Source organism: Flavobacterium palustre, from assembly GCF_014639535.1.
In the GTDB taxonomy this organism is placed as follows: Bacteria; Bacteroidota; Bacteroidia; order Flavobacteriales; family Flavobacteriaceae; genus Flavobacterium; species Flavobacterium palustre.
Genome location: NZ_BMGA01000005.1, coordinates 230,686 through 278,749 on the forward strand (window position 1 = coordinate 230,686; position 48,064 = coordinate 278,749).

The 48,064-nt window shown below is 35.6% G+C and carries 46 protein-coding genes, 1 rRNA gene and 1 pseudogene (1 of these 48 cut by a window edge); 22 read left to right on the plus strand and 26 right to left on the minus strand.

All coding sequences use genetic code 11. From position 1 onward, the window contains the following. The 17 genes and pseudogenes from IEV84_RS11495 to IEV84_RS11575 all read right to left on the minus strand — a co-directional run. A protein-coding gene (locus IEV84_RS11495) for a 4Fe-4S dicluster domain-containing protein (protein WP_188494419.1) crosses the window boundary here: on the minus strand, window positions 1-169 show its 5' portion. It extends 401 nt beyond the left edge of the window; only the first 169 of its 570 coding nucleotides appear in the window; its start codon is at window positions 167-169; the stop codon falls past the left edge of the window. Window positions 170-190: 21 nt separating this feature from the next. Beyond that, window positions 191-2,407, minus strand: coding sequence for a molybdopterin oxidoreductase family protein (locus IEV84_RS11500; protein ID WP_188494420.1), 2,217 nt, complete (start codon window positions 2,405-2,407; stop codon window positions 191-193). Between the two features lie 23 nt (window positions 2,408-2,430). Next, complete coding sequence (locus IEV84_RS11505; protein ID WP_188494421.1) at window positions 2,431-3,480, minus strand: MFS transporter; 1,050 nt, start codon at window positions 3,478-3,480, stop codon at window positions 2,431-2,433. Window positions 3,481-3,790: 310 nt separating this feature from the next. Further along, window positions 3,791-5,452 carry an MFS transporter gene (locus tag IEV84_RS11510; protein ID WP_229732665.1) on the minus strand — a complete coding sequence of 554 codons (1,662 nt, stop codon included), beginning with the start codon at window positions 5,450-5,452 and terminating at the stop codon, window positions 3,791-3,793. 27 nt (window positions 5,453-5,479) lie between these two features. Further along, entirely contained in the window at window positions 5,480-6,955 is a 1,476-nt protein-coding gene (locus IEV84_RS11515; protein WP_188494422.1) for an MFS transporter, read from the minus strand. A 183-nt stretch (window positions 6,956-7,138) separates the two neighbouring features. Further along, window positions 7,139-8,401, minus strand: coding sequence for an alginate export family protein (locus tag IEV84_RS11520; protein ID WP_188494423.1), 1,263 nt, complete (start codon window positions 8,399-8,401; stop codon window positions 7,139-7,141). A gap of 4 nt (window positions 8,402-8,405) precedes the next feature. Continuing rightward, window positions 8,406-9,041 (minus strand): SCO family protein, encoded by a 636-nt coding sequence (locus IEV84_RS11525; RefSeq protein ID WP_188494424.1) that lies wholly within the window; start codon window positions 9,039-9,041, stop codon window positions 8,406-8,408. Continuing rightward, complete coding sequence (locus IEV84_RS11530) at window positions 9,041-9,844, minus strand: formylglycine-generating enzyme family protein (RefSeq protein ID WP_188494425.1); 804 nt, start codon at window positions 9,842-9,844, stop codon at window positions 9,041-9,043. The genes IEV84_RS11525 and IEV84_RS11530 overlap by 1 nt, the downstream gene beginning before the upstream one ends. A 26-nt stretch (window positions 9,845-9,870) precedes the next feature. Then, window positions 9,871-10,194 (minus strand): annotated as a pseudogene (locus tag IEV84_RS11535) (c-type cytochrome); the annotation flags it as partial. 85 nt (window positions 10,195-10,279) lie between these two features. Further along, window positions 10,280-11,710 (minus strand): copper-containing nitrite reductase, encoded by a 1,431-nt coding sequence (gene nirK / locus IEV84_RS11540; RefSeq protein WP_229732666.1) that lies wholly within the window; start codon window positions 11,708-11,710, stop codon window positions 10,280-10,282. A gap of 158 nt (window positions 11,711-11,868) precedes the next feature. Then, window positions 11,869-12,111 (minus strand): cytochrome C oxidase subunit IV family protein, encoded by a 243-nt coding sequence (locus tag IEV84_RS11545; protein ID WP_066326559.1) that lies wholly within the window; start codon window positions 12,109-12,111, stop codon window positions 11,869-11,871. A gap of 3 nt (window positions 12,112-12,114) precedes the next feature. Beyond that, complete coding sequence (locus tag IEV84_RS11550; protein WP_188494428.1) at window positions 12,115-12,696, minus strand: cytochrome c oxidase subunit 3; 582 nt, start codon at window positions 12,694-12,696, stop codon at window positions 12,115-12,117. A gap of 122 nt (window positions 12,697-12,818) precedes the next feature. After that, complete coding sequence (locus tag IEV84_RS11555; protein ID WP_188494429.1) at window positions 12,819-13,784, minus strand: DUF438 domain-containing protein; 966 nt, start codon at window positions 13,782-13,784, stop codon at window positions 12,819-12,821. A 135-nt stretch (window positions 13,785-13,919) separates the two neighbouring features. After that, window positions 13,920-15,695 carry a nitric oxide reductase activation protein NorD gene (locus tag IEV84_RS11560; RefSeq protein ID WP_188494430.1) on the minus strand — a complete coding sequence of 592 codons (1,776 nt, stop codon included), beginning with the start codon at window positions 15,693-15,695 and terminating at the stop codon, window positions 13,920-13,922. A 109-nt stretch (window positions 15,696-15,804) separates the two neighbouring features. Further along, window positions 15,805-16,596: a CbbQ/NirQ/NorQ/GpvN family protein gene (locus IEV84_RS11565; protein ID WP_188494431.1), complete on the minus strand. Its 792-nt coding sequence runs from the start codon at window positions 16,594-16,596 to the stop codon at window positions 15,805-15,807. A 114-nt stretch (window positions 16,597-16,710) separates the two neighbouring features. Beyond that, the gene (locus tag IEV84_RS11570; RefSeq protein ID WP_188494432.1) at window positions 16,711-18,045 is read right to left on the minus strand and encodes a cbb3-type cytochrome c oxidase subunit I; all 1,335 of its coding nucleotides are present in this window, start codon (window positions 18,043-18,045) and stop codon (window positions 16,711-16,713) included. 11 nt (window positions 18,046-18,056) lie between these two features. Beyond that, window positions 18,057-18,491: a c-type cytochrome gene (locus IEV84_RS11575; protein ID WP_066327484.1), complete on the minus strand. Its 435-nt coding sequence runs from the start codon at window positions 18,489-18,491 to the stop codon at window positions 18,057-18,059. A 305-nt stretch (window positions 18,492-18,796) separates the two neighbouring features. Between IEV84_RS11575 and ric the strand changes: the two genes are divergently transcribed. The 9 genes from ric (at window position 18,797) to IEV84_RS11620 (ending at window position 27,580) form a co-directional block, all read left to right on the plus strand. After that, window positions 18,797-19,525 carry an iron-sulfur cluster repair di-iron protein gene (gene ric, locus IEV84_RS11580; protein WP_188494433.1) on the plus strand — a complete coding sequence of 243 codons (729 nt, stop codon included), beginning with the start codon at window positions 18,797-18,799 and terminating at the stop codon, window positions 19,523-19,525. A 205-nt stretch (window positions 19,526-19,730) separates the two neighbouring features. Continuing rightward, window positions 19,731-21,821, plus strand: a complete 2,091-nt coding sequence (locus IEV84_RS11585; RefSeq protein ID WP_188494434.1) for a ribonucleoside triphosphate reductase — start codon at window positions 19,731-19,733, stop codon at window positions 21,819-21,821. 89 nt (window positions 21,822-21,910) lie between these two features. Next, the gene (gene nrdD / locus IEV84_RS11590) at window positions 21,911-22,075 is read left to right on the plus strand and encodes an anaerobic ribonucleoside-triphosphate reductase (RefSeq protein ID WP_155960748.1); all 165 of its coding nucleotides are present in this window, start codon (window positions 21,911-21,913) and stop codon (window positions 22,073-22,075) included. Further along, window positions 22,059-22,748 carry an anaerobic ribonucleoside-triphosphate reductase activating protein gene (locus tag IEV84_RS11595; RefSeq protein ID WP_188494435.1) on the plus strand — a complete coding sequence of 230 codons (690 nt, stop codon included), beginning with the start codon at window positions 22,059-22,061 and terminating at the stop codon, window positions 22,746-22,748. Before nrdD ends, IEV84_RS11595 begins: the two co-directional genes overlap by 17 nt. 2 nt (window positions 22,749-22,750) lie before the next feature. Further along, on the plus strand, window positions 22,751-23,968 hold the full coding sequence (locus IEV84_RS11600; protein WP_188494436.1) for a hypothetical protein: 1,218 nt from the start codon (window positions 22,751-22,753) through the stop codon (window positions 23,966-23,968). Between the two features lie 53 nt (window positions 23,969-24,021). Next, on the plus strand, window positions 24,022-24,456 hold the full coding sequence (locus IEV84_RS11605; RefSeq protein WP_188494437.1) for an RrF2 family transcriptional regulator: 435 nt from the start codon (window positions 24,022-24,024) through the stop codon (window positions 24,454-24,456). A 76-nt stretch (window positions 24,457-24,532) separates the two neighbouring features. Continuing rightward, a complete protein-coding gene (nadA, locus tag IEV84_RS11610) occupies window positions 24,533-25,477 on the plus strand; it encodes a quinolinate synthase NadA (RefSeq protein ID WP_188494438.1) in 945 nt (314 codons plus the stop codon). Then, a complete protein-coding gene (nadB, locus tag IEV84_RS11615) occupies window positions 25,477-27,027 on the plus strand; it encodes an L-aspartate oxidase (RefSeq protein ID WP_188494439.1) in 1,551 nt (516 codons plus the stop codon). Before nadA ends, nadB begins: the two co-directional genes overlap by 1 nt. A gap of 109 nt (window positions 27,028-27,136) precedes the next feature. Further along, a complete protein-coding gene (locus IEV84_RS11620; RefSeq protein ID WP_188494440.1) occupies window positions 27,137-27,580 on the plus strand; it encodes a DUF4890 domain-containing protein in 444 nt (147 codons plus the stop codon). A 50-nt stretch (window positions 27,581-27,630) separates the two neighbouring features. Here IEV84_RS11620 and hemL read toward each other — a convergent pair whose 3' ends face one another. The 4 genes from hemL to IEV84_RS11640 form a co-directional block, all read right to left on the minus strand. Then, window positions 27,631-28,917, minus strand: a complete 1,287-nt coding sequence (gene hemL, locus IEV84_RS11625; protein ID WP_188494441.1) for a glutamate-1-semialdehyde 2,1-aminomutase — start codon at window positions 28,915-28,917, stop codon at window positions 27,631-27,633. An 89-nt stretch (window positions 28,918-29,006) separates the two neighbouring features. Beyond that, a complete protein-coding gene (locus tag IEV84_RS11630; RefSeq protein ID WP_188494442.1) occupies window positions 29,007-29,837 on the minus strand; it encodes a glucosaminidase domain-containing protein in 831 nt (276 codons plus the stop codon). After that, window positions 29,830-30,726 carry a 1-aminocyclopropane-1-carboxylate deaminase/D-cysteine desulfhydrase gene (locus IEV84_RS11635; RefSeq protein WP_188494443.1) on the minus strand — a complete coding sequence of 299 codons (897 nt, stop codon included), beginning with the start codon at window positions 30,724-30,726 and terminating at the stop codon, window positions 29,830-29,832. The genes IEV84_RS11630 and IEV84_RS11635 overlap by 8 nt, the downstream gene beginning before the upstream one ends. A gap of 168 nt (window positions 30,727-30,894) precedes the next feature. Beyond that, complete coding sequence (locus IEV84_RS11640; protein WP_188494444.1) at window positions 30,895-31,236, minus strand: hypothetical protein; 342 nt, start codon at window positions 31,234-31,236, stop codon at window positions 30,895-30,897. Window positions 31,237-31,288: 52 nt separating this feature from the next. Here IEV84_RS11640 and IEV84_RS11645 point away from each other — a divergent pair, with 52 nt between their 5' ends. The 4 genes from IEV84_RS11645 to IEV84_RS11660 all read left to right on the plus strand — a co-directional run bounded on the left by IEV84_RS11645 (window position 31,289) and on the right by IEV84_RS11660 (window position 33,975). After that, window positions 31,289-31,465 carry a C1orf53 family protein gene (locus IEV84_RS11645; RefSeq protein WP_185963135.1) on the plus strand — a complete coding sequence of 59 codons (177 nt, stop codon included), beginning with the start codon at window positions 31,289-31,291 and terminating at the stop codon, window positions 31,463-31,465. A 97-nt stretch (window positions 31,466-31,562) separates the two neighbouring features. Then, entirely contained in the window at window positions 31,563-32,099 is a 537-nt protein-coding gene (locus tag IEV84_RS11650; RefSeq protein WP_188494445.1) for a DUF4136 domain-containing protein, read from the plus strand. A 187-nt stretch (window positions 32,100-32,286) separates the two neighbouring features. Next, on the plus strand, window positions 32,287-33,531 hold the full coding sequence (ilvA, locus tag IEV84_RS11655) for a threonine ammonia-lyase IlvA (protein ID WP_188494446.1): 1,245 nt from the start codon (window positions 32,287-32,289) through the stop codon (window positions 33,529-33,531). 45 nt (window positions 33,532-33,576) lie between these two features. Further along, window positions 33,577-33,975 (plus strand): group III truncated hemoglobin, encoded by a 399-nt coding sequence (locus tag IEV84_RS11660; RefSeq protein WP_188494447.1) that lies wholly within the window; start codon window positions 33,577-33,579, stop codon window positions 33,973-33,975. Between the two features lie 3 nt (window positions 33,976-33,978). Here the strand turns inward: IEV84_RS11660 and IEV84_RS11665 are convergent, their stop codons facing one another. The 3 genes from IEV84_RS11665 to IEV84_RS11675 are packed head-to-tail and all read right to left on the minus strand — an operon-like array spanning window position 33,979 to window position 36,356. Then, complete coding sequence (locus IEV84_RS11665) at window positions 33,979-34,599, minus strand: DUF4230 domain-containing protein (protein ID WP_188494448.1); 621 nt, start codon at window positions 34,597-34,599, stop codon at window positions 33,979-33,981. 2 nt (window positions 34,600-34,601) lie between these two features. Continuing rightward, the gene (locus tag IEV84_RS11670; protein ID WP_188494449.1) at window positions 34,602-35,552 is read right to left on the minus strand and encodes a GSCFA domain-containing protein; all 951 of its coding nucleotides are present in this window, start codon (window positions 35,550-35,552) and stop codon (window positions 34,602-34,604) included. A 33-nt stretch (window positions 35,553-35,585) separates the two neighbouring features. Next, the gene (locus tag IEV84_RS11675) at window positions 35,586-36,356 is read right to left on the minus strand and encodes a hypothetical protein (RefSeq protein ID WP_188494450.1); all 771 of its coding nucleotides are present in this window, start codon (window positions 36,354-36,356) and stop codon (window positions 35,586-35,588) included. A 337-nt stretch (window positions 36,357-36,693) separates the two neighbouring features. Here IEV84_RS11675 and IEV84_RS11680 point away from each other — a divergent pair, with 337 nt between their 5' ends. Beyond that, window positions 36,694-37,077, plus strand: coding sequence for a hypothetical protein (locus IEV84_RS11680; RefSeq protein ID WP_188494451.1), 384 nt, complete (start codon window positions 36,694-36,696; stop codon window positions 37,075-37,077). An 89-nt stretch (window positions 37,078-37,166) separates the two neighbouring features. Here the strand turns inward: IEV84_RS11680 and alaS are convergent, their stop codons facing one another. After that, on the minus strand, window positions 37,167-39,803 hold the full coding sequence (alaS, locus tag IEV84_RS11685; RefSeq protein ID WP_188494452.1) for an alanine--tRNA ligase: 2,637 nt from the start codon (window positions 39,801-39,803) through the stop codon (window positions 37,167-37,169). Window positions 39,804-40,066: 263 nt separating this feature from the next. Here alaS and IEV84_RS11690 point away from each other — a divergent pair, with 263 nt between their 5' ends. From IEV84_RS11690 to IEV84_RS11725, 8 genes are all read left to right on the plus strand, one after another. Then, window positions 40,067-41,044, plus strand: coding sequence for a M23 family metallopeptidase (locus tag IEV84_RS11690; RefSeq protein WP_188494453.1), 978 nt, complete (start codon window positions 40,067-40,069; stop codon window positions 41,042-41,044). 56 nt (window positions 41,045-41,100) lie between these two features. After that, window positions 41,101-41,433, plus strand: a complete 333-nt coding sequence (locus tag IEV84_RS11695) for a MerR family transcriptional regulator (protein WP_026713247.1) — start codon at window positions 41,101-41,103, stop codon at window positions 41,431-41,433. 66 nt (window positions 41,434-41,499) lie between these two features. After that, a complete protein-coding gene (locus IEV84_RS11700; RefSeq protein WP_071185091.1) occupies window positions 41,500-42,093 on the plus strand; it encodes a LemA family protein in 594 nt (197 codons plus the stop codon). A 73-nt stretch (window positions 42,094-42,166) separates the two neighbouring features. Then, on the plus strand, window positions 42,167-42,604 hold the full coding sequence (locus IEV84_RS11705; RefSeq protein ID WP_188494454.1) for a TPM domain-containing protein: 438 nt from the start codon (window positions 42,167-42,169) through the stop codon (window positions 42,602-42,604). Window positions 42,605-42,606: 2 nt separating this feature from the next. Continuing rightward, window positions 42,607-43,446 (plus strand): TPM domain-containing protein, encoded by an 840-nt coding sequence (locus IEV84_RS11710; protein WP_188494455.1) that lies wholly within the window; start codon window positions 42,607-42,609, stop codon window positions 43,444-43,446. Window positions 43,447-43,598: 152 nt separating this feature from the next. After that, a complete protein-coding gene (locus IEV84_RS11715; RefSeq protein WP_188494456.1) occupies window positions 43,599-44,012 on the plus strand; it encodes an RrF2 family transcriptional regulator in 414 nt (137 codons plus the stop codon). 260 nt (window positions 44,013-44,272) lie between these two features. Then, on the plus strand, window positions 44,273-46,837 hold the full coding sequence (locus IEV84_RS11720) for a TonB-dependent receptor (protein WP_188494457.1): 2,565 nt from the start codon (window positions 44,273-44,275) through the stop codon (window positions 46,835-46,837). A gap of 202 nt (window positions 46,838-47,039) precedes the next feature. Continuing rightward, window positions 47,040-47,654 carry a deoxynucleoside kinase gene (locus IEV84_RS11725; protein WP_188494458.1) on the plus strand — a complete coding sequence of 205 codons (615 nt, stop codon included), beginning with the start codon at window positions 47,040-47,042 and terminating at the stop codon, window positions 47,652-47,654. A gap of 313 nt (window positions 47,655-47,967) precedes the next feature. Here the strand turns inward: IEV84_RS11725 and rrf are convergent. After that, window positions 47,968-48,064 (minus strand): 5S ribosomal RNA (gene rrf / locus IEV84_RS11730); the annotation flags it as partial.

Consider the following 48,064-nt stretch of genomic DNA (forward strand, 5'->3'; position numbering starts at 1 on the left):
GTACCGTTGTTTGAACTGTTGTTGCACGATCTACATAATTAACATGTATCATCGATTCCTGACCGTTAGTTTCGCATTCTGCACAAGCCAATTCGCAAGCTTTACAGCCAATGCAACGTTGCATATCTACAAAAAACTCTTCATTTTTATTAAAACTAGTATAGTTCATTTTATATCAATTCTTTATAGATTAAATACTCGCATAAGCCGTCGATTCACTTGAAGGCGGAGCAATTTCATTAAGTGGTTCCAAATGACAGGCACAAACTTTAAATTCAGGTATTTTAGAAATTGGATCTAATGTTCCCGGTGTCAGTTGGTTCGCTGATTTTTTTCCGGACCAGTGGTACGGAATAAAAACAGTATCTTCCCTGATAGTTTCCACAATATTAGCCGGAAAAATTCCTTCACCTCTTCGGGTAGAAACACGAATTAATTCCCTTTGTTTAATACCATATTGTTTAGCCAAATTAGGATGAATTTCCAATAATGGCTCAGGATACTGATCTACTAATTTTCCAATTCTACGAGTTTGTGTCCCACTTAAATATTGAGAAACCACACGTCCTGTTGTCAAAATCACTGGAAAATCAACACAGGTTACTTCACCCGGAAGTTTATAAGGCGCCGGATTAAAATGGGCTTTCCCATCAGGCGTTTTAAACTTTCTGTCTTCCCATAAACGAGGCGTTCCAGGATGACCTATTTCTGGACAAGGCCAAAAAACACCCATTTCATCCTCAATTTTTTTATATGTGATTCCGTAATAATCAGCTGTTCCTCCTTTGGATGCTACACGCAATTCATTAAAAATAGCTTCACTATTTTCATAAGTAAATTTATCTTTAACTCCCAAACGCCTGGCTAATTCCAGAATAATATCCGTATCGGTATGAGCATTCCCGGGAGGTGTTACAGCTCGACGAATACGAATCACACGCCCTTCGGCTGAGGTAGTTGTTCCCTCTTCTTCTTCTTGCAAGGAACCTGCTAAAACAACATCGGCATGGCGAGCGGTTTCGTTTAAGAAAAAGTCAATACAAACGTAGTATTCCAATTTTTCCAAAGCCTCACGCACATAATTACTGTTAGGTAAAGAAACCAACGGATTGAAACAAATAGACAATAATCCTTTAATTTCTCCTCTGTGAATAGCTTCGATAATTTCATAAGCCGATAAACCTTTTCCGGGTAAATCTTTCTCATCTATTCCCCAAACCTCCGAAATATATTTACGGTGTTCCGGGTTTTCAATGTCTCTGTTCCCTGGTAACTGATCACATTTATGTCCGTGTTCTCTACCTCCCTGACCGTTTCCTTGTCCGGTAATAGTTGCATAACCGCAATAAGGTTTTCCAATTCTACCTGTTGCCAAAACCAAATTAATACAGCCCAAAACGTTATCTACACCTTTAGAATGATGCTCAATTCCACGGGCATGAAGTAAGAAACTCGTTTTCGCTTTACCCCATAACTCAGCGGCAGCTTTAATTTTTTCTTTCTTAATTCCGGTAACTTCTTCAGCCCATTCTAATGTATTATCTTTTACAGCATCTAAAGTTTCCTGAAATCCTGAAGTATGATTGTCAATAAAATCATGATCCAGCATATCATGATCAGCCAAATATTTCAACATCGCACCATACAAAGCCGAATCCGTCCCCGGACGCACATCCAAGTGAAGATCGGCTGTTCTGGCCAATGGAATCATCCTTGGATCTATCACTATTATTTTTGCTCCTCGGTCTCTGGCTTTCCAAATCCAATGGGTCAATGTAGGGAAGGTTTCGCTGATATTAGCTCCGGCCACAATAATCACTTCAGCATATTCTAAATCCGAATAATTATTAGAACCTCTGTCTAAACCAAATGCTTTTTTGTTTCCTGCTCCTGCACTTACCATACACAAACGTCCATTGTAATCCAGGTTTTTGGTTTTTAATGCCACACGAGCAAATTTCCCCACCAAATAACTTTTTTCATTGGTTAATGAAACTCCCGAAAGCATCGAAAAAGCATCGTTACCATATTTTTCCTGAATTCTTTTGATTTCCGAAACCGTTTTGGTCAATGCTTCATCCCAAGAAGTAGGTACAAATCCCTGTCCCGGAACGCTTTTAAGCGGAGACATCAATCGGTCGGGATGGTTATTTTGCAAATAGCGTTGCACTCCTTTTGGACAAAGACGCCCTTCGTTGAAAGGAAATTCCATCCAGGGTTCAAAACCTACAACCTTATTTTCTTTTACAGATAATTGAATTCCACATTGCATTCCGCAAAAACAACAATGTGTTTTGACCAACTCATCTGGTTCATCTCTTCCTTCATAGCCTTCCTTTGGACTATAATTTTTATGTGGTCCAAATTGTGCAATAATATGCTCTTCTGAAACAGGTAATTTTGCCATGTTTATATACTTTTATCTTTAAATTATCCAAATAAATTCCCGCCTGTCTGTCTTGCTCTCAAGTGTGCTTGAGCCAATCGGGATCTTTTTCCTTCAGGACTCAAATCCAAATGTGAACCTCCGTCTTCCATTGAAAAGTCAAAACCTAATTGTTTAGTTACTAGTTTCAAATCATCAATATGCAATTTGGTAGCAAATTCTTCACCTGTATGTGGACAAACTGCCATTCCTTTTCTTCTTCCTTCCTTATTATATATGTGTGCCCCAATTTGCGCCGGACGCTGAATGATATGAAAGAATTTTCCAAACGGAATCCAAATCAAAAACATAATTACCGTAACCGCATGCAATACCGCTAAAAAGTCGAAAGCAAAACCTTTCATGAATTGGTACGAATAAGTCAATCCCAATCCAGTAACCGAAATAGCAATCAATAAAATCAACGGTAACAAATCGCCTTCAAAAGTTTGAGTTGCAATCAATCCCGGATTAGTCAATCGTCTTCTTAAATAATAAACAGAACCAAAAATCACCAAATAAGATGACCAGTTTAATGCATGAAATGTCAGGAATGCCATGATAGAATCCAGTTCAAAATCCATTACTTTGAAACCAAAGAAATGTGCTTCGTAAACCGAAATCGAATTAGGAGCCATTGTAAAGTGAATCCATCCAAACGTAAGCGGAATGGTGATTAAAAAAGCAGATGTACAGCCTATAGCAATCATAAAATGCGCCACCCAACGGTATTTTCCCCTTGGATAAATAAATTTCTGAAAGGCAATATTTTCAATCGATTCCTTAGAAGCAAACCAAAAATGAGAAAACACTTTTCCTGTAAATAAAAAGGTAATTCCTCTTTTGAAATAAATCCAGGTGGGTGGTCTTTGCAACCATACCGTATAACGGTAAACAATTCCAAAGAAAGCAAATACAGTCCCAAATAAATAGGTAATTAAAGCTGCATCAAAATTTTGCAATTCTCTGGAACCATAAAACACTAACACAATCATAAATACCGAAAGTAGTGTGGCAATGAGCAATGCTTTTACATTATATGTTCTGTTTTTCATCTTAATTTATAGTATTAGACGCTTACAATTACAAATCTGTTTTTAAATCTATTTTATCCAAAAATCCAAAGGCTTTTCTTCGGGAGTAAAATTAAACAAAAGAAAAACTAAGTGAAACTACTTAAGTAGTTTTCTAAAGTACAAAAACACTTAAATATGTTATAATTCACGTATAAATCACTAATTTACAACAACAAATCCCATCAATTGTCATCAAACCATGAATTTTCGATATAAAATTGTAAAAAACGGACTGCTTTATTGAATATAAGCTTAGTTCAATGAATGTTCAAATTAAGTAGTACTTCATTTAACTTGGTCTTTCACATCCTTTTCGATTATAAAACCACCAATTTATAACAGTAGCTAATATTGTAAAAACAATCAAACCAATAAAGAATTGAGTCACAGTTCCATTGGCAGAAATGTTATTTCCAATTAATTTTGAAAAAATGAAAGGACCAAAAGCTGCAATGGCTGCCGTCCAACCAATAACACCTGCTGCCTGTCTTTGATTTTCTGAAAAGATAATTGGAAACTGTCTAAAAGTACCCGCATTTCCAATACCTGTAAAAAAGAACATTGCTAAAATTACTCCAACAAATAACGGAAACTGATCCATACTGGTAGGAGATACTAATCCCTGAGTAATTAAAATAACAGCTCCTGCTAAAATCCCAATACCTGTAATAGTTGTCAAGATGGCTCCTCCTACTTTATCTGCAATAAATCCAAAAGCTATTCTGCTGGCAGAACCAATAAGCGGACCATAAAAAGCATACACTAACGGATCCGGAGCATTTGGAAAATCACCATATAAAAATTTTATCATCAAAGGAAAAGCTGCCGATAATCCTGCAAACGTTCCAAAAGTCATTAGATAAGTAATTGTACAATACCAGGTATGTTTGTTTTTAAAAATATCCATCTGCTCTTTTACCGAAGCCTTCATCGGGATACTTTTTAAAAAAAACCAACTCATAAACGCCAAAACCAAGAGAAAACCAATATACCAAAATGCAGCAGATTGAATATAGATACTCCTTTTATTTACCGCCTCATTTTGAGGGCTTATTTTGTTTAATATTTTTTCAGCTAATTTAGGATTGGCATTAGCTATGGCTTTAGATTTTACTTCCAAAGGCAAAGCTGTAAAAACTACTGTATTATCTGCTGATTTTACGGCAGTTGTTACTGAATCTAAAACCGGTTTCTTTACAGTAGCCAAAATTTTATTTTGCGTTTTGACGTCCAAAGCAGCAAAAACTTCTTTTTGCTTTTCAATTGTTGAGTCTGTTAAAACATTTTGTGTTTCTTTAGCATCGATACTTGTAAATACCGAAGTGGTCCCGTAAATACTAACACTCAAAATAATCGGAGTAATAAACTGAGCTAAAGAAACCCCAAAATTCCCAATACCGGCTTGGATTCCCAACGCTGTTCCTTTTAATCTTTTTGGAAAAAACAGACTTGTACTAGGCATAAAAGATGAAAAATCTCCGCCACCAAAACCAGTGGTAATAGCCAAAAGAACAAATACCCAAAATGGAGTAGTCGTATCCATCACTGCAAACCCGATTCCAATTGCTGGAATTAATTTGAGTAAAGTTGCCACAGTCACTACATGCCTTGTACCGAAAATAGGCAGAATAAAGGTGTGTATAATTCGTAAAAAACCCGCAGCTAATCCCGGAATAGCGACCAACCAAAAAAGCTGATCTTTAGAAAATGAAAAACCAAGTCCGGGAAGTTTCACCGCAATGACACTCATCATAAACCAGGAAGCAAATGATAAGATTAATGAAAGAGTGGTTACTGTTAATGTTTTCCAGGCAATTTTGCTACCTGTTGCTGCCCAGAATGCTTCATCCTCAGGCTCCCACTTGGTCAACCATGTAGTACTTTGATTGGTTTGGGTTTCATTAGATACATTTTCAGGCTCTGATCCTATTTTTTTTAAGTAAGTATCCATAATATTATTTTTTAAAATTATTATATTTTATTGGTTGCGCTCAATTCCTTTTGTAAACTGAGGCATCTTTTCTCTCATAATATTAATAATGGTTCGGTGCATCCATAATAAACAGCCCACAGAAATCAGGAAGATAAATATCCAGGAACTCGTCCATAAACCCGTTGCATTCAATAAGTATCCAAATAATATTGGCCCTATAAATCCGCCTAAACCGCCTATTAATCCCACCATTCCACCTACAACTCCCACCTCATTAGGGAAATATTCAGGTATGTGTTTAAAAACAGCTGCTTTACCAATTCCCCAGGAAATCCCGATTAAAACTACCAGTACAAGATAAATCCACATATTGGCATTAAACTTTATTTGGGTGATTCCTTCTGCCAACAGTTCTTTCTTTTTGACTTCCTGATTTTGTTTGACTACGATTTCCTGCCATGAATTTCGAACAGGCAAAATATCAGAATCAGATGAACTAATGGTTGATTTTGCATTAACATTATAGGTTCTTTCTCCTACTTTAATTTCAGAAGCTGATATTTGATTAACCACTCCATTATTTGTGGCTAAAACTCCGGGACCTGATGTAAAAACTTCCATTTTAGGAAACATCAATAAAAAACTAATTGCTATTGAAGAACCTAAAACCCAATACATAACCGATCTTGCTCCATATTTATCAGACAAATAACCTCCAAAAGCCCTGATAATTCCTGATGGCAAACTAAATAAAGTGGCAAACATTCCTCCCATTACTAAAGTGGTGTGATACACATTCATGAAATTAGGTAACAACCATTGTGAGTAAGCCACAAAACATCCAAAGACTAAGAAATAATAAGCTCCAAATCGCCAAACACGTACATTTTTTAAAGGAGCCAATAACTCTGAAGTTGATCGGGATACTGTTGCTGCTTTTTTATTTTTGGCAAAAAACACAAACAACAATCCAATTACTACTAATACAATTCCATAAATCACAGGAAGCATTTTCCAGCCGTTTTCGGTATCTGTTTCTGATAAAAAATTTAATAAAGTTGGTGCAAAAAACGTTGTTACCGCAGCACCCGCATTTCCCATTCCGAAAATCCCCAAGGCTCTCCCCTGCCATTCTTTAGGATACCAAACTGAAGTATAACCTACTCCGACAGCAAAACTGGTTCCTACTAATCCAAACAAGAAACTCAATAGGGCAAATTCCCAAAATGAACCAGCAAATGGCAATAAAAACAATGGAATAGAACAAAGTAACAACAAAGTCGAGAATACTTTTTTACCACCGTATTTATCGGTCAAAATCCCAATTGGCAAACGAAAAATGGCTCCCGATAAAATAGGCAATCCTAACAACCATCCTACCTCAACAACCGACCAATTGAAAATTCCTCTATCTACTAAAAAAGTAACCAAAACACCGTTTAAAGTCCAACAGGCAAAACTGATTGTAAATGCCAGTGTATTCAAAAATAAAATACGATGTGACTGTGATAAATTGCTCATAAATTCCCTGAATTAATTATGATGTAAAGATAAAATAGTCCTTTATCTATAAATATGATAAATATCAGCTAGACTAATATTCTTAATGAATTGGAAAAACATTGATTTTTAAAACAAAAACCTCTACATAAAAGCCCTAAAGCTTTCCTATAGAGGTTCTTAAAAAAAATGAATTAATAGACTTTATTTTAATGAAAATAGTTTAGGATTAAAAGAAATCATGACCCACGCCCAATTGTTAGTATTTGCAGCATCCGTTACATTTTTAAGTCTTTCTAAAGTTGCAGAAACAAACATCTGTGAATATCCAGCGGAAACCATAATATCTTTTTGAACAGCGTAGCCCAAAGTAAAATCAATTTCTGTTCCTAAATAACTGTCCATTTTTTCATTGGAAACATCTAAAACTGTATTGGGCGCATTAAATACATGGGGAGTTAAGGTAAACTGCCATTTCTTAAGAGAATAATTTAATTTCAAATAAGCATCTTGCAATCCCACGCTATTTTGATGATTACCTACATAGAAATAATCCATAAAACCATTAAAAGCGTGATTGGTTCCAAAAATCGGACTGAATGATTTGACAGTCAAACTCGTATTGTCCTGATCTTTTCCTGAGAGGAATTCATATCCCAAAGTTGCTTTAAAAGCATCGGTTAAGGCATATCCTAAATTAGCTCCGGCATACCAGGCACTGACATTGTTATTAAAACTTTTTCCTGTTTGTCCGTACAAACCTAAATTGCTATCCCATTTTTTATCTTTAAAAACAAGATAGGTTCCAAAAGTTTGTTTGTAATCGACTTCTAAATTTCCAACCGATTTTTCGAATTCATAACCCGTATTCAACACTAAAAAACTGCTGCTTATTTTACCAATTTGCGTATGATACCAGGCATATTGCATCGATTTATAATTAGTGATATAAGGGGTTTTGGGAGCAACTAAATTTTCAGCATTGGCATTCATGGCAAAACCTAAATCCAGTTGATGATTTTTTGGATGAAAAGAAAACAGAGCAGCATCATGGCTTTGTCCTTGTTGTATCCAATCGATTTCACCCAAAATACGCTGATTGTCATACGAAATCACCTGACGTCCAAAGCGGGCACTCCAATTAGGACTAAAATCATATTGTGCCCAGGCTTCAAAAACAGCCACTCCATTTTTATCTGCGGTAGCAGTTGTGCTAACATCACCCCAGCTTCGGATGTTCTGTAAAGTCAGTTTGGCTTTTAATTTTTCCTGTTTGAAATTAAAATTCAAACGGGAACGCTGAGAAACAAATGAAGTCGCATCTTCTCCGTTTGAAATCGGGCTTTTAAATCCGTTTCGATATTCATAACGGGGTCTGAATTGTAAATTGGCATCCAATTCCTGTGCATGAGTTCCCAGACTTATCATTGCTATGAATGATAAACCGATTATTTTAAGTGCTTTCATAATTTTAATTTATTTTTTGAGCTTCTTCTTTGATTTTAGCAATTGTTGGATCGGAGTTAACACCCAAACCTTCTTGCTGATATGTCAGTTCTCCATCGGCATTGAATACGCTTATGATATTAGAATGAGAAAAATCCATTGGTGAAACTTTTTTATAATTTACCGCCAAAACCGCTGCAAACTCTCGGGTATTTTCTTCAGTAGAACGCAGGAAAACCCATTGATTACTATTCATTTTATTTTCGATAGCAAAGGCTTTAAGACGTTTAGGTGTGTCTGCTTCCGGGTCAATACTCACTAAAACCATTTTCACCTTGTCTTTGATATTTTCCGGCAAACGCTGTTCGATATTACGCATATCAGCAACCAAACGGGGACAAGCAGCTTTACAGGAAGTATAAATCATCACCATCACCAAAACTTTTCCTTTCATATCTTTCATTTCGATATTTTGTCCGTTTTGATTGGTCCATTTTGATGGAAGATTATAAATGGATAAATCAGAAATCGCTTTGTCTTTTTCGGCAGCTTTTGCTTTTTGGTTACAGGATTGTAATGTTATTGCCAACGCAAATATTCCTAAAAAAAGCAGGCTAAGGATTCCTTTTTTTATTTTCTGGCATTCTATTTTTGATTTCATCATCTTAGATTTTGAAAGGTTTTTACAAAAGCAACTTTATCTTTAGCACAACGAAATCCCAAATTTCTGGTAGTATATCGCGCTTTCAAACTACCTCTGAAAGCATAGCGCATAAAGGCAGCATAATTCATTAAATCGGTAGCATTCACCGAACCGCTTCCGCAAAATAAATTCTTATCGGTATCCCTGTCTTTTCTGGATTCACCGGAAAGAAAAATACTGTTGAAATCGGCCGTCCATTCCCAAACCAATCCGTGCATATCGTAAACACCCCAATAATTTTTAAAAGTCTGCCCTATCGGATTAGCATAAGTTTTTGGTTTTTCATACCAGGACATGATGTATTTGTTGAAAGCTTCTTTGGATCTGGCATCGATTCGTTTCTCATCTGCCATAGCTACATATTCCCATTCGTCCATGGCGGGCAAACGTTTTCCCTGACATTCACAATATTTTTTAGCAGCAAACCAGGAAACATTGGTTACGGGAGCATTACTCAAATTATTTTTACCATAATCAAAATCACTCTGCCAATGTGATAAATAGCTTTTATCAGCAAAAATTCCTTTGATTTTAGAACGGCTGTATTCAGGATATTTTTTTAGAAAAGCCAGATATTGCGCATTGGTTACAGGAAACACATCGATTTCAAAAGCAGTGATTGCAACCGGCTTCTTATCGGCAGTTCCATAAAGAGGAACGTAAGTTCCTCCTTTTATTAAAACCATTGGTGTTTTCTGAGCCCAAAGCGTTGTCCCAATTCCTAATAAAAATGAGAATAAAACTATTTTTGCCTGTATCATGACTCACTGCTTTTAAAATGACTATTTTATTTTCGCTGCGCCTTTACCATAACTGCTGTCACAACTTTTTTGCTATTTCCCCAGCTTGAATATACATACGTGAGTACGTCGGCAATTTGTTGATCGCTTAATGCCTGAGGAGGCATGGCTCCACTAAATTTCTTGCCATTTACAACTATAGGACCGTTCAATCCTTTTACTACCCCTTTGATAGCTCTGTTAACATCTTTGTTAAGATAATCTGATTTAGCCAAAGGAGGAAAAGCACCCGGCACCCCTACTCCTGTTGCCTGATGACAGGCAACACAGGTTTGCATATAAACTGATTTTCCTTTGGTTGCATTCTGACTGTAACCATACAAACCTATTCCCATCATTACGATACTTAATACATACTTTTTCATTGGTATTTCTTATTTATTATTTATTTGAATTTTAATGTTCGGCTGTTACTTTTGGTGCCGGCTTTGCTCTGATTGCTTTTACTTTGGCCGGAGTTACAACTGTTTTATTGTTTCCCCAACTGTTGTACACATAGGTTAACACATCGGCGACTTCTTCGTCTGTTAAATTCTGACTGGTCATGACATTATTGAATTTTTTACCATTTACTGTAATTTCTCCACTCAATCCATGTAATACGGCGCTAATGGCCCTATTAGGATTGGCATTCAGAAAATCAGATTTTGCTAACGGAGGGAAGGCATTCGGTACTCCTTGTCCTTCTGATTGATGGCAGGCAAAACAGGTTCTTCCGTACAATTCTCTACCTGATTTAATTTGCTCCGCAACGGTTTTAGCTACAACACTTTTCGCAGTACCATTCTCTTTTGGCATGTTTTGTATTGTTCCGCCTTCAGGCAAATAAATTCCTTCCTGGGTTGTTCCTGAATAGACTTTTTTATTCTCATCGCCTTCCACTTTTAGCATTCCCAAAGCTCCTTTGTTAAATGCTCTGAAAATAGAGTGATCAACCAGAATAAAAGTTCCCGGAACATCTACTTTAAACTCGACTATGGCTGAACCACCCGCAGGAATTAAAGTAGTCTGTACATTTTTATTAATTACATCTCCTCCTTCGATGTGTACTTTATCGAAAATTTCCCCGATAACATGGAATGAAGAAACCAAATTTGGCCCACCATTACCCATATAAATACGAACCGTTTCTCCTACTTTGGCCGTAATGGCTTTATCTCCTGTTACCGCTCCTACTTTTCCATTAAAAACTACATAATCAGCTTGTTCCTTGATGGCTTTATTCATATCAAAGGGTTGTTTTCCTTGTTCGCCATAACTTCCTTTGGTATAAAAATCCCCTTGCATCACATAGTATTCTTTATCCACCGGCGGTAATCCTCCTTCGGGTTCGACCAAAATCAAACCATACATTCCGTTAGCAATGTGCATCCCAACAGGCGCTGTGGCACAGTGATAGACATACAAACCGGGATTTATAGTCTTAAAATTGAATACTTTTTCGTGTCCCGGCGCTACCAAAGAAGAAGTTGCTCCTCCACCCGGTCCGGTTACGGCATGCAAATCGATGTTATGCGGCATTTTATTATCAGGATGGTTTTTTAAGTGAAATTCGACTTCGTCACCTACTCTCGTTCTGATAAAACTTCCCGGAACAGAACCACCAAAAGTCCAATAGGTATATTTTACCCCGTCGGCCATTTCGCCTTCCTGTTCTTTAATTTCCATATTGACTATCAGTTTCATCGCCGCCCGGTCTCCCACCGGTTTAGGAACCAATGGCGGTGCTGTAAGCTCGGCTTCTTTTTGACCTTCGACTTTGATGTCCTGATAATATTGAGCATCTTTGTCTTCTTTTTTGGCACAAGAAAACAAACCAAAAGCCATTGCAATTGCTACGGCAATTCTGATGCTTTGTTTCTTTAAATTTAGTTTGGGTTTCATAGTTATTTGGTGTTAAATTTATCTTGATTTGTACTACAAATATAAAAGATAAAAACATCCTTTATTATGATATTTGTCATGTTTGTACTTTTTATTCTAATTTATTTCATCAAAAAAATGACTAAAACCAAGACTCCTAAAACCAGACTTAAACTATATTTCCAAAACGGATTTGCTTTCTTCAGTTCCATAAATTGGAAAGCAACTAAAAGAAATTTTATAGAAGAAAAAAAAAGAATTAAAAGGATTATATCATCAGAAAAAAGGTCAGCATTTGAAATTAAAGCAGTAACCAAAGTCAGTACAATCAATAATCCATACGTAAATACCAGTGATTTTTTCATTTGTCAAAAAATTAAATAGAGAATTGGGAATAACAACAACCAGATCAAATCGCACATGTGCCAGAAAGCAGCACAGGCTTCCACATCTTCAATTTGAGTATCCGATTTTTGCTTTGTCATTCCGTAATTCGTCCAGATTAAAATAACCAATCCGATAATAACATGAATCAGATGAAATCCTGTTAACAACCAATAAAACGTGAAAAACATATTGGTATCCAATGCAATCCCCGACTCGATTTTATGATAATATTCCAGGCTTTTTAGGAGTAAAAATAATAATCCGCCCAGCATGGTCAGTTTAAAATAAAACGATGATTTTTGAATATTTTTCTCTTTAAATTGCTGCACCGCATTGACCATAAAAAAACCACTTGACAACAGAAAAACAGTATTTATGGCTCCAAAAGTAGTATTGAGTTGTAATCTTGATTGATGGAATAATTCTGTTTGCTCACTTCCGTAAAAAACCAATGCAACCATTGCCATCCCGAAAGTAATCAGTTCCAAAAAAATAATAATCCACATCAGAATACCTCCCGGCGGATAATAAATATTTTTATAATTGATTTTTAGTGTTTCCATATATAATAATTTTAGATTGCAGATTTGTGATTTTAGATTGTAAAATGGAAAAAATAAAAAGTAATACAATCATGGAAAAAATCTAAATTCTAAATTCTAAATTCTAAATTCTTAAATCAAACCTACTCCCAATCCAGCAATCGTTTTTCGCCTTCAATTTTCCTGATATCGGTTATATCCTGAGACATTTCGATAACACCTCTATAATTTTTATCAGCATCACGAACAGCGAAATAGCGAATGTAAATCAGACGTTCTTTGTAATTGATCCAAAAAGAAGATTCATTTTTGGTTCCTTTTCGAAATTCTTCCAGGATTCTAAGAACCGTTCCTACACTTTTGGGCGGATGGCAAAATTTCACCTCACGACCAATGATTCCGGCGCTTCTGGGAAAAACGCGCTCTTCTCCGCGATTGTAAAAAATCACTCTGTCATTTTCATCCACATAAGTCAAATCCAAAGGCATCGTTCTGAAAAGTAAATTCACCTGCTCCACAGTCATATAACCTTCATCATAATGCGAAGTGTTTTCAAGCGAAAAAGGCAACTCCCGCTGTGTAAAATCCTCACTTGGATGAATGTATTCTTCTTGAGTAAAAGGCGCAGGATTTTGCGGTAACATCCAGCCTATTTCTTCTTCACCGGCACGCATTTTTATCCAGTCTTCTTCAGTAAGCAAGTCCAACGCATTGGGAAACAAAACCGTTTCTTCCACATGCATCAGCCGATAAATCCCATCCACCAGAAACGGAGTATTGATAGTTACTTTCTCAAAATTTTGATTCCTAAGATAATAACGAATCAAACGAAATTGATCTCTCAAATTATCATGAAATGACCACATTCCCTGTGAAGGACCAACCCAGTTTTTCTTTTCTAAAAAGGGAAAAAGCTGGTTTTCTTTTCGCGCAAATCGTTTTTCAATCGTGGATAACTGATTAAAAACATTGGTATATTTTTGAAAATCCTCTTCTGGAATGGTATTCGATAATTCTTCTAAAAGAGAATGAATCAGGTCATTTTCCTGAAAATACACCCGAATGGGATGTCCTTCAGGAAGTTTTGTAGTATGTGTTGTTTTTATCATTGTAATAAATTTTTCCCACCCCACCCGTTGGGCACCCCTCCAGAGGAGGGGAATTTAAGCGACTTCCCCTCCTCTGGAGGGGTGCCTGACACAAGCGACAGCGAACTGGCGAAGCAAAGGCGGGGTGGATTTTAGTTATTTTTGGTGTCTTATCTTCTCGTATAATTTGACTAAAGACTGTAACAGCTCGACTGCTGTTGTTAAAATCTGATAATGATTTTGCCCGAACATTTGCGGCAAATAGTACTTGGCTTCAGCTTCAATTGCCAAAGCATAAGAATTAATATTTTTACTATTCAATTCCCGAAGTGCCTGTTTGACATCGTTGATGCCGTATTTTCCTTCGTACTTATCGTAATCATTGGGCTTTCCGTCAGAAATCAGGATGACCCATTTATTTTTAGTATTTCTTTGATCTAGTCGGGCACCGGCATGACGCAACGCAGCGCCAATTCGGGTATAACCGTTAGGTTCTATGGCTCCAATTTTATGTTTGCCAATGTTCCAATTTTCATCAAAATCCTTAACCGTCAAATAGGTCGAATAGTTTCGGGTTTTTGAATAAAAACTGTCTATCGAAAAATCGATATTGAATTCGTTCAGGATTTCTCCAAACAAAATTGAAACCTCTTTTTCTACATCAATCACTCGGTTTCCGGCAGCATAACTGTCACTGGACAGACTGATATCCAAAAGAATCAGAATGGATAAATCTTTCTCTTTTTTACGATTTGAAATATAAACTTTCTCCGAAGGTGTTCTTTTCGAATGCACATCAACATACAAATCGGTAATGGCATCAATATCAAATTCCTCGCCTTGTGTCTGACGCTTTTGCTGCTGCATTTTGTTGTTAACATTCGTCAACATTTTGCGCAAGCCTAATAAAGTTGAAGCGTTTTTTGCAATTGTCATTTTGTAATAATCAGCATCCGTTTTTTGCTGTAATTTGGGATAGACTTTACAAAAGTCTTGTTTGTAAACCGCTTTGCTACAATCCCATTCGTCATAGAGCAAATGATAACCTTTAGCATCCACTTCGGCACTTTCTGAAATAGAAGTGTTTTCGATAAAATCAGCCTGATAAACCGAATGTGCCGTATCATCGACACGAACGGTATATTTCATATTCAATTCTTCCAGCGCATCCTGATGTTCTTCAAGTTCGTCACTACCATCAAAATCGCGCCAAACTCCATTGAATTCTTCAGCCGTTTCTACCTTTTCAAAATTATGCAGCATGACATAATCTTCCTGTTGTTTTTTATCCAATTCCACCGTTACCACTTCTTCCACTGCTGTTGCTTTCAATGTAGTTGTCGGCTGATTTTCAATTCCTTTTTTGGTAATATCAGCGAAATTTTCGAGTAACGTTTCAGAATTTTGTTCCACTTCGTTTTTCATCCATTTGCCATAAAGCCAGGAAAAATCAGCAGCTTTTTTCTCAGTTGCCTGTTCGATAAAATGCTGCTTTGCCCGGGAATGAAAATTTCTGTCGATAGCATATTCTTCGAAAATAATTTTCAAAATCGCATCAGCACTTTCGAATGCTTTTTGCTGCGAAAGTTCCAGTGACGGTTCATTTTCTTCAGAAGTCCAATTGAGATTTAATCGTTGTTGAACACTTAAAAACAGTGTTCGAAAAAGATAAAAAGTCAGATTTTCTTCTTTCGTATCTAATTCGGCAAAGGAAATTGGAAGGAAAAAATTATTGTTTTTATAACCGCCTTCCCTTTCAGCCGGATAAATAGCGATAGCCTTTCCGGTTAATGCCCGCGCCAGAATGGTCAATCGCGGTTTGATGTCAATTAGAAAAACCGTTTTTTCTAAAATTTCGGGAGCTGTTTTTTTTCTTTTTTTCAATTGCTTGAAAAACTTCCCAACTAAATATTCGTCTAATTCAAATCCCATATTTTTTTTAGTATTCAGTGTTCGGTTAATTAGTAATCAGTGATTTAGAATAGTCAATATTTTCGCCAGTTCACTGAACACTAAAAATCTGACCACTGACCACTCTTTTCTATATCATCAAATCGCATAAATCTTTCAGGGCTTGAATTGTTTGTAAATCATCTGTCAACGGTTCAACAATAGCCACATGAACAGACAATCGTTTAGGCAATCCGCTGTGGATGATTTTAGCGGCATCAACCAGCAATCGGGTGGAAACCGTTTCGGTCAATCCTAATTCAGTCAGATTCCTAATTTTATTCCCAATGGCGACTAATTTCTTAGCGGTATCCGAATCAATTTCGGTTTCATTAATCAGGATTTCTGTTTCAATTTTTGGTTCGGGATAATCAAAAGAAACTGCAATAAATCGCTGGCGTGTGGATGGTTTTAGTTCTTTAAAACCTCTTTGATAACCCGGATTAAAAGAAGCAACCAACATAAAATCCTCATGTGCTTTTACCGTTACGCCCAGTTTATCGATAAACAATTCGCGTCGGTGATCGGTCAGGGAATGGATGGCCACAATCACATCGGGACGGGCTTCGGCAACCTCATCGAGATAAAGGATAGAACCTTCTTTTACGGCTGTTGTCAAAGGTCCGTCAAGCCAAACGGTTTCTGCTCCTTTGATGATAAATCGCCCAATTAAATCAGTGGAAGAAGTTTCTTCATGACAACTAATCGTAATTAGTTTTTTATCCAATTGATGCGCCATGTATTCTATAAAACGGGATTTTCCCGTTCCTGTTGGTCCTTTCAATAAAATAGGAATTTTGTTTTTATAAGCTTGCTTAAAAACATCCATCTCTTTGCCAACAGCATGGTAATAAGGTATATTTATTAAAGTATCTACTAACATATTTTTAAAATTTTTAGAAAAAAACCGGAATTCCCAACAAAGGTTTTCATGGAAATGCAGTAACTAAGAAACAGTTGTTAAAGTCTTCCGGTTTAAAAAAAAGGGATTCGTTAGTTATTTTATTTCTAAAGCTTCATCCGAAGGACGTCCGTATTTAAAGAAATCATAAATAAACAGACTTATTCCGATAGTAAACATCGTGGCACAAATGAGCAGCACAACAAAATGAATACTGATTTCGTTTTGAACCACCATAAATTCCATTTTCATTTTGCGTTCCAAATAGACCTGAACCACACCGGCAACTCCAAAAGCAGTTGTCATTCCCAGCATTCCAACATTGGATAACCAAAATGCTACATTTCCCTGTGTACTATTGTAGCGTTTGCGCCCAGTTAAATTTGGAAGTGCATAACTGATAATTGCCAAAACAATCATCGCATAAGCGCCCCAAAAAGCGTAATGTCCGTGCATAGCCGTTACTAATGTTCCGTGTGTATATAAATTAGTTTGAGGTAAAGTATGTGCAAAACCTAATAATCCGGCTCCAATAAATGAAACAATAGAAGCGCCAATAGTCCAGAATAAAGCTATTTTGTTAGGATGACTTTTTTCTCCTTTGCGGTACATATTCACTGCGAATAATGCCATAGCCAGGAAAGCCAGAGGTTCCAAAGCAGAGAAAATTCCACCAACAATCAACCAGATTTTATTCACTCCAATATAATAATAGTGATGTCCGGTTCCTAAAACTCCTGAAAGAAAAGTCAAACCTACAATTACATACAGCCATTTTTCGATAACCTCTCTGTCAACTCCGGTTAATTTGATTAACAGGAATGAAAGAATCCCTCCCATAATTAACTCCCAAACTCCTTCAACCCATAAATGCACTACCCACCAACGGAAGAAAGAATCCGTTACCTGACTGTCAAACCAAATCATTCCCGGGATATATAATAAAGCGGCAAAGAATAAGCCCATGACCAGCACTATTGCAGTAGTCGTTTTTTGTTTTCCTTTATACAGCGTTCCTATAATTAGAGATAAGAAAAGTAAAACGTTAACTACTACTAAATAATCCAGCTCTCTTGGAATCTCCAGAAACTTTCTTCCTTCCCAATGATTTAAGTGAAAACCAATAATGGCTACAACTCCTACCACTGCTAAGGAAATTAATTGGACATAAGCCCATTTTACGCTTATGAGTTCGTGTTGCGCTTCTTCAGGAATAATGTAATAGGCTGCTCCCATAAAACCCGTTAGCAACCAAACTACCAGTAAATTAGTATGTACGGCACGCGCTGTATTAAACGGAATAATATCGTGTAATCCCTGAATTCCTATTCGGTCAAAGCCCATGATAAAGCCATAAACAATTTGCAATAAGAACAATAACATACACAATGCAAAAAACCAATAGGCGACTTTTTGTGATTTATATTTCATATTTGTAAAATTTAATTATTTTCTTTTGCTAATGGTGAAACCACTCGGTCAAAACCATTCAAATCAATTTTCCCAATCCATTTTAAGTAGGCAACAACAGCATCGGCGTCTTTTTCATTCATTTTATAAACTACCATTTTTCGTCCGTTGGGTGCCCAGGGTACCGGCGACATCAAAGCAGCTTTGATATATCCTTCTCCTCTTCGCTCCACTACTTTTGTCAATTCCGGAGCATAATAACCTCCTTCTCCCATAATGGAATGGCATCCCATACAATTATTGGTTTCCCAAAGCTCCTTTCCCCGTACTACCTGTTTATCAATTTTGGTATAATTTGTTTGGTCATTTCGGGGCATGAACGAATAAATGGTCAGTCCTATAAAAATTAAAAAGGTGACCAGGGTTCCTCCCAAAAAAAATGCTCTTGCTTGTGATTTTGAAAGCATAATTACTTGTTTTTTTTTGTTAATAAAATTACTCGAATTCAAATAAAGGATAAATTTGTCTTTTATTTGATATTGCAAAGAAAAGGCTGATATGAAATTTAAAATATGATTTAAATCATATTCTGTCTTTTTTATTCTTCTTAAAATTACATTCTCAAATAAGAGTATTCAATACCATCCTAAACAACTAATTAAAAACAAATTACAAAACATAATTTGGCACAGTATAATTTAGGACAATTTTATCCTTTTTATTTAAAACATTATTTTATAGCAAAAAAATTAAAACTTAAAGAACAACAATTATGGAAACATTAGAAAAAACAACCATCGGAGAATATGTAGCAAAAGATTTCAGAACAGCAGCCATTTTTTCAAAATACGGCATCGATTTTTGCTGCAAAGGAAACAGAACAATTGAAGAAGCCTGTGACAAAAAAGGACATGATTCAGAAACTATTTTAAATGAAATCAATGCTGTTTTAAACACTAAAAATGATAACAACATCGATTTTCAATCATGGCCTCTGGATTTATTAGCCGATTATATCGAGAAAACCCATCACCGTTATGTGGAAGAAAAAACTCAAATCTTACTTCCTTTCTTAGACAAATTGTGCAGAGTACACGGCGCATCTCATCCTGAATTATTTGCCATCAATGAATTGTTCATTGGCTGCGCAGGCGAGTTGGCACAACACATGAAAAAAGAAGAACTGATTTTATTTCCTTTTATCAAAAAAATGGTCAAAGCAACACTACAGGATGAGTTAGTAGAACAACCTCATTTTGGAACTGTCGAAAATCCAATTGCCATGATGATGCACGAACACGATGCCGAAGGAGAGCGTTTTAGAAAAATAGCCGGATTAACCAATGATTATACCCCACCGGCAGATGCCTGCAATACTTACAAAGTAACCTTTGCCATGCTTCAGGAATTCGAACAGGATTTACACAAACACATTCACCTGGAAAACAACATCTTATTCCCAAAAGCAGTCGAATTAGAGAAAAAAATTTCAGCACAATAATAAAAACAAATAAGTAAACAGGGGAGCGCTTAAAAAAAAGTTAGACACGAATTCCACCAATGGTCACTAATTCTAATCAATAAAAAATCAAATAACAAAATTTCTTTCTGCCTTTGGCAGATTCGTGGAATTAAAAAGAGTACAATTTGTGGTAATTATTTTTAAATGTGAATCCCAGGTAAGTAAACTAAAATCATCAAATGCTATGGAAAAATATGTTATAAAAAGAAACGGCCAATACAAGCCTTTTGAACCTTTTAAAATAAAAGACGCTATCGAAAAAAGCTTCCTGAGTGTTTCCATGGCAATTGATGAAAACATTTTTGAAAATGTTATCCGGGACTTAGAGTCTAAGGAAACCTGGGCGGTAGAAGAAATTCAGGATTTAATCGAGAAAAATCTTTTTGAAAAAAAGTATTTTGAAGTCATGCGTTCGTTTATGCTGTTCCGCCATACCCGAAAACTGCAACGCGAGCATATTGATGGTTTAAACGAAGACACCACTTATGTGGACAGCACTCAGACTATCGAAGAATACATTGAACAAACCGATTGGCGCATTAATGCCAATGCCAATACCTCCTACTCTAATGCCGGTTTGGTCAATAATGTAGCGGGAAAAATCATTGCTAATTATTGGCTGGATAAAGTGTATACCAAAGAAGAAGGTTATGCCCACCGTAACGGAGATATTCACATTCATGATTTGGATTGCCTGACCGGCTATTGCGCCGGCTGGAGTTTGCGGGTATTATTGAACGAAGGTTTTAACGGTGTTCGCGGTCGTGTGGAAAGCAAAGCACCGTCGCATTTCAGGGAAGCGCTGGGACAAATGGCAAATTTTCTTGGGATTTTGCAAAGCGAATGGGCAGGTGCTCAGGCTTTCAGTTCTTTCGATACTTATTTGGCGCCTTATGTTTTCAAAGACAATCTCTCTTTTGATGATGTACTGAAAGCGGTTCGCAGTTTTGTTTACAATCTGAATGTTCCGGCGCGTTGGGGACAATCGCCTTTTACCAACATCACTTTGGACTGGGTGGTTCCTGAAGATTTAAAAACGCAAATTCCGACGAAAAATGATTTACACTTTTTTGAAGGTAACTTCAATTATGATCTTTTAGTCAGAGCCAAAGAACGAGGTGTAACTAAATTAACCGATTTGCGTTACGAGCATTTCCAAGCCGAAATGAATCTCATCAACAAAGCTTATTACACCGTAATGACCGAAGGCGATGCCAATGGACAGCCTTTTACCTTCCCGATTCCAACGGTAAATATCACCGAAGAATTTGACTGGAACGGAGAAAATACCGATTTACTTTTCGAAAATACAGCTAAAATTGGTTCTTCTTATTTTCAGAACTTTATCGGGAGCCAATATGTTTTGGATGAAAACGGAAATAAAACAGAAAATCCGAATGCTTATAAACCCAATGCCGTTCGCTCTATGTGTTGTCGTTTACAATTAGATTTACGCGAATTGTTAAAACGCGGAAACGGTCTTTTTGGAAGTGCCGAAATGACGGGAAGTATTGGTGTTGTGACCATCAACATGGCGCGTTTGGGCTATTTGTACAAAGGAAATAAAGCCGAATTATTCGAACAATTAGACCAATTATTATACATTTCAAAATCGACTTTGGAGAAAAAAAGAATCTTTATTCAGGAAATGTACGACCGTGGTTTGTATCCGTACACCAAGCGTTACCTGCAACATTTCAGAAATCATTTTTCTACCATCGGCGTAAACGGAATCAACGAAATGATTGTCAATTTTTCCGAAAATCAGGACACAATAACTTCCAACACAGGAATCGCATTAGCTTCTGAAATTCTGGATCATATTCGCAACCGAATGAAAGAATTTCAGGAACAAACCGGAAATTTATATAATCTGGAAGCCACGCCAGCCGAAGGAACGACCTATCGTTTTGCCAAAGAAGACAAGAAACGCTTTGCCGATATTTATCAGGCGGGACAGGAAGAAAATATTTATTACACTAACAGTTCGCAAATTCCGGTAAATCATACCGAAGATCCATTCGAAGCCTTGTTTTTACAGGATGAATTACAATGCAAATACACCGGAGGAACGGTTTTACATTTGTATATGAGTGAAAAAATCAGTTCTCCTGAAGCCTGTAAACAATTTGTAAAAAAAGTGTTGTCTAACTTCAAACTGCCTTACATCACCGTAACGCCGGTATTTAGTGTTTGTCCTGTTCATGGTTATTTGAACGGCGAGCATGAATATTGCCCGAAATGTGATGATCTTTTATTAATGGAAAAAAGTTAGATGTTAAGAGTTAAGCGTCAGTAAAATTGGCAACTAACTCCTAACCCTTAACACATAACTCATAACTCATAACTCATAATCCGAAAAACATGAAAACAGCCACGAACCCTATTTTAGAAGAAAAACAGCATTTAAGAACCAAATGCTTAGTGTACACCCGAGTAATGGGCTATCACCGACCTGTAGAAAGTTTCAACATTGGAAAAAAAGGAGAACACAAACAACGCACTCATTTCAATGAAGGAAAATGTTAGTACACCTATTTACAGCATAACGCCTTTTACTTTATTAGATTATGCGCATCAATCAGCCTGTATTCTTTGGTTTGCAGGCTGTAATATGCGTTGCCTTTATTGTTACAATCCCGAAATTGTTCTTGGAAAAGGAAGTATTTCTTTCGAAAAAACGCTTGCTTTTCTTCATTCCCGTAAAAATTTACTCGATGCAGTTGTTTTTAGCGGAGGCGAATGTTTGTTACACAAAAACATCATTGAACTGATTATCGAAGTCAAAAAAATGGGCTTCCTGGTAAAAATTGACACCAACGGTTCAAAACCAAATATCCTAAAAACACTGATAGAAAAGCAATTAATTGATTATGTCGCTTTGGATTTTAAAACCCTGCCAGAGCATTTTGAAAAAATAACCCAATCACTGCTTTTTTCTCCGTTTGAAAAATCCTTACATTTATTGCTGGAAAGCCCGCTTCCGTTTGAAGTACGCACCACTGTTCATTCGGAATTGCTTACTGAGAAAGACATCCAACAAATGATTGTTTATTTAGAAAAGAAAAATTACACCGGAAATTATTACATCCAGCATTTTGTAAATGATGTAAAAACTCTGGAAAAATTAGGGCATTCGTTCCGGAAATTAGACAGTCAACAACTTTCTACACCAAAAATCAACGTCCATTTTAGAGGATAATTATGCAAAAATCCTGGCTTTTAATCTGTTTTATCAATTTCTTTATCGCAGCTCTCATGGGATTACTGCTTCGATTGCTGTATGTATTCTCTGTTGAAAGTATCAATTATCAGTTTTTATTGCACGGACATTCTCATGTTGCCATGTTAGGCTGGGTTTACCTGATGATTTACAGTTTGATTGTTCATTTTTTTATTCCAAAAACAGCACAACAAAAACCCGTTTACAACCGATTATTCTGGCTAACCGAAATTGCTGTTATCGGTATGATGTTTCGCTTTCCTGTTGAAGGATATGCTTTATTTTCGATTACCTTTTCTACACTACATATTTTTTGCAGTTATTATTTCTGCCGATTAGCCTGGAAAGATGCCCGTACTGAGTCGCTGCCTGAAAAACTACTTTTGAGAACGGCTTTATTTTTTATGATTGTATCAACTTTAGGTGTTTGGTGTTTGGGTCCGGCAGTTGGATTATTAGGTAAAGCCAGTGCTTTTTATCAAATTGCCATTCAGTTTTTCCTGCATTTCCAATTTAACGGTTGGTTTTTGTTTGCCATTTTAGCCTTATTTTTTAATCAGTTAAAAGGCAATATCAACGAAAAGCAATTTCAACTATTCTATAATTTATTGGTTACAGCTACCGTTTTAACTCTTGCTTTGCCGGTGAGTTGGTATCTTCCTAATCCTGCTTTTCATTGGATAAACAGTCTGGGAGTGCTATTGCAACTGCTTTCTTTTATCCTTTTTATTCAAATAATCAGACCGCATTTTCAAACTTTCTTTGCCAATTTAAAACCCGTTGAAAAACTGGTTTATGGTTTTGCCTTAACCTCATTGTTCTTGAAAATTATCATTCAATTAGTGGTTTTAATTCCGGAATTAGCCCAAATTTCACATCAGATTCGGAATTTTGTCATTGGTTATATCCATCTGACGATGTTAGGGATTATCACTGGTTTTTTGTTTGCTTTTCTGCTAAAAAATTCTTTTTTAAACGACTCAAAAAAAATATCCAATTGGGAAATAAAACTATTCATTTTTAGCTTTGTACTAACCGAATTGCTGTTATTCGGACAAGGCATTTATCTCTTTTTAGGCCTTGGACAATTTCCATGTTATTACCAAAATCTATTTTTATCTAGTATTTTCTTACCTATAGCTATTTTTATGCTTGTTTTAGGGCTTTTTAAAGGCACAATTAAATCACATAAATACTGAAAATTGAGTCGAATAATAACGCTTATTTTCTATAAATTTGTAAAAAACTAATTATGTTCTCTAAAACCTGTGAATACGGGATTCGGGCAACTATTTTCATTGCATCTGAATCCTATCAAAACAATAGAGTCGGACTGAAAGATATTGCCAAAAAGATAGATTCTCCTGAGGCTTTTACTGCCAAGATATTACAGATTTTATCCAAAAACAATATTATCAATTCTATCAAAGGTGTGGGCGGTGGCTTTGAGATTCCAAAAGAAAAAATGAGTCAACTCAAATTGTCTCAAATTGTAACGGCACTGGAAGGCGATTCTGTTTTTACCGGATGTGGTTTGGGTTTAAGCCATTGTTCTGAGGAACATCCTTGTCCGGTACATGAAAAATTCAAATCGATTAGAAATGAATTGGCTTTTATGTTAGAAAACACTAATTTGGAGGAATTAGCAATGGGAATTAAATCAGGAGATACTTTTTTAAGGTATTAACTTTTTAAACTAAATTAGCTTTACAAAACAAAAACAACAAACAACAACATAGTACACTTGTAATCAAGATTAAACAATGGACACAAACAAAATAAAAGATCTGAAAGAGCGCATCTTACAATTAAAAAAAGAGAAAAATGCAGTTCTTTTAGCACATTATTATCAGGAAAATGATATTCAGGATATCGCGGATTATGTAGGGGACAGCTTGGGATTATCACAAGAAGCAATGAAAGTGGATGCCGATATTATTCTTTTTGCAGGAGTCCATTTTATGGCTGAAACAGCTAAAATTTTAAATCCAAACAAAAAAGTAATTCTTCCGGATTTGAATGCAGGATGTTCTTTGGCAGAATCCTGTCCTCCGGACTTATTTAAAAATTTCATCAATCAGCATCCAGACCATACCGTTATCACTTATGTGAATTGTTCTGCCGAAGTAAAAGCTTTGACTGACATTGTGGTTACTTCAGCAAATGCAGTGAAAATTGTAGAATCTATTCCAAAAGACAAGCCAATTATCTTTGCTCCGGACAAGAATCTAGGAAAATATGTAATTAGCAAAACAGGTCGTGACATGTTACTTTGGGATGGTTCCTGCGTAGTGCACGAAGCCTTTTCGTTGGATAAATTAATCGAATTGCACAAACAACATCCGGATGCAAAAATCATTGCGCACCCGGAATCTGAAACCCATATTTTAGCTACTGCCAGCTATATTGGTTCGACTTCAGGAATGATTGATTATGTAAAAAACAATCCGAACAATAAATTCATTGTAGCTACTGAATTTGGTATTTTGCACAAAATGCAACAGGAAGTACCTGATAAAATCTTAATTCCTGCTCCGGCAAAAGAGGATAATACTTGTGCTTGCAGCGAATGTGGTTACATGAAAATGAATACTTTACAAAAAGTATACGATTGTTTAGTAAACGAAAGCCCTGAAGTTTACGTATCCGAAGACATTATCCAAAAAGCATTAGTTCCAATTGAGAGAATGCTTGAATTATCAAAATAATGACAAATACCAATTACCTGATTATCGGTTCTGGTGTTGCCGGTTTGACATTTGCGCTTCGGATAGCAGAGCAATTTCCGAACAAAAAAATAACCATTGTAACCAAGGCCAATGCCGACGAATCAAATACCAAATATGCCCAGGGTGGTATAGCTATTGTTACCGATAAAAACGAAGATTCATACCAAAAACACATCGAAGATACTTTGATTTGTGGAGACGGATTATGTGATGAAGCCGTTGTAAAAATGGTCGTTACCGAAGGTCCCAAACGATTAAAAGAACTAATCGAATGGGGAGCTAAATTTGACAAAAACTCCGATGGTAATTTAAATTTAGGTAAAGAAGGCGGGCATTCAGAAAATCGTGTGGTGCATCATAAAGACCAAACTGGTCATGAAATTGAACGCGCAATCTTGATGCAAGTTTATCAAAAAGAAAACATCACAGTTCTGGATCATCATTTTGCTGCCGATTTAATTACCGCTGACAACTACTGTTTAGGAGCTATTGTTTTAGACGAAAGCACCAAACAAATAAGCACTTACCTATCTGACATTACGCTATTGGCAACAGGCGGAATAGGTCATCTTTATGGACATACCACTAATCCTGTAATTGCAACCGGAGACGGAATTGCTATGGCATACCGTGCGCATGCCAAGATTAAAGAAATGGAATTCATCCAATTCCATCCTACCGCTTTTTATGAAGAATCTACCGGTTCTAAATTTTTGATTTCAGAAGCGGTTCGCGGTTTTGGTGCTTATTTGCGTACCAAAAAAGGACATCGTTTCATGATCGATTATGATGCCCGTGAAGAATTGGCTTCCAGAGATATTGTTTCTCAAAGTATTGATTTGGAACTGAAAAAATCAGGTGATGATTGTGTCTATTTAGATTGCACTCATCTGGATATAGAAGCTTTCAAAAAGCATTTTCCAATGATTTACAATCATTGTCTGAAATCAGGAATTGACATTGCAAAAGACTGGATTCCGGTAGTACCGGCACAACATTACATTTGTGGCGGAATTGTAGTTGATATGAACGGAAAAACATCGGTAACCAATTTATTTGCCTGTGGCGAATGTTCTCAAACCGGTTTGCATGGTGCCAACCGATTAGCATCCAATTCATTATTAGAAGCATTAGTGTATTCTAGTAGAATTTACGAATATCTGGCCAATCCTAATTTGGAAATAAAAACAATAAAGAAGGAGATTCAGGAAACAGAAACATCTGAAAAACCGGAAATAGATGCTAACTATTTGACAAAATTAAAAGCTAATCTTCAGCACTTAATGAGACAAAATGCAGGTATTGTTAGATATGACGCGGATTTGATTAAAGCTAAAGAACAACTTTTAAATTGGAAACAGGAAATAGAAGCAATTGGTAAAACACATCAAATCAACACTTCCTATTATGAATTATTAAACATGATTACTATAGGATATTTGATTGTAACCCAATCTATTGAAAGACATGAAAATCGTGGTGGTTTTGTAAAATTTGAATCGGCTTCATTCGTTAAAAAAAATTCCTAAGTCAAATTTATCATTTAAAAAGTCATTCAACATTTTTTTATTAATAATTAAACCTTTTATTCTTTTTACTATCTTAATGCTATAACTTTTAACATAAATCAAAAAAGAAATGAAAAAATTAATTATTGCCGCATTATTGATTGTTGGAGTAGCAGGTTTTGCTCAGGACAACAATGACAGACCACAAAGAGGTAACATGGGAAACATGACTCCGGAGCAGCGTACAGAACAACGTGTTGCAAGAATGACTAAAGATTTAAACTTAGATGCAAAACAACAGGAGCAACTAAAACAACTTTATGCTGACGAAGCTAAAAACAGAGAAGCCAGAATGGCGGAAATGAAAGACAAAAAAGGTCAAGGCAGAGAAATGATGGCTGAACAAAGAAAAGCTATGGAAGGAAAAATGGCCGCTATCTTAACTCCTGAGCAATTAGCAAAATGGAAAAGTAATCAGGAAAAAATGCAACAAAGAATGCAGCAAAGAATGAGTGAGAGACAAGGTGGTGGAATGGGAGATGACAGACCTGCCGGCGGTAATATGGAAAACTAAAAAAAAAGCTTCGAGATTAAACTCGAAGCTTTTTTTTTGCTCTTTAAAAATTACAATGTTTTCGAAACTTTATCAATCGCATTGATTGTAAAATCCAAATCTTCATAACTCAAAGCATCGGTTATAAACCAGGTTTCATAAGCTGATGGCGCGATATAAACTCCTTCTTTCAATAAACCGTGGAAGAATTTCTTGAAAGTTTCATTATCACCTTTAGCCGCCGTTTGAAAATCAACAACCGGACTTTCGTCAAAATGTACCGAAATCATAGATCCTACTCTATTGATGGTATAAACAATATTATTTGCTTTTAATACTCTATGAATTCCTGCTTCCAGATAAGCTGTTTTTTCTTCTAATCTTTGAAAAATAGCCGCATCATTATTTAGAGATTCCAACATAGCTTTACCTGCAGCCATAGCCAATGGATTTCCTGATAAAGTTCCCGCCTGATAAACTGGTCCAAGTGGAGCCAAATAATTCATAATTTCTTCACGGGCAGCAAAAGCACCTACAGGCAATCCACCACCAATTACTTTTCCGAAACAAACAATATCGGCATTGATGTTTAATAATTCCTGAGCACCACCTTTAGCCAATCTAAAACCTGTCATTACCTCATCAAAAATCAGTAAAATACCGTTCTCAGAACACAATTGACGCAGACCTTCTAAAAAACCTTTGATTGGCGGTACACAACCCATATTTCCGGCAACCGGTTCTACTATAATCGCTGCAATTTCGTTAGGATTCGCTTCGATTAAACTTCTTACATTCTCTAAATCGTTGTATTTAGCCAATAAAGTATCCTTAGCAGTTCCTGCGGTAACACCAGGACTATTAGGCGTTCCAAATGTCATTGCACCACTTCCGGCCTGAATCAGGAAAGAATCAGAATGTCCGTGATAACAACCTGCAAATTTTATTATTTTATCTCTTTTAGTAAATCCGCGCGCTAATCTTACGGCGCTCATACAAGCTTCGGTACCTGAATTTACAAAACGAATTTTATCAATATTTGGCACCATCGAAACTGCCAAAGCAGCAATTTGAGTTTCTAATTCGGTAGGCATACCAAAGGAAGTTCCTAGTTTAGCTTTCTCAGTTACCGCCTGAACTACCGGCTCATAAGCATGTCCTAAAATCATCGGTCCCCAGGAATTAATATAATCAATCAATCGGTTTCCGTCTTCATCATACAAATAAGCTCCTTTGGCTTGTTTTACAAAAATAGGCGTTCCTCCTACCGATTTGAATGCTCTAACTGGCGAATTTACGCCTCCTGGAATTACTTTTTCTGCTTCAGCAAATAGCTGACTACTTCTTTGGTATAACATTTTTAATTTAAAATTTCTGATTTTAGAGTTTAGAATTTAGATTTACAATCTTAATTTCTAACAACTCATTATTTTTTAATAACTTATAATTAATTCACTTTCAACTTTTGCCCCACAAAAAGAGTATTATCTAAAAGATTATTCTTTTGCTTTAAATCATCTACTAACAGATTGTACTTTTTTGAAATAGAATACAGCGTATCTCCTTTTTGAACCTCATAAAAAGTATCATTTCTGGAATCCCTGGCAATAATCCTTCTATTCTGATTTTCTACAGGCAAATAATTTGTCCCTAAAACCTGAGCGTCATATTGTCCTAAATTGTAGCGTTCTATGTAGGAAATCAATTTATCTGGATATTGCGGATCGGTGGCATAACCTGCTTTTCTTAAGCCTTTTGCCCAGGCCCGATAATCGTCTTTATCTAGTTCAAATAAACTGGCATACCTCCCTTTACCCGTTAAAAACAAGGCATGATCCCGATAAGATTCTGCTACTTTATTGTATTTTCTGAAGCATTCCTGACTGCTATCATCATCATGTCTTACAGAATCTCCTTTCCAATCGGCGTGGCATTTGATACCAAAATGATTGTTGGCCGTTTCAGCCAATTTACCTCTTCCCGCTCCTGATTCTAAAATTCCCTGAGCCAGAATAATACTTGCCGGAATACCATAAGTCTTCATGTTGTTCATGGCAATATCTTTGTATTGCAACACATAACCGCTAACAACATCATTGGTTACAATTGTTCTCGAAGTGGATTCAATCACTTCGTTTCTGCCCTTTATTGATTTTGTTTTCTTAGAATAAGTAGTGTTTTTGCCCGCTGCTTTTTTAGTTGTTACAATTGGGGATTTTGTAGCATGACAACTAACCAGCGTAAGAAGAATAAATAAAAGTAGGTTTTTCTTAAACATCGATAGCTATTGTTGGTAATTGTTTATTTTTTAATCGCTCATTCATTCCATAAATACCCTGCAATCCTCCGGTATGGATTAGTAAAATATTGGAATGCGCCGGAAAATAATCCTTTTGTATCAAATCCATAACACCAAAAACCATTTTCCCTGTATATACGGGATCTAACGGAATTTGATTCTCAATATAAAACCGATTGATAAAATGAATCAAATTTTCATTGACTTTACCATATCCGCCAAAATGATAATCTGTTATCAGCTCCCAATTTTGATTCTGTACAAAAATACGGATTTCATCTTGTAAAAAATCGCCTTTCAGTGCCGGAAATCCTAAAACTTTTTGATGAGACAGCGCACTATTGATAATCCCCGAAATGGTTCCGCCTGTTCCAACCGCACAGCAAACATAATCAAACTCACTGTCTTGCTGCGTTAAAATTTCCTGACAGCCTTTTATAGCCAATAAATTAGTTCCTCCTTCGGGAATCAGGAAAAAATCGCCAAATTTTGATTGTAAATCCGCTAAAAAAGCTGCTTCATTTTTCAAACGATAGGCTTCCCGGGAAACAAATTCAAATTGCATACCACATTCCTGAGCAAATTGCAAGGTGGGATTACTTTCTATTTTATCGCTTAATTCATCGCCACGGATAATCCCAATGGATTGAAAACCCTGCTCCTGAGCAGCAAAAGCAACAGCTGCAATATGATTAGAAAAAGCCCCTCCAAAAGTCAGCAGTGTCTTTTTGTTTTCGGCTTTTGCCTGAAGCAAATTGTACTTTAATTTTCGAAACTTATTTCCCGAAACCACAGGATGAAGCAAATCTTCCCTCTTGATAGTAAGCGAAATCGAGTTTGGAAATTGTATAGCTAACTTTTGATTCAAAACAATTATTTTTTACAAAGGTAAAATTTATACTTATATAAATAGCGAACACAGACAAAACTGGTTTTAGCCACAATCCCGATAGCTATCGGGACACGAATGATTTTTTCTAATCTTTGAACTTTAAAAACTTTGCGAAAGCTTTTGCGACATCTCTGCGGTTAAAATTCAAATTTTATTTAAAAACAAATACTTCCAAAAACTAAAAAACTTTCTCTTTTTCAAATAATTCAAATCGGATTCATTCGTATATGCCTCTCTTTCAAACGAAATGTTTCGATAGGCACGATTTTTGCTGCGGAATTGTAATAAACGAACAAAGTATTCGATAAAATACCAAATAAAAAAAGGAAGAATTAATAATTCTATTTGTTGTCGCAAATGAATGCGCTCGTGATTGATTAAAACTGCATTTTTTTTATCAATACGATATTTTAAAAACACAAACGGAAAAGCCGTTAATCCACGGAAACCTTTTGGTATTAAATACTTGTTAACAACAAAAAACATTGGTTCTTAAATTTATAAATTTGTGTAAATTAACAACAACAAAACCCAATTAATGATTGAACAAAGTAATGAAAATAAATTAATAGAAGGTGAAGATTTCTATTATACTCCTGAAGGATATAAATGTTTTACCGAGAAATATCATTTAAAAAGAGGTTATTGTTGCAAGAGTGGTTGCCGTCATTGTCCTTATGGATACGACAAAAAAACAGGCACAAACAAGAAATAAGAGTTATAAAAGCAATTTGAATCTAATTATCATTTTTTAGCATATATAAGAAACAACCCATTTTTATTCATCTATTTAACAATCAAATAATTGCATTATGAAAACACTCAAAATACTACCGCTACTATTTATTTTTCTATTGAGTTCATGCAGCTCTGTAAGAGTTTATTCTGATTTTGACAGCCGTGCTGATTTTAGTCAATACAAAACCTATGCTTTTCACAAAAAAGGCATTGACCGGGTTCAAATATCTGAATTAGACAAAAAAAGAATACTTCATGCTATTGACAATGAATTAAGTAAAAAAGGAATGAGTAAAAGTGAAAACCCTGATTTACTAATCAATTTTTTCACTAAAGAAAGAGAACAACTTGACGTAAACCAATTCAATATGGGTTGGGGATACGGCTGGGGATGGGGTTGGAATCCTTTTTTATGGGGCGGCAACACCTATGTTACTTCATCAACCCAAGGCACACTTTATATTGATTTAATCGATGCTAAGAAAAAAGAATTAATTTGGCAAGGAGAAGGAATAGGAACACTGACCGAAAACAGAAGAGAAAAAGAAAATCAAATCAATGAATTTGTATCGAAAATTCTGGCTCAGTTTCCTCCTACTGAAAAAAAATAATTCTTTCATTCCCGCAACTAAAGAATCCGTATATTTGTAATACAATCACAAAACATGAATCATACTATTAACATAAATACCACAATTAGCATTATTATCCAATAATGATGGAGTGTTATGTAAATAAGTAATCAAGATACCATTTATTCAACCTCCCAATACGGGAGGTTTTTTTATACCAATAAAAATGAAACTACTAAACCAAATACAAGAAGCCAAAAAACAATTACAGGGCGTGGTTATGGAAACACCATTATCGAAAAACTTGAATCTATCAACCGAATTCAATGCCCGAATCTTGTTAAAAAGAGAAGATTTACAAACCGTTCGTTCTTATAAAATCAGAGGTGCTTACAACAAAATCAGCACGCTTGATCCTGAAGAACAAGAGCAGGGCGTAATATGTGCCAGCGCCGGAAATCATGCACAGGGCGTAGCCTATTCCTGCAAATTGCTGCAAATAAAAGGCAAAATATACATGCCTAAAACTACTCCGAAACAAAAGATTAAACAAGTAAGGCTTTTTGGCGGCTCTTTCGTGGAAATTGTACTTACAGGAGACACATTTGACGATGCTTATGCCGCTGCAATGGCTGATGCTACTAAGAACAAAATGACTTTCATTCATCCTTTTGATGACATTAAAGTTATTGCCGGTCAGGGAACTGTAGGTCTTGAAATTCTGGAAAACTACAAAAAACCGATTGATTATGTTTTCGTCCCAATTGGCGGCGGTGGATTAGCCGCTGGTCTTTCGGAAGTTTTTAAACATTTGAGTCCTGATACTAAAATCATCGGCGTAGAACCCGAAGGAGCAGCATCGATGAAAACTTCTATTGCCAATGGTAAAGTAAGTGTATTGGAAAACATAGACAAATTTGTTGACGGAGCTGCGGTAAAACAAGTTGGAAAATTGACTTTTGACATTTGTAAAAAAAACCTAAGCGACATTATTCTTGTCCCTGAAGGAAAAGTTTGCACAACTATTTTGCGTTTGTACAACGAAGAAGCCATGGTAGTCGAACCCGCAGGCGCATTGACTATTTCGGCATTGGATTTTTATAAAGAAAAAATAAAAGGAAAAACCGTAGTTTGCATTGTGAGCGGAAGCAATAACGATATTGAACGCACCGCCGAAATAAAAGAACGCTCTTTACTCTATGAAGGATTAATGCACTATTTTATGATCCAGTTTCCGCAACGTCCGGGTGCTTTAAAAGAATTTGTCAACGATATTTTAGGGCCTGATGATGATATTACCTATTTCCAGTTTACCAAGAAAAACAGCCGTGAAGTAGGTCCCGCTGTTGTAGGTTTAGAACTCAAAAACAAAAATGATATTGTTGCCATAAAAACAAAAATGGACAACAAAGGTTTTGAATACAAATACCTTAACGAGAAACAAGATTTATTCAACCAATTAATAGGTTAGATTATTCTGAATTCGATACTTTTACCACCGATTATTTTACAAAACATGACACAATTAACCGACATTAAAAATCTGGACGACATCAAATTATTGGTTGACACTTTCTATGGAAAAGTACAAAAAGACAACTTAATTGGTCCTGTTTTTAATGAAAAAATTGGCAATAACTGGCCTACACATTTAGAAAGAATGTACCGTTTTTGGCAAACTATTTTACTGGAAGAACACACTTATTCAGGCAGTCCGTTTCCTCCGCACAAGCATTTACCGGTGGAAAAAGAACATTTTAATCGCTGGATGGAAATTTTTACTCAAACCATTGATTCTTTATTCAAAGGAAAACTAGCCGAAGAAGCTAAGCTCAGAGCCAAAAACATGGCTGAAATGTTCTTTTATAAAATTGAGTATTTCAGAAACGGAGGACGGAATTTTTTTGAAAATTAAAGCCTACATTTTAACCTGCTGCCCTAATTCCTTTTCACTTTCAATCACTTTGCCCTCGTATTGCAGTTTCCATCCCATAGTATTGGTAAGAATCAGGATTTTAGACAATTCACTTATCAATCGGTTTTGAGCATTGGATTTCAGGGATGATTTTGCAATTTTCTTTGACAAATTAGCCTTTACCTGCTTATTGATTTTATTGTAATCATCGCCGGTAAAAGGGTTCAGTTTACTTTGCTCCACATCATAAAACTGAAGATCCGGACTGATTTTAATTTCTTCTTTTGGAATACTTATAATTGTGATGGTTTTGTTTTTCTCATCAATATCGTATTTCATTTGGTGCAAATCATAAGCTACTGTCACATCGGCATTGACCACAATTAATGCTTTTTTTTCGAACGAAAGCATGTTCATCAGGTATTTTTCCTGATTTTTATAGGTAATCACTTCTGAAAAATGCCCTTCGGTAACCACTAATTTCCCTACGTTAACAATTTGCTGTTGAATCAGATTAGTATTGTAACTAATTTCGGCTTCATCACTTTTTTTGAAATCACAAAACTTGAATAACAAAACGGCAGCAACTATGACTGCGGCTCCAATAAGTATATTTTTTATCATAATTAAAATTTCATAAATGGATATTCCGAACACAATTTAGTAATTCCTGACTGAAGTTTTGCTAGAAATTTTTGATGGCTTTCTGATTGTGGATTAAACGACCTATGAGATAAGCCTTTCTGAATTCCCTGAACTTCCTCCATAACACTAAGAGCCGTTTTAGAAATAAAAGTTTCCTTAAATCGTTGCCAAATATAATCTATTGCTACTTGGTTAGGATGCACCATGTCTTCGGCATAAAAACGATAATCCCGAAGTTCGTCCATCATGATTTCGTAACTGGGAAAGTAGTTATGAGTTATTAGTTGTGAGTTATCAATTGCATGAATTGCACAAATTAAATGCGCCTTACTCCTTTGATTTTCTACAAAACCGTCTTTAATGTGGCGTACCGGTGAAACAGTAAAAGTAAATTTTGCCTCCTGATTGAGCTTTTGTATCAGCTCAATTGTATTTTGAATAGCATTTTGAATCCTTTCAATACTAAGTAATTCTTTTGTAAATTCTTTTTGGGGTATTTTATGACAATTAGCCACTATATGCTGATTTTTGATATAGCGATATACCCAAGCTGTTCCGTAAGTTATTTGGAAATGAGTAGATGCTGTTATCTGCTGATGTGTTGTTTCGATTAGTTGATTCAGCGTACTTAAAAAAGCTTCTCTGTCAGGATGAGAAAGTTCTGAATGCACTTCGAAGCAATGCCACAAATCATTATGAAAAAAAATATCATTTTCGGTAAAAAAAACTTTATTTACCACTCTTTCAATCAATTTTTCGATTGAAACGGGATTGAAAATAATCCCAAACGGATTGCAGCTGTTTTGAAATTTGAAATACTCCAATTTTTCAGCCATATTCACTGCAAAACAAGAGCCTAAAGACATAATTTTAGCATTATAATCAATAGGAAAATTACTTTCTGAAATAGGTATTGGCGTTCGAAATTGCATTTTGGTTTTTTCCCAAAATTAAGTATTATAATATTAATACAAATACTGGATTTTCAAATAATTTGGATTGCTTACACTCGATTCTGAAACCTGTTCCGTAGGATAATTATCGGCATCGTATTTAAATGTGGTTGGGTATAAATTTGCCGAAGTAATTACTTCTCCTCCATTAACAACTTTTGTTTCCACAACAGTCAAAACAACATTGTTTTTAGAAATTAAAGACGCATTATCTAATAATTGACTGTATCCTAAAATAGCATAATAAGGATTATTATAAGTATCGTACTCATAAGTAGTTTTAGAAGTTGAAAGTACTCCTTCGTCAACATTATCAAATGTACGTTCGATTTTAATTAGATTTTTATTTTTAAAAAATAAGGTTCCGTGTTGTACTTTTTGTTCTTGATTTTGAGTATTAATTTTATATTTTTCATACAAAATTGTCTCACTATTTTGATGAGTATAATAAATCACATAATCATCCGACGAAATCACCTTAATTAATTTATCTTCCTGATAAGTATATTGTAAGGTAACACTAAGTTGGTTTTGCTTGTTGTACTTAACTATTTTGGTAATCAAACCGTCAGTATAAGTATAATCGATTCTTTCCTTAGAATTATCGGAACTTAGTAATTGATTTTGATTGTATGTAAAAACGGAATTTTCAGAAATACCATTCTCGGTAGATTCAATAATTTTAACAAAATTCTTTCCTTTAACTTCTTTCTCGTTAGAGCAGGAACTAAAAAGAACAGCAACTATTGTAATGAAAAAAAATATTCTGTTTAATTTTCTCATGATCCTTATAGGTTAATTTTTGAACATAGTATATTGGGGACTTCAAAGCTATATATTAAATACAGCTAAGCCAACAAAACAAGTTCAACAACCTAAAAACTCGTTAAAAAGAATATTTTACAAAGAAATATCGCAAAATACCAATTCTAAAAAAACAAGCCGGCTTATTCCTTAAATTTCACGGTAAAAAGAATTCCTTATCCTAAGCAAACTACTGATTTTATCGACAAAATACAACCACCCGGTGATTTGAAGAGTATTTTATCCTTTCAACGATTTTAAATGGTGAACTCATTTTTTGCTTTTACTTTTGATAATGAATACTACAACCAACACTATGAAAAATATATTCAACCCAATTTACAGACAAGATTATTTAGAAGGTTATTCTAAAGGTCTGGATCCTTATTCAAAAGCAAAAGACGACTCAAACAACACTGCTTTTAATGACGGATTTAACTCAGGCAGAATTGATTATGAAAGTGTAAACGGAAGCATTGTTGATGGAATTCCTAAAAAAATTATCAACGAAAAAATTCTGGAAGAATTCCTCATGGCCGGATTACTGGGCATCAATATTGACACCGAAGGTTATACACACTTTCAAATAAGTGTTTTAGTAAAATGGTATCAGAGTGGTATTGAAAAATACGATCCTAAAGAAAACAATTATTTACTGGATATTTTGGAAGAAAACGGAATCGAACTTAACCATTCTTAAAAATAACTTTTTCATATTTAAAAAGAGAAACCCTTTTAGTTTGCTTACACATTCTAAAAGGGGTTCTTATTTTTATAAAGCTTAAATTATTACTTCACAAATTCTACAGCTTTAGCTAAAGCTTCCGAAATTCCGGCTGCATTCTTACCTCCGGCTGTAGCAAAGAACGGTTGTCCTCCTCCTCCACCTTGGATAAATTTTCCTAATTCACGAACTACCTGACCTGCGTTTAGGTTTTTCTCGGCAACTAATTCTTTAGAAATATAGCAGCTTAACATTGGTTTTCCTTCTTCGGCTGTAGCCAAAACTAAAAACAAATTGTTACCTAAATTACCTAATTCGTAAGCTAAGTCTTTTGCCCCTTCCGGATTCAAATCCACTTGTTTAGCTAAGAACTGAACTCCGTTTACTTCCTGAAGTTCGCTAGCCAATTCGGCTTTCATATTTTTAGCTTTCTCTTTCAACAAAGCTTCTACTTGTTTTTTCAACTTAGCATTTTCATCCTGTAAAGAAACCACTGCTTTTACAGTATCCTGTGGATTTTTCAATGCTGATTTAATTTCGCCTAACAATTCTTCCTGTGAAGCAAAAAACTGTCTTACGCCATCCCCCGTAATTGCCTCAATACGACGAATTCCCGCTGCAACCGCTCCTTCAGAAACAATTTTAAATGACCAGATATCTGCAGTATTGTTCACATGGATTCCTCCACACAATTCCATACTGTCTCCAAATTTAATTGCACGAACATTATCTCCGTATTTCTCTCCAAATAAAGCCATCGCACCTTCGTCAAGAGCTTGTTGAATAGGAATACTTCTTCTCTCAATTAATGGTAATTGCTCCTGAATTCTGGCATTTACAAAATCTTCTACTTGTTGTAATTCTTCGTCAGTTACTTTAGAGAAATGAGAAAAGTCAAAACGTAAATTTTTCGGGTTTACCAAAGATCCTTTTTGCTCCACATGTGTTCCTAAAATGCTTCTCAACGCCTGGTGCATCAAGTGGGTTGCCGAGTGATTTTTAGAGGTATCCGCTCTTAAATCGGTATTTACTTTAGCAATAAAAGTAGCTTCTAAATTCTCTGGCAATTTTTTAGCAAAATGCAGAATTAAATTATTCTCTTTCTTAGTATCTATAATTTCGATGGTTTCATTTGCCGAAACCAAAATCCCTTTGTCCCCTACCTGTCCTCCGCCTTCCGGATAAAATGGTGTAGCATCTAAAACGATTTGGTACAAAACACCGTCTTTTTTAGAATCTACTTTACGAATACGGGTAATTTTTACTTCGTTTTCTGTTTGATCATAACCTACAAAAGATTCTACATTTCCATCAACCAAGATTTTCCAGTCGTCAGTAGAAACTTCCGAAGCAGCACGGGAACGTGATTTTTGTTCCTGCATGGCTTTTTCAAAACCGGCTTCATCCAGACTAAATCCTCTTTCTCTAAGAATCAAAGCCGTTAAATCGATCGGAAAACCAAAAGTATCATACAATTCGAAAGCTTTTGCTCCTACAACTTCTTTTCCTTTGGTTTCCGCCATTACATTTTCTAACAATTGTAATCCCTGATCTAAAGTTCTTAAGAAAGAAGCTTCTTCTTCACGGATTACATTGGTAACCAATGTTTGTTGTTTTTTGATTTCAGGGAAAAATTCACCCATTTGATCTGCTAACACAGCAACTAATTGATTGATAAAAGGCTCTTTGGTATTCAGGAAAGTAAATCCGTAACGAATAGCACGACGTAAAATACGACGGATTACATATCCGGCTCCTGTATTAGAAGGCAATTGTCCGTCGGCAATAGCAAAGGCTACCGCACGCACGTGATCCACTACTACACGAATAGCAATGTTGATTTTGTTTTGTTCTTCAGATATATTTTTAACTTCATTAGAAGTGTATTTCAATCCTGTAATTTGCTCCACTTTTTCGATAAGCGGTGTAAATACATCAGTATCATAGTTTGAAGTTACGTTTTGCATCGCCATACACAAACGCTCAAATCCCATTCCTGTATCTACGTGTTGTGCTGGTAATTTCTCTAATGAACCATCGGCTTTACGGTTGAATTCCATAAATACATTGTTCCATATTTCCACTACCTGCGGATGATCGGCATTCACTAAGCTAAATCCTGAAACTTCCGCTCTTTCAGCATCGGTACGCAAATCGATATGAATTTCTGAACATGGTCCACAAGGTCCCTGATCTCCCATTTCCCAGAAATTGTCTTTTTTGTTTCCAAGGATAATACGGTCTTCGGAAACAAATTGTTTCCAGATATCAAAAGCATCCTGGTCAAAAGGAACATTTTCTGCTTCGTTTCCTTCAAAAACAGAAACATACAAACGGTCTTTGTCTAATTTTAAAACCTCAGTCAAAAATCCCCAAGCCCATGGAATAGCCTCTTTTTTGAAATAATCACCAAAAGACCAGTTCCCTAACATTTCAAACATCGTATGGTGGTAAGTATCAAAACCTACATCCTCCAAATCGTTATGTTTTCCTGAAACACGAAGACATTTTTGCGTATCGGCAATACGATTACTTTTAGGCGTGGCGTTTCCTAAAAAATATTCTTTAAACTGTGCCATTCCTGAGTTGTTGAACATCAGGGTGGGGTCGTCTTTTAGGACAATAGGTGCCGAAGGAACAATTAAATGTCCTTTACTTTCAAAGAATTGTAGATACGCTTTGCGAATGTCTTGTGATTTCATTTTTATAATTTAAAATTAAAAGATTTAAAAATTAAAAAATTCAAATATCTGGTTTTGAACAACTTCAATTATTCGCTATACCACTAAATTAAATCTCTTGTAAAATTCATAAATTCAACAATTTTCAAATCATTAAATTTTTAAATCTTTAAATCAATTTTATGCAATATTTAATATTTAAAAAAGCCCTAAACAAATAAAACATTTATTAAATTTGTTCCAATGTGCTTTTTTAGAGGTGCAAAAATAGGGTATTTTAAAATATGGCGAAAGTAAAATATTATTACGATTCTGAAAATCTGGCTTATCGCAAAATCAAAGTCAAAAAAAGAACAAAATTTGGCTTTGTTGCCTTGTTTTTATTGGCTTCCGCTTTATTTGGTTTTATCAGTTTTGTGGTTTTGTTAAATACACCTTATTTTGATACTCCAAAAGACCGTCTTTTGATTCGGGAAATTGAAAATTTAAAATTAAACTATGCTTTTTTGAATAAAAAAATAGACCAACTCGACAATGTTGTAGAAGCCATTGAAGAGCGCGACAACAATTTGTATCGTACTTATTTCAATACTGCTCCTATTCCGGAAGAAGAAAGAAAATCAGGCTACAAAGATGCAAACCGCTACAAAGCACTTCAGGGTTACAACAACAGTCAACTGGTTTTACAAACCACTAAAAGAGTCGATATTTTAACAAAAGAATTAGTAATCCAGTCTCAATCATTGGATTATATTTTAAAATTAGCCAAAGAAAAAAATAAATTATTGGCTGCCATTCCTGCTATTCAACCTGTCAGGAATGAAAATTTAAAACGAATGGCTTCCGGTTTTGGTTATCGTACGGATCCTTTTACAAAAGCACGAAAAATGCATGAAGGTATGGACTTTACAGCAAAAACAGGTACACCGATATTTGCAACCGGTGATGGCGTAGTAAAACAAGCTGACAACAGAGCTTCCGGATATGGAAATCACATAGTAATCAGACACGGTTACGGATACGAAACCTTGTATGCCCATTTAAGCAAATACAATTGTAAAGCAGGACAACGCATTAAACGCGGAGATATTATTGGGTATGTAGGAAGCACAGGAAGATCAGAAGCACCGCATTTACATTATGAAGTACACAAAGATGGTCGGGTGGTTAATCCGCTTAATTTTTATTACGGCAATATCTCGGCAGTGGAATACGTTGCTATTTCGAAACTGGCTAATCAGGAAAATCAATCACTGGATTAACGATTTTAGAATTCAGATTATTGATTTTAGATTTAAAAAACTAAAAACAAAAATAAATGCATATAGAATTACAACCCGGAAAAAGATATTACAGCATAGGCGAAGTTGCCAAAGCCTTTGATGTCAATGCTTCGTTGATTCGTTTTTGGGACAGTGAATTTGATATTCTCAAACCTAAAAAAAACGCCAAAGGAAACCGAATGTTCACTCCCGAAGACATCAAGAATCTTCAATTAATTTACCATTTGGTAAAAGAACGCGGATTTACATTGGAAGGAGCCAAAACCCATTTGAAAGAAGGGCAAAAGAAAACCTTAGACAAATTTGAAATTATCAGCAAACTAGAAGCGATTAAAGTACAGCTGACTAATATTAAGAACGAACTTTAATCGATTGCAATATCAATTTGAAATAAATTAAAACAATAAATAGTAAACTTTAAATTAAACAGAAACATGGATTTTAAAAAATTTTTACCTTGGATTATTTTAGCAATTATCATTATTGGTGGTTACAGCTGGGTTAAAGGAATTAACAATACTGCTGTGACTTTAGGTCAGGATGTAGAACAATCCTGGGGAGACGTACAAACTTCTTACCAAAGGCGTAATGACTTAATAGGAAATCTGGTGAACACTGTTAAAGGAGCTGCCGATTTCGAAAAAAGCACTTTAACGGCAGTAATTGAAGCCCGTGCTAAAGCAACTCAAACTACAATTGACCCAACTAACATTACACCAGAACAATTGGCTGCCTTTAATTCTGCTCAAAGTGGACTAAGCAGTTCATTGTCTCGCTTATTAATAACGGTAGAAAAATATCCTGATTTGAAAGCCAATCAAAATTTTTTAAAACTACAAGACGAATTAGCCAGTACTGAAAATCAGATTTTAACGGCCCGTACCCGTTTTAACGAAGCGGTAAAACCATACAACACACACATCAAAACTTTCCCAAATACTTTATTTGCTGGTATTTTTGGTTTCAAAGAAAAAGCGTATTTCAATGCTGTTGAAGGAGCTGATAAACCAGTGGAAGTAAAATTCTAAAAAGATATTTCAGATTTTCGATTAACGTCCTGATATTTATCGGGACGTTAATCTTCATTCAAAAATTTCACCCATGTCAAAAGTAGAAGATTTTTTAACCCCGGAAGAAGAACAGGAAGTCGTTGAAGCTATTCGCATAGCCGAAAAAAACACTTCCGGCGAGATTAGAGTTCATATCGAAAGAACAACAACTATGGATGCCTATGATCGTGCCAGAGAAATTTTTCATGAATTAAAAATGGATGAAACCGAATTGAAAAACGGGGTTTTAATCTATTTGGCAGTGGATGATCATCATTTTGTAATATGCGGAGACAAAGGAATCAACGATGTTGTTGAAGCCGATTTTTGGAATTGTACCCGTGATGCAATGGCTACACAATTCAAGCAACATAATTTCAAACAAGGACTTGTCAACGGAATTTTAAGAGCCGGAGAGCAACTAAAAAAGTATTTCCCATGGCAGGAAGGGAACAGTAACGAATTATCAAACGAAATTTCAAAAGGATAAATATGAAAATTCCAACAAAGAAAAACTCAAATTCCAAAGGAATTTTTCAATTTGCATTCCTGCTGATGATGCTTTTATCCGGAAATTGTATTTTTTCTCAATTTACAATTCCTAAAATACCTGATTTACAAACATCCGTTTATGACTATGCCAATCTTTTTAATGCCAGTGAAAAAAAGCAATTAGAAGAAAAACTCATTCATTATGCCGACACTACGACCACGCAAATTGTAGTCATTACTATAGAAAGTTTAAAAGGCGAAGACGTTAGTTTACTTGCTACCAAATGGGCACATACCTGGGGAATAGGCGGAACTAAAAAAGATGATAATGGCGTAATAATTTTGGTCTCGAAAAATGATCGAAAAATTGCTATCAATCCCGGTTATGGTCTCGAAGACCGATTAACAGCCGGAATTGGAGGTGAAATCATCCGAAATATTATCATTCCAGAATTCAAAGCCGGCAGTTATTACAACGGAATCAACAAAGGAACTGATGCTTTATTTGATGTTTTTAAAGGCAAATACAAAGGCAGCAGAAAACAAAACAAACAACAACAAGATTTCCCTGTTCTTCCTTTTATTATCATCATCGTTTTTATTTTGATTTTAGCATCCAGAAACAAAGGAGGTGGCAGAGGAAACTCAGGAAATAGTGGTGGTGGAGGCCCAAGTTTGTTAGATGTAATAATCCTGAGCAATCTGGGACGCAACAGTGGCGGATTTGGAGGCGGAAGCTTTGGCGGAGGTTCATCCGGAGGTGGATTTGGCGGAGGCGGCTTCGGTGGAGGATTTGGCGGCGGAGGATTCTCCGGCGGTGGTTCCAGCGGAAGTTGGTAAAACTCTTTATAGAAATACAATCATCTAGTTTAAACTAATAAACCATTGGCTACAGCTAATGGTTTATTTATTTTAGAAATTACTTGACTCCTTTGTAAAATTATTTATCTTTATCCTAAATTTATCTGAACCACATAAGATAACCAATACAAATGCTTTCACAAAAAACCAAATACGCACTTAAAGCCTTACTCTATCTGGCGCAACAAGATGCTAACCATATCTCTAAAACAACCGATATAGCCGAAGCAGCTAATATTCCTAAAAAGTTCTTAGAACAAATTCTTTTAGACTTGAAACGCGGTCATTTAGTAGGCAGCAAGCAAGGAAAATTTGGCGGATATTATCTTTTAAAATCAGGAAACGAAATCACATTAGCCGATATTCACCGATTATTTGACGGTGCTATAGCCTTACTACCTTGTGCTTCAATAAATTTTTACGAACGTTGTTTAGATTGTAAAGATGAGTCGGAATGCCTGCTACGACACGGATTAATCACTATTAGAGAAGAAACTTTAAAAGCTATGCAAGGCATTACTATCAACTCATTGGTAAAAAAATAAAAAAATATATTTTAATTTCTACTAATTATATAGAATTAATTATATACATTTGCCCCAGAATTAAAATCAAATATAAAGAACCCAAAAATGAAACTTATGAAAAGGCAACGAACAAAATTTATTTTTTCGGAAAATTATTCAAAAGAATACCAAACTCTAAATAGTAATACAACCAGAACTATTATGATGTGTATGTGTTAGTCAAAAAAAATTTATTTTTAAATTCTACTAATTACATATAACATACATAAATAATAAACATGAAAACATTTTATACAAAATCAATAACCCTAATTGCATTACTATTATTTTTCTCAATTTCTAACGCACAAAATACCTTAAAAGGAAATGTAAAAAACGCTCAGGATCAAGTGTTATCTGGAGCAAACATCATCCTGAAAGGAACAAAATACACTACTACTACAGATGCCAACGGAGATTTTTCAATTGACACGAAAGACAAGACTTCTTTTTCTTTATTAATCCAATATGTGGGATACAAAACAGAAGAAATTGTTATTACTGAAAATCAAACAGCTCCCTTATCTATAAAACTTTCTGAAGAGAACGAGCTGGTAGAAGTAGTTATTTCTTCCCGAAGAAGAATTGAAAAAGCACAAAACGTACCTATTCCAATTTCGGTAGTGAGCGGAAAACAAGCAGAACAAGCTGGTGCTTTCAATGTGAACAGAATTAAAGAATTGATTCCTTCTGTGCAACTTTATTCTTCAAACCCAAGAAATACTGGAATTAATATTCGTAGTTTAGGTTCTCCATTTGGACTTACTAATGATGGTATCGATCCAGGGGTTGGTTTCTATGTTGACGGAGTATATTATGCCCGTCCGGCAGCCACCACACTTGATTTTATTGACGTAAGTCAAATTGAAGTATTGCGTGGACCACAAGGAACATTATTTGGAAAAAACACAACAGCAGGAGCTTTTAACATCACAACACGCAAACCAAGTTTCACTCCGGGCGCTGATTTTGAAGTAAGTTATGGAAATTACTCTTTCTTGCAGGCCAAAGCATCTATTACAGGGTCTATAGCCAAAAAAATTGCGGGACGCTTCTCTTTTTCAGGAACACAACGTGATGGTTTAATTGAAAATGTAGCAACAGAGAAAAGAACAAATACATTAAACAATCAGGGAATCAGAGGGCAATTGCTTTTCACTCCATCAGAAAACACTAATATTTTATTAGCTGCCGATATCACTACACAACGTCCTGATGGATACGCTCAAGTAATTGCCGGTGTTGCTCCTACTCAAAGAGCTACTTACCGTCAGTTTAATCAAATTATTGCCGATTTAAATTATACTCTTCCAAGTTTGAATCCTTTTGATCGCAAAATTGACCATGATACACCATGGCGTTCTAATCAGGATTTAGGTGGAGTATCTCTTAATGTGGATACCAAAATTGGAGAAGGAACTTTAACTTCAACTACAGCTTGGCGTTTTTGGAACTGGGATCCTTCTAATGACAGAGATTTTACAGGTTTACAAGTTTTGGCAAAATCACAAAATCCTACCAGACAAACCCAATTTACACAAGAAGTACGTTACGCAGGTCAAATATCATCTAAGTTAAGTGGTGTAGCCGGTTTATTTTTCATCGATCAAACATCAAGAACAACCGGAACAGAAGAATCAGGAAGTGCACAATGGCGTTTTTCTCAAAGCACAACAAGCTCAAAATGGGCAACACCCGATCTTTTTGAAGGATACGGAATAAATACTGACGCAAGTATTCACGCTACATCTGCTGCGATTTTTGGTCAATTGGATTGGGCTATCACTGACCGTTTACATGTATTACCTGGTGCCAGATATAATTATGATAAAAAAGATGCCGATTATAGCCGTACAACTTATGGAGGATTACAAACAAATGATCCTGAATTAATTGCATTAAAAAAATTAGTTTACACAGATCAAAGTTTCAACAAAAATACTGATGCTACTGACTTTTCTGGAAACTTAACTGTTTCTTTCAAAGCATCTGACAGGGTGAATGCTTACGCAACATATGCTAAAAGTTACAAACCTGTAGGTGTTAACGTTGCCGGACTTCCTACAGTGAATGGACAACCAGCACTTGACCTTGCTGTAATTAAACCTGAAAAAGTAAACCATTTTGAAGTAGGTGCAAAAACATCACCTTTTAATAATGCTATCTTGAACTTTACTTTGTTTAATACTGATATTAAAGATTATCAAACTAACGTTCAAGCCGCTGAATTAGGTGTAAATCGTGGTTATTTAGCTAATGCTGATAAAGTACGTGTGAGAGGTGCTGAAATTGATGCCAGCTTTGTTATCAATAGTCACTTCACTGTAAATGGAGCAGCAACCTATAGTGATGGAAAATATATTAAATTTACTAATGCACCACTTCCATTAGAAGAAACAGGAAAGACTGAAAATGGAGTTCAGGTAGCATACAAAGATGTTTCAGGAAGCAGCTTACCCGGAGTTTCTAAATGGGCCGGAAGTTTAGGTGGTGAATACACTACAAACGCAAAATTCTTTGGAAATTTAGGTAAATTCTTTGTAGCAATTGATTCTTATACACGTTCTGAATTTTCATCAAGTCCATCAGCTTCAAAATACTTGGTTGTACCTGGATATGCAATCTTCAATGGTCGTTTAGGATTTAGAGCAACAGAAGGATTATCGATCAACTTCTGGGGGCGTAACCTTTTAAACAAAGATTACTTCGAACAATTATTACCTGCTGGTGGTAATGCTGGTCACTATGCCGGAGTTTTAGGAGATCAAAGAACTTATGGAATTACTTTGAAATATTCGTTATAAAATTCAATTTCCTAACAGAAAAGAAGCCGTCTCAATAATACGATTTTGAGACGGCTTCTTCATTTTATTCAATATTGGAAATTACAAAAAAACAACAGCTTAAACAAAATTTAAAATCATTCAAATCACTTACAATAAAGACTATTTTTTTTCTATTTTTACATCTTAAGTAAAACACAAATCATAAAACTGTAACAACATAATGCACATAGCAGTAGCAGGAAATATAGGCTCAGGAAAAACAACATTAACCGCTTTACTATCCAAACATTTTAAATGGGAACCACATTACGAAGACGTAGTTGACAATCCTTACCTGGATGATTTTTACCATCAAATGGAGCGTTGGTCTTTTAATCTTCAGATTTATTTCCTCAACAGTCGTTTCCGTCAGGTGATGCAAATTCGCGAAAGCGGAAAAAAAGTAATTCAGGACCGAACTATCTATGAAGATGCTCATATTTTCGCCCCAAACTTACATGCTATGGGATTAATGACCAATCGTGATTTTCAAAATTATGCTACGCTTTTTGAATTGATGGAATCTACGGTTAAAGCTCCGGATTTATTAATCTATTTAAGAAGTTCCATTCCTAATTTAGTAGGTCAAATCCACAAACGCGGACGCGAATATGAAAATTCTATTTCTATTGATTATTTAAGCCGCTTGAACGAGCGTTATGAAGCTTGGATCCACACTTACAATAAAGGGAAATTATTAATTATAGATGTAGATCGTATCAATTTTGTGGATAATCCGGAAGATTTAGGAAACATCATCGAACGAATCAATGCCGAATTAAACGGATTATTTTAAAAGTAAAACTACACAATATACAACTGCTTAAGACTAAAAAAACCTTAAGCAGTTTTTTTTATAATCCTATAATAGAAGATTAAACCATCTTTTTACTTAATCCTCACCTTTTGAAGCTGATCCAAAAAAGTCAAGGATTAAACATAAAAATTTTGATACAAAACAAAAAAACCTATCCAATTGGATAGGTTTTTCAAAGACTCGAGGGTACAGCCCGAATTGAGCGAAGCTAAAGGCGACGAACCGGCTTTAGCCGAACACGTCGCAACTACAAAACAAAAAACCCCGTTTCGTTAGAAACGGGGTTTTCAAAGAAAGGCGACGACATACTCTCCCACAAAACTGCAGTACCATCTGCGCAGGCGGGCTTAACTACTCTGTTCGGGATGGGAAGAGGTGAGCCCCGCCGC

Coding starts and splice junctions, on each gene's coding strand:
- nadA (WP_188494438.1), top strand. CDS start 24,533: ATGGACACAAACAAAATAAAAGATCTGAAAGAGCGCATCTTACAATTA.
- IEV84_RS11725 (WP_188494458.1), top strand. CDS start 47,040: ATGCACATAGCAGTAGCAGGAAATATAGGCTCAGGAAAAACAACATTA.
- nirK (WP_229732666.1), bottom strand. CDS start 11,710: ATGGCTTTTGGTTTGTTTTCTTGTGCCAAAAAAGAAGACAAAGATGCT.
- alaS (WP_188494452.1), bottom strand. CDS start 39,803: ATGAAATCACAAGACATTCGCAAAGCGTATCTACAATTCTTTGAAAGT.
- IEV84_RS11525 (WP_188494424.1), bottom strand. CDS start 9,041: ATGAAATCAAAAATAGAATGCCAGAAAATAAAAAAAGGAATCCTTAGC.
- IEV84_RS11670 (WP_188494449.1), bottom strand. CDS start 35,552: ATGCAATTTCGAACGCCAATACCTATTTCAGAAAGTAATTTTCCTATT.
- IEV84_RS11515 (WP_188494422.1), bottom strand. CDS start 6,955: ATGAGCAATTTATCACAGTCACATCGTATTTTATTTTTGAATACACTG.
- IEV84_RS11675 (WP_188494450.1), bottom strand. CDS start 36,356: ATGAGAAAATTAAACAGAATATTTTTTTTCATTACAATAGTTGCTGTT.
- nrdD (WP_155960748.1), top strand. CDS start 21,911: ATGAAAACAGCCACGAACCCTATTTTAGAAGAAAAACAGCATTTAAGA.
- IEV84_RS11695 (WP_026713247.1), top strand. CDS start 41,101: ATGCATATAGAATTACAACCCGGAAAAAGATATTACAGCATAGGCGAA.
- IEV84_RS11600 (WP_188494436.1), top strand. CDS start 22,751: ATGCAAAAATCCTGGCTTTTAATCTGTTTTATCAATTTCTTTATCGCA.
- hemL (WP_188494441.1), bottom strand. CDS start 28,917: ATGTTATACCAAAGAAGTAGTCAGCTATTTGCTGAAGCAGAAAAAGTA.
- IEV84_RS11505 (WP_188494421.1), bottom strand. CDS start 3,480: ATGAAAAACAGAACATATAATGTAAAAGCATTGCTCATTGCCACACTA.
- IEV84_RS11555 (WP_188494429.1), bottom strand. CDS start 13,784: ATGATAAAAACAACACATACTACAAAACTTCCTGAAGGACATCCCATT.
- IEV84_RS11575 (WP_066327484.1), bottom strand. CDS start 18,491: ATGCTTTCAAAATCACAAGCAAGAGCATTTTTTTTGGGAGGAACCCTG.
- IEV84_RS11665 (WP_188494448.1), bottom strand. CDS start 34,599: ATGATAAAAAATATACTTATTGGAGCCGCAGTCATAGTTGCTGCCGTT.
- IEV84_RS11645 (WP_185963135.1), top strand. CDS start 31,289: ATGATTGAACAAAGTAATGAAAATAAATTAATAGAAGGTGAAGATTTC.
- IEV84_RS11550 (WP_188494428.1), bottom strand. CDS start 12,696: ATGGAAACACTAAAAATCAATTATAAAAATATTTATTATCCGCCGGGA.
- IEV84_RS11520 (WP_188494423.1), bottom strand. CDS start 8,401: ATGAAAGCACTTAAAATAATCGGTTTATCATTCATAGCAATGATAAGT.
- IEV84_RS11705 (WP_188494454.1), top strand. CDS start 42,167: ATGTCAAAAGTAGAAGATTTTTTAACCCCGGAAGAAGAACAGGAAGTC.
- IEV84_RS11710 (WP_188494455.1), top strand. CDS start 42,607: ATGAAAATTCCAACAAAGAAAAACTCAAATTCCAAAGGAATTTTTCAA.
- IEV84_RS11500 (WP_188494420.1), bottom strand. CDS start 2,407: ATGGCAAAATTACCTGTTTCAGAAGAGCATATTATTGCACAATTTGGA.
- IEV84_RS11510 (WP_229732665.1), bottom strand. CDS start 5,452: ATGGATACTTACTTAAAAAAAATAGGATCAGAGCCTGAAAATGTATCT.
- IEV84_RS11585 (WP_188494434.1), top strand. CDS start 19,731: ATGGAAAAATATGTTATAAAAAGAAACGGCCAATACAAGCCTTTTGAA.
- IEV84_RS11640 (WP_188494444.1), bottom strand. CDS start 31,236: ATGTTTTTTGTTGTTAACAAGTATTTAATACCAAAAGGTTTCCGTGGA.
- IEV84_RS11720 (WP_188494457.1), top strand. CDS start 44,273: ATGAAAACATTTTATACAAAATCAATAACCCTAATTGCATTACTATTA.
- IEV84_RS11530 (WP_188494425.1), bottom strand. CDS start 9,844: ATGATACAGGCAAAAATAGTTTTATTCTCATTTTTATTAGGAATTGGG.
- IEV84_RS11700 (WP_071185091.1), top strand. CDS start 41,500: ATGGATTTTAAAAAATTTTTACCTTGGATTATTTTAGCAATTATCATT.
- nadB (WP_188494439.1), top strand. CDS start 25,477: ATGACAAATACCAATTACCTGATTATCGGTTCTGGTGTTGCCGGTTTG.
- IEV84_RS11650 (WP_188494445.1), top strand. CDS start 31,563: ATGAAAACACTCAAAATACTACCGCTACTATTTATTTTTCTATTGAGT.
- ric (WP_188494433.1), top strand. CDS start 18,797: ATGGAAACATTAGAAAAAACAACCATCGGAGAATATGTAGCAAAAGAT.
- IEV84_RS11660 (WP_188494447.1), top strand. CDS start 33,577: ATGACACAATTAACCGACATTAAAAATCTGGACGACATCAAATTATTG.
- ilvA (WP_188494446.1), top strand. CDS start 32,287: ATGAAACTACTAAACCAAATACAAGAAGCCAAAAAACAATTACAGGGC.
- IEV84_RS11605 (WP_188494437.1), top strand. CDS start 24,022: ATGTTCTCTAAAACCTGTGAATACGGGATTCGGGCAACTATTTTCATT.
- IEV84_RS11545 (WP_066326559.1), bottom strand. CDS start 12,111: ATGAAAAAATCACTGGTATTTACGTATGGATTATTGATTGTACTGACT.
- IEV84_RS11560 (WP_188494430.1), bottom strand. CDS start 15,695: ATGGGATTTGAATTAGACGAATATTTAGTTGGGAAGTTTTTCAAGCAA.
- IEV84_RS11680 (WP_188494451.1), top strand. CDS start 36,694: ATGAAAAATATATTCAACCCAATTTACAGACAAGATTATTTAGAAGGT.
- IEV84_RS11595 (WP_188494435.1), top strand. CDS start 22,059: ATGAAGGAAAATGTTAGTACACCTATTTACAGCATAACGCCTTTTACT.
- IEV84_RS11630 (WP_188494442.1), bottom strand. CDS start 29,837: ATGTTTAAGAAAAACCTACTTTTATTTATTCTTCTTACGCTGGTTAGT.
- IEV84_RS11570 (WP_188494432.1), bottom strand. CDS start 18,045: ATGAAATATAAATCACAAAAAGTCGCCTATTGGTTTTTTGCATTGTGT.
- IEV84_RS11715 (WP_188494456.1), top strand. CDS start 43,599: ATGCTTTCACAAAAAACCAAATACGCACTTAAAGCCTTACTCTATCTG.
- IEV84_RS11690 (WP_188494453.1), top strand. CDS start 40,067: ATGGCGAAAGTAAAATATTATTACGATTCTGAAAATCTGGCTTATCGC.
- IEV84_RS11565 (WP_188494431.1), bottom strand. CDS start 16,596: ATGTTAGTAGATACTTTAATAAATATACCTTATTACCATGCTGTTGGC.
- IEV84_RS11620 (WP_188494440.1), top strand. CDS start 27,137: ATGAAAAAATTAATTATTGCCGCATTATTGATTGTTGGAGTAGCAGGT.